The sequence below is a fragment of the Isoptericola sp. NPDC058082 genome (assembly GCF_042885055.1).
Taxonomy (GTDB): Bacteria; Actinomycetota; Actinomycetes; order Actinomycetales; family Cellulomonadaceae; genus Isoptericola.
The window spans coordinates 84,456-127,482 of sequence record NZ_JBHVSQ010000005.1 but is presented as its reverse complement, the minus strand read 5'-3'; the positions used below and the strand labels follow the sequence as shown (position 1 = coordinate 127,482).

The window sequence follows — 43,027 nt, the reverse complement described above, 5'->3', positions numbered from 1 at the left end:
GGGGGGGGGGGGGGGGGGGGGGGGTGGGGGGGGGGGGGGGGGGGGGGGGGGGGGGGGGGGGGGAGGGGGGGGGGGGGGGGGGGGGGGGGGGGGGCGGGGGGGGGGCTCCCCCCCCCCCCCCGCCGCCGTCCCGGAGGTCTCGATGACCCAGCCCGACCCGTTCGCCCCGCCGTCCGGCGCCGCCCCGCACGAGACGACCCCGGCGACGCCACCGGCGACCGCGCCCGCGGCCCCGCCGCAGCCGCGGTTCGGCGCGTACGCGCCGCCCGGGTACACGCCGCCGTCGGCGGGCGCCCCCGCGGTCCCGGCGGGCTGGGCCTCGCCGGAACCCGCGCCGGCCGCACCGACGGGCCTCGCGACGGCCGCGGTGGCCCTCGCCGTGGCCTGGTGCGCGATCCAGGTGGTGCTCCTGGCAGCCTCGTTCCAGGCGGTCGCGCCCTACGAGGCGGCGCTCGCGGCGGGCGGGTCCCTCCTGGAGGTCTCGACGCCGTACGACGAGCTCGGCAACCTCCTCCTGCCGCTCCAGGTCGCGGCGTTCGTCGTCGCGTGCCTCTGGCTCCAGCAGTGCCGTCGCGCCGCGGTGGTGCTGTCCCCGACGGTCCGGCAGGTGCGCGGGCCGGTGTGGGTCTGGCTGGGCTGGGCGGTCCCCGTCGTCTCCCTCTGGTTCCCGTTCCAGGTGGTGCGCGACGTGCGCGCCGCCGTGGTGGGCGGGCGGACGCCGGGCCGCCTCGGCTGGTGGTGGGCGTGCTGGCTCGTCGGCCTGTGGGCGTCGAACCAGGCGGCCTTCTCGTCCCTCGGTCTCGCCTCGCGCGACCCGGAGACCATCCCCGTGTTCGAGGGCCTCGCCACCGTGGCCGTGGTGGCGGGCGGCCTGCTCTGGGTCGGCCTGGTGCGCGAGATCACAGGGGGCCTGCGGGCCCGGCTCGCCCCGGTCGCCTGACCGGCGGTCACGGGCCCGTACGCTGCCTGGCATGACCCCATCGCCGTCGACCTCACCCTCGTCGACCCCGACCTCGTCGACCGCGCAGCGACCCCCGCGCGCCGAGCTCCACCTGCACCTGGAGGGCACCCTCGAGCCGGAGCTGGCCTTCGCGCTCGCCGAGCGGAACGGGATCGCCCTGCCGTTCGAGGACCCGGCCGCGCTGCGCACCGCGTACGCCTTCACCGACCTGCAGTCGTTCCTGGACCTCTACCACGCGACGTCGCAGGTGCTCCGCACGGCGGAGGACTTCGCGGACCTCACGGTCGCGTACCTGCGCCGGGCCGCGGCGGGCGGGGTGCGGCACGCGGAGCTCATGGTGGACCTGCAGACCCACGTCGCGCGGGGCGTGCCCCTGGCGGAGGTCGTGGGCGGCGTGACGCAGGGCCTCGAGGCCGGCGAGGCCGAGCTGGGCGTCAGCGGCCTGCTGATCGCGGCCTTCCTGCGGCACCGGCCGGGGGCGGAGGCGGAGGAGCTGCTCGACGACCTCCTGGCCCTCGACGCGCCGGTCGCCGGCGTCGGGCTCGCGTCCACCGAGGTCGGGTTCTCGGCCGCCCCGTTCGCGCCCGCGTTCGCGAAGGCCGCCGCGCACGGGCTGCGGCGCACGGCGCACGCGGCCGAGGAGGGCCCGGCCTGGCACGTGACCGAGGTCCTGGACGTGCTCGGCGCGGAGCGCGTGGACCACGGCATCCGCGCGCTCGAGGACCCGGACGTCGTGGCGCGCCTGGTGCGCGACCAGGTCCCGCTCACCGTGTGCCCCGTCTCCAACGTGCGGCTGCGTGCCGTGCCGTCCCTCGCCGAGCACCCGCTGCCGGCGATGCTCGAGGCGGGCCTGAACGTCTCGCTGAACTCCGACGACCCGTCGTACTTCGGCGGTTACGTCGACGAGGTCGACGATGCCGTGACCGCGCAGTTCCGCCTGACCCGCGACCAGCGCGCCGACCTCGCGGCGGCGTCGTTCCGCGGGTCGTTCCTGCCGGCCGGGACGGTCGCGCGCCACGTGGCCGACGTCGAGGAGTGGCGCCGGGCGGGCTGAGCAGCGCGTCCGGACCCCGTGCCTCAGCGCGCGAGCAGCGCGGGGCCGACGGCGCCCGCGGCGGCGTCGTAGCGTGCGGCGCGGGCGGGCTCGTCCCCGGGAAGCAGCCCGGCGAGCTCGAGCGACACGAGGCCGTGCACGAGCCCCCACAGCCCGACGGCGACGGGCTCGGCGTCGGTGGGCCCGACGCCGAGCACGCGCGCGGAGGCGGCGAGCAGCACACGGAAGGTGGGCTGCTCGGTGGCGGGCGGGGCGTCGGCGCCGGGACGCACGGCGCGGTCGAACATCGTCCGGTAGAAGTGCGGGTCGGCCAGCGCGCTGCGCCGGTACGCCACCCCGAGGGCGCGCAGGTCGGCGACGGGGTCGTCCGTGCGCGGGACGGCGGCCAGGTGCGTGGCGAACCGGCGGAAGCCCTCGGCGCTGACGGCGGCGAGCAGCTCCTCGCGCGAGCCGAACAGGGCGTAGACCGCCGACGCGCTGGTGCCGGCGGAGGCCGCGACCGACCGGACCGTCACGGCCTGCTCGCCCCCCGTGGAGAGGGCTTCGGAGGTGACCTCCAGCAGGCGGGTGCGCAGGGCGTCGTCGTGCAGGCGGGGGCGAGCCATGCGGCGAGCGTAGACCCCTTGACGCGCGTTTGCGAACGGTGTTCCATAACAGTGTTCGTAAACGTTCCGACGCCGTCCCCGTCACCGGAGGTCCCCGTGCTCGAGCTCACCGACGCCGCCCGCATCACCGCGGGGGTCGTCCTCCTGACCGTGGTCGGCATCGAGTCCGGCGGCTGGTTCCTCGTCAAGGTGGTCACCGGGAAGGCGCCCGCGACGCCGTTCCAGACGTCCTTCTTCCGGGCGGGTCACGCGCACGCCGGGGTCCTCGTCGTCCTCGGGCTGCTCTGCGTCGTCCTGGCCGAGGCGACGGACCTCGTCGGCGTCTGGCGGTGGGTCGCCGCGACCGGCGTGCTGGTCGCCGCGATCCTCCTGCCCGCCGGCTTCTTCCTCTCCGCCGTGGGGGCGGGGCGTACGTCGCCGAACCGGGCCGTCCTGCTGCTCCCCGCCGGCGCGGTCGTCCTCGCCCTCGGCGTCGTGACGCTGGCCGTGGGGCTTCTCACAGCCGGCTGAGGGCCCGCCCGGCGGCGGCAACACGCGCCCGGGACCTGCGGCGTCGTGGCCCGTGGCGCGGGTACCGTGGGGGCATCATGGCGACCCGGACACCCGCCCGCAGAATCACCGGGACCCCGATCACCGGGACTGCGCGGGGGACTTCGCGAACGGGGCGGACCGCATCCGTGGCCGCCCCGACCCGGCGCGCGCCCGCCCGGTCGTCCTCCACCCGGTCGTCGGGCAAGGGGTCGGGCCGGGGCACCGGCACGCGCAAGCAGCCGGCACGACGACCGGTACGGTCGGGCCCGTCGGGCCAGTCGTGGCCCGTCCGGGCGGTGCGCGGCCTCTACCTGGGCGTCGCGCACGGGATCGGCGGCCTGACCCGCAGCATCACCAAGGGAGCAAGAGACCTGGAACCCGAGCACCGCCGAGACGGCGTCGCCTTCTTCCTCATCGCCCTCGCGCTGGTCGTGGCCGCGCGCGAGTGGTGGGGGATCTCCGGCACCTTCGGCACCGTCGTGCACGCCGTCGTCGCCGGCACCGTGGGGCTGGCCGGCGTGGCCGTCCCCGTGCTGCTCCTGTGGCTGGGGTTCCGCGTCATGCGGCACCCCGAGCGGGGGCAGGCGAACTCCCGCGTCGCCATCGGCCTGATCTTCGTCGTCGTGTCCGTGTGCGCGCTCGTCGCGATCGCGGAGGGCACCCCGGCCCCGTCCGACGGCTTCGAGGCGCTCCAGGACGCGGGCGGCATCATCGGCTACCTGGCCGCGACCCCGGTCGTGACCGGGCTGACCGAGTGGGTCGCCGTCCCGCTGTTCCTGCTCCTGGGCTTCTTCGGGCTCCTGGTGGTCACGGCCACCCCGGTGCACCGCATCCCCGAGCGGCTGCGGGGCCTGTACGACCGACTCACCGGCAACCACCGCCCCGACGAGGCCGTGGACGACGACGGGCTCGCGCTCGCCGAGGGCGTCTCCCGGCACGACGGCACCGACCCGGCGCCGCGCAAGAAGCGCACCCGCAGGACGAAGGCGGAGCGTGCCGCGGAGGCGGCCGCCGCCGACGGACTGGACGGGTACGCCGGCGACGAGGCGTTCGAGAAGGCGGCCACGCTCGAGAAGGAGGCCGCCGGCAAGGGGGCGAAGGCCGGCCGAGGCAAGGCCACCCAGCGCGTCGGCGCCGCCGCGACCGCGCCCACCGAGGCCGTCGCCGCCGTGGTGCCCGACGAGCCCGCCCCCGCGCCCGCCGGCGACCTGCCGCCGATGGGCCGCGCCGAGCAGCCGATGCTCGACGGAGACACGGTCTACCTGCTGCCCAGCGAGGAGTCGCTCGGCAAGGGCGCGCCGCACAAGACCCGGTCCGCGGCGAACGACCGGGTGGTCGAGTCGCTGACCAAGGTCTTCGAGGACTTCGGCGTCGACGCGCAGGTGACGGGCTTCACCCGCGGACCGACGGTCACGCGGTACGAGGTCGAGGTCGGTGCGAAGACCAAGGTCGAGCGCATCACGTCGCTGTCGAACAACATCGCGTACGCGGTGGCCAGCGCGGACGTGCGGATCCTGTCGCCCATCCCGGGCAAGTCCGCGATCGGCATCGAGATCCCGAACTCCGACCGCGAGACGGTCGTGCTGGGCGACGTGCTGCGCTCGTCGGCGGCCCGCCGCACCGAGCACCCGATGGTCATGGGCGTGGGCAAGGACGTGGAGGGCGGCTACGTCGTCGCGAACCTCGCGAAGATGCCGCACATCCTCGTCGCGGGCGCGACCGGCGCCGGTAAGTCCAGCTTCATCAACTCGCTGATCACGTCGATCCTCATGCGCGCGACGCCGGAGCAGGTGCGCCTGGTGCTCGTCGACCCCAAGCGCGTCGAGCTGACGATCTACGAGGGCATCCCGCACCTCATCACGCCGATCATCACCAGCCCCAAGAAGGCCGCCGAGGCCCTCGACTGGGTGGTCCGCGAGATGGACGCCCGCTACGACGACCTCGCGACCTTCGGCTACAAGCACGTGGACGACTTCAACACCGCCGTCCGGGCGGGCAAGGTGAAGCCGCTGCCGGGGTCGGAGCGCAAGATCGCCCCGTACCCGTACCTGCTGGTCGTCGTCGACGAGCTCGCCGACCTCATGATGGTCGCGCCGCGAGACGTCGAGGCCTCGATCCAGCGCATCACCCAGCTCGCGCGCGCCGCCGGCATCCACCTGGTGCTCGCCACGCAGCGGCCGTCGGTGGACGTCGTCACGGGCCTCATCAAGGCGAACGTGCCGTCGCGGCTCGCCTTCGCGACCTCGTCGCTGGCCGACTCGCGCGTCGTGCTCGACCAGCCGGGCGCCGAGAAGCTCATCGGCCAGGGTGACGCCCTCTTCCTTCCCATGGGCGCGGCCAAGCCCATGCGCGTGCAGGGCGCGTGGGTCACCGAGTCCGAGGTGCACAGCGTCGTCGAGCACGTGAAGGAGCAGCTCAAGCCCGTCTACCGCGAGGACGTCACCGCGCCGGCGGCGGCCAAGAAGCAGGTGGACGAGGACATCGGCGACGACCTCGACCTGCTGCTCCAGGCCACCGAGCTCGTGGTGACCACGCAGTTCGGCTCCACGTCGATGCTCCAGCGCAAGCTGCGGGTGGGATTCGCCAAGGCGGGCCGCCTCATGGACCTGCTCGAGTCGCGCGAGATCGTCGGCCCGTCCGAGGGGTCGAAGGCGCGCGAGGTGCTGGTGACCCCGGACGACCTGCCGTCCGCGCTCGCCCTCATCCGCGGCGAGACGCCGCAGGCGTACGACCAGGACGCCGACGGCGGGTCCGCGGACGGCGGCGCGGCGGACCCGTACGCCGACGGCACCGACGGGCACGCCCCGCCCGTGGCGAAGGACTACCACGACGACGCCGACACCGACCCGGAGAACGGCTGGCGCTGAGGGTCGGGGTCAGTCCTTGCGGGGGAGCACCTCGGGCGGCGGGCCCGTGGCGACGGGCGGTTCCTGTCGTTCCGGGGCGACGTCGCCCACCGCGTCCCGGACCCGGTCCTCGCGGGCCTCGAGCTCGCCGGCGGACAGGGTGGTCGTGCCGGGGTCGTCCAGGGCGTCGGGGAGCGCGACCACGTCGTGCCCGCCGCCGATGTCCACGGTGGTGCCCGTCCAGGTCACTCCCGTCACGCGCGCGGGGTCGTCCGGGGTGTCCTGGGTCAGGGTCGCCGTGAGCAGGACGCCGTTGCTGGTCCGTGCGTCGCAGCACGCGGCGCTCTGGTTCGACAGCAGGTTGCCGAGGCCGTAGGCGACCCACATCCCCTCGCCGTCGGGGCCCTTGCCCACGCGGTCGATCCGCTGGGGCACGTGCGCGTGGTGCCCGATGACGAGGTCGACCTCGCCGGACCGGGCGAGCCGCCGCACGACGTCCTCCTGCTGGTCGGTCAGCGTCTCGGTGTACTCGATCCCGGCGTGCAGGCTCACGACGACGACGTCGGCGCCCTCGTCGCGGGCCTGGCGGGCCTGCCGCACGAGGCGGTCGGCGTCGATGAGGTCGACCGCCCAGGGCGCGTCCGCGGGCATCGGGAGCCCGTTGAGCCCGTAGGCGGCGGCAAGGTGCGCGACCGTGATCTCCCGGCCCTCGCGGGTCAGCACGTACCGCTGGGGCTCGTCCTGCTGCGTCGCGCTGCGGGCCGTCCCCGCGAACCCCATCCCGGCGGCGGTCAGGCGCCGGATCGTGGCGGTCACGCCGTCGTAGCCCCGGTCGACGGAGTGGTTGGAGGCCGTCGAGCACCCGTCCCAGCCCTGCTCCTCGAGGTCGCGCACCAGCCCCGGGGGCGCACCGAAGAGCGGGTAGCCGCTGGGGTCGGTGCCCTTCGGCGCCACCGGGACCTCGAGGTGGCACAGCGCCAGGTCGGCGCCCTGCACCCAGGCGTCGAGGCCGTCCAGCAGGGGGGTGAAGTCGGCGTCCCGCGGCCCGCCGGCGGACCTGACGACCGGGTCGTGCGTGAGGAGGTCGCCCGCGGCCAGCAGGGTGAGCTCGACCGGCCGGGGAGTCGGGCTCGGGGTCGGCGACGGGCTCCGGACGGGGGACGCACCCGCCGACGGCGCGTCCGCGCCAGGGGTGGGCGCGGTCCCCGCGCCCCCGAGCCCCCCGGCGGCGAGCACCCCGCCGACGCCGAGGGCCGTACCGCACAGCGCGGCGAGGACGACGAGACGTCGTCGTGAGGGTCGTCCGTCGTCGGACGCGTGGCGCGGCACGCGAGGAGAGTACTGCCCGCGCGGCCTGCCGGCCCACGGGCGTCCGACGCCCGTCGCCCCGATAGGGTGGGTCGGTGGTCAACGAAGCGCCCTCGCCCTGGAACGTCGCCAACGCGGTGACCCTCGTGCGCATCGCGCTCGTCCCGGTGTTCGCCTGGACGCTGCTCATGGAGGGTGGCGACTCCGTCACCTGGCGCCTCGTGGCGACGGGCGTGTTCGTGGTCGCCGCCGTGAGCGACCGCGTCGACGGCTACCTGGCCCGGTCGCGCAACCTCGTGACCGACCTCGGCAAGATCCTCGACCCCATCGCGGACAAGGCGCTCGTGGGCGCGGCCCTGATCCTGCTCTGCTGGCCGCTGGGCGAGCTGCCCTGGTGGGTGCCGACCGTCATCCTCGCGCGCGAGCTGGCCGTCACGGTGCTGCGGATGGTGGTGCTGCGGTACGCCGTGATGCCGGCGTCGCGCGGCGGCAAGCTGAAGACGGTGCTGCAGGCGGTCGCGATCACGCTCTTCCTGCTGCCCCTGGCGGCCCTCCCCGGCGTCGTGCACGTCGTGGCGTGGATCGTGCTGTGGGCCGCGATCGCGGTGACCGTCGTGACCGGGGTCGACTACTTCGCGCAGGGGGCGCGCCTCCTCGCGGCCGGCCGGCGTGAGGCCGGGCCCAGGCCCGCCGCGTGACGCAGGGCGGCGAGGGACGGGTGCCGCCGACGGAGTCGGGGACGGGGCTGCTCGCGCGGGCGGTGCTCGACGGCGCGCGCGCCCGGGGCTGGACGCTGGCCGCGGCGGAGTCCCTCACCGGCGGGCTGGTCGTGGCGACCCTCGTCGACGTGCCGGGGGCGTCGACCGTCGTGCGCGGCGGCGTGGTCGCCTACGCGACCGACCTCAAGGCCGCGGTGCTCGGCGTCGACCCGGACCTCCTGGCGCGACGAGGGCCGGTGGACCCCGGGGTCGCCGGCCAGATGGCGTCCGGCGTGCGCCGGGCGCTGAGCGCCGACGTCGGCCTCGCGACCACCGGCGTCGCCGGGCCCGACCCGCAGGACGGGCACGCGCCGGGCGAGGCGTACGCCGCCGTGAGCACCCCGGCGGGCGACCGGGTGCTCCGCCTCGACCTCGCCGGCACCCGCGCCGAGGTGCGGTCCGGCGTGGTGCGGGCCGTGCTGACCCTGGCGCTCGAAGCCTGGGGCGACCCGGCGTCCGCGGCGACGCCCCGCCGCACGACAGGCCTGTGAAGGGTGCGTGACGAGCCTGTCGCGGGTCGTGACCGCGGGAACAAGCCCCCGGGTGCCCGCGTTGCGAAGGGTGTGATGACCGACAGGGCACGAAGCCGTCTCGATGCGCGCCACACCAGGCCGGGCATGCCGCGCGCGCGGTACGGTAGTGCCACCCCTGCAGCCAGGGGAACGACAGGACGGACGAGGAACCCGGTCACGACCGGTCCGGTGCCGGGACGATCGGACACGGAGAGGGGGCGCGAGATGGTCGTACTGCGACGTGAGATCGGCGACGTGCTGCGCGACGCGCGGCAGCGCCAGGGGCGCACCCTGCGTGAGGTGTCGTCCGCAGCGAGGGTCTCGCTCGGATACCTGAGCGAGGTGGAGCGCGGGCAGAAGGAGGCGTCGTCGGAGCTGCTGGCGTCGATCTGCGAGGCGCTCGACGTACCGATGTCCCTCGTGCTGCGTGAGGTCAGCGACCGGATCGCGGTGGCCGAGGGCCTGCACATCCCCGACACGATCCCGGCGGACGTCTACGCCGGGTTGCTCAGCCGTGCGGGCGAGCCGCGCGACGCCGAGTCGATGCGAGGAGACCTCGCACCGGTCGGCTGACGAGGACCCACAACTCGGACCCACAGCTTCAGATCCACAGCTTCAGATCCACAGCTTCAGATCCACAGCTGCTCCAGATCCACAGATCCGGCCCCGCGGGCGTTGCCCGCGGGGCCGGATCTGTGTGTACCCGGGTGAAAAGGGGGACGTTCAGGGCGCGGCCTGGCAGGTCGGGCACCAGTAGATCGCCCGTTCGCCCCCGTCCGGTCGGCTGCCCGGGCCGCTGGTGCTGCCCAGCGCGACGGGGGTCCCGCAGCGTCGGCACGGCTTGTGGTGCCGCCCGTGCACGGCGAGCTCGACGGCCCCCAGCCCGGTGCGTCGCCCCGTCTCGAGGCTGCGCGTCATGAGGCGCCGGGCCGTGAGGAGCAGCGCACGGCGGGCGTCGCCGTCCAGGTCGCCGACGGGGGTCCACGGCCACTGCCGGGTGGCGAACAGCGACTCCGCCGTCCAGATGGTGCCGAGCCCGGCGACGGTGCGCTGGTCGAGCAGGGCGACGCACAGCGGACGCGCGGGGTCCGCGGCGAGCCGGAGCGCGCCCTCGTCGACCCGCTCCGGGAAGTCGTCGGCGAGGACGTCGGGGCCCAGGTGGCCCAGCAGGCGCGGCTCGTCACGGGTGCGCAGCACGTCGAGCATGCCGAGCCGGAGGCCGAGGCAGGTCCACGACGCGGTGGCCAGCACGGCGCGGACGGCGGGGGAGCGACCGGCCGCCTCGCGGGCCCCCGTGCGGTACACCCGCCAGGAGCCGTCCATCCGCAGATGGGTGTGCAGGGTGCGGCCGTCGTCGAACCGGGTGAGCAGGTGCTTGCCGTACGCGACCGACTCGCGGACGGTGGCCCCGACGAGGTCCACGCCCGCCGCCGAGGGCCAGCGCAGGTCCGCGCGCACCAGCGGTGTGCCGCGCAGCGCGGCGCCCAGCCGTTCGGCGGTGAGCCGCAGCACGTCTCCCTCGGGCACGGTCGGAGCCTAGGCCGGGCGCAGGCCGCGCGGCGTCACGCCGAAGCCGGAGTCGAGCAGCGCGGCCGCGGCGGGGGTCCGGTCGCGGGCCGCGGTGAGCGCGGGGACGCCGTCGACCCGCTGCACGGTGACGCGCCCCAGCCGGTCGGCGCGCGTCTCGGCCACGAGCAGGCGGGCCGCGGCGGCGAGCCGGGGGCCGTCGCCCGCGTCTCCGCGGCCGAAGGACAGCACCGTGCGCCCGCCCCGCTCGACGAACAGCACCAGCTCGCCGTCGACCAGCACGACGACGGCGCCGGCCTTGCGCCCCGGGCGGTGCGAGCCCGCGCCGTCGTCCCCCGGACCCGGGACGCGGGCGCCGGACGACGCCGTGCGCGGCCAGCCGACGGCCGCGCCGTACGGGTTGGCCGGGTCGGTCGCGGCGAGGAGGACGGCACCGGGCTCGACCCGGCCGCCACCGGCGCCGCCGGAGCTCTCGACGAGCGCGTCCCTGGCCCGGGCTCGGTCGGCGGCGTCCGTGCGCAGCTGGTCGACCGCACCGGGCAGCGCGAACTGCGAGCCGCCCAGGCCCTCGACGAAGTATCCGCGCCGCACGGCCCCGCGCTCCTCGAGCACCCGGAGCACCCGGTACACGTCGCGGAAGCGGGCGGTCACGCCCTCCGCGGGCGCCGCCGCGCGCGTCAGGACGCCGTGCCGCTCCAGCAGCACCTGGGTGAGGGCGTGCGCCCGCACGGTCGGGTCCTGCTCCACGGCCGGCAGCGCGGACCATCGCCCGCCACCGGTGCGCGGCACGGCCGCAGCCGACGTCGGACGGGCGAGCCCGAAGCGGGAGGGGCGCACCGGGCGGGCCCGGCCGGGGGCGGCGGGAGCGCGGTGCGCGCCGCCGCCCTGCCTGGCCCCGCGCCGCGTGGACCCGCCGAGCGACTCGCGCAGCGGACCCAGGCGGTCGTTCGTCACCCAGCCCGCCCACACCAGGTCCCACAACGCGTCGAGGGTCGCCGCCTGGCCCGCGTCCGCGAGCTCCGCGAGGCGGGGCAGGAAGTACCCGCCCGAGCCGGTGAGCAGGTCGAGCACCGCCCGGTGCAGGTCGCTGTCGAGCGGGCCGCCCTCGTCCGCCGGGTCCGGGTCGCGCAGCGTGAGCGGCGCGCCGTCGGCCAGGTGCAGGCTCACCATGCCGTCGCCGCCGCCCGAGCCCGGGAGCCGGCCGTGCCCGCACCAGAGCACCTCGCCGGCGGTGGTGAGTTCGTCGAGGACCGCGGGGGAGTAGTCGGAGACGCGGGCGGGCAGCACGAGCGTCTCGAGCGCCGACGCCGGCACGGCCGCCCCCGAGAGCTGCTCCACCGCGCGGAGCACCCCGTCCGCGCCGCGCAGCGTGCCGCCGCCCGACCCGGCGCCGCCCACCCGGGTGCCGATCCCGTGCCAGCGCGGGAGGAAGACGCCGAGCGACTCCGGCTCCACCGGCTCGACCTCGGCGCGCAGCGCGGCGAGGGACCGGCGCCGCAGCGTGCGCAGCACCTCCGGGTCGCACCACTCGTCGCCCGTGCCGCCCAGCGAGGACGGCCGCAGCGCCCCGCGCGCCACCGCGCCCGCCGCCTCCAGCCGCGCGAGCACCTGGGTCACGACCGCGATGCCGAGGCCGAAGCGGCGTGCGACGTCCGCGGCGGGGAACGGGCCGTGCGTCCTGGCGTGGCGTCGGACGAGGTCGCCCAGGGGGTCGGGCACCGGCTCGGTGAAGGTCTCGGGGACGCCGACGGGCAGCGCCACGCCGAGCGCGTCGCGCAGCCGGCCGGCGTCCTCGACCACCGCCCACTGCTCGGCGTCGTCGCCTCCGTGGCCCCCGACCCGGACCCGCAGGACGCGGCGGGCGCCCTCCAGGTCGGCCAGCCACTCGCCGACCCGGGCGCGCGCGTCCTCGCGGGTGCGGTCCCGCAGGGCGCCGAGGGGGTGCGGCCCGGTGCGCCGCAGCACGTCCCACAGGCCCTCGGCGTCCCGCGCCTGACGGTCGGGCGCCAGCGCCTGCAGCTCCGCCTCGGTGCGCTCGACGGCGCCGGGGTCGAGGAGGTCCGCGAGCGGGGTGGCGCCCTGCTCGCCGAGCAGCTCCGTCAGCAGGTCCGGGTCCAGGGACAGCGCGGCCGCGCGCCGCTCCGCGAGCGGCGCGTCGCCGTCGTAGAGGAACTGGGCGGTGTAGCCGAACAGCAGCGCCTGCGCGAAGGGGGACGGCGTCGAGGTGGTGACCTCGACCAGCCGCACCCGGCCGCCCTGCAGGTCGCGCATGAGCTCGGTGAGCGCCGCGACGTCGAAGTCGTCGCGCAGGCACTCCCGCGCCGCCTCGAGCATGATCGGGAAGTCCGGGAACTGCGACGCCACCTGCAGCAGCTGCGACGCCCGTTGCCGCTGCTGCCACAGCGGCTGCCGCCGGTCCGGGCGGCGGCGGGGCAGGAGCAGCGCGCGCGCCGCGGCCTCGCGGAACCGCGCGGCGAACATCACCGAGCCGCCGAGCTCCTCGCGCACCGCGTCGAGGACCTCGTCCGGGTCGACGAGCAGGTCCTCGGCGGTGACCGCCGGCGCGTCGCCGTGCCCCGCCGTGCCGTGCCCGGTGCCGTCGGACCCGCCCCAGCCGGGGCCGCCGAGGTCCCAGCCGGAGTCGCCGGCGTCGGGCAGCCGCAGCACGATCCCGTCGTCGGCGTGCATGGCCGCGACGTCCGTGCCGTACCGCGCGCGCAGGCGCGCCGCGACGACCAGCGCCCACGGCGCGTGCACGGGCGCCCCGAACGGGGAGTGGATCACGACGCGCCAGTCGCCCAGCTCGTCGCGGAACCGCTCCACCACCACGGTGCGGTCGTCGGGGAGCCGCCCCGTCGCGCGGCGCTGCTCGCCCAGGTACGCGGCGAGGTTGTCCGCCGCCCAGGTGTCGAGCCCGGCGTCGCGCAGCACGTCCCGGCCGCGCGCGGTGCCGCGCTCCTCGTCGTCGGCCAGCAGCGCGTCGGTCTCGCGGACGAACGCGCCCACCGCGCGGCCCAGCTCCGCGGGACGACCGGGGGAGTCGCCCTTCCAGAAGGGCAGGCGCCCGGGCAGGCCTGGCGCGGGGGTCACCAGCACGCGGTCGGGCGTGATCTCCTCGATGCGCCAGGTCGAGGAGCCGAGGGTGAACGTGTCGCCGACGCGCGACTCGTAGACCATCTCCTCGTCCAGCTCGCCCACGCGCTTCCCGCCGCGGGGCCGGTCGGCCGCGCCGCCCCCCTCCGCCGGCGCGCCCGCCGTCGGCGCCTCCGTGGCGAGGTAGACGCCGTACAGCCCGCGGTCGGGGATGGTGCCGCCGCTGGTCGCGGCGAGCCGCAGCGCGCCGGGCCGCCCGGACAGGCGGCCGGTGGCGCGGTCCCACACGATGCGGGCGCGCAGCTCGGCGAACTCCTCGCTGGGGTAGCGGCCGGCGAGCATGTCGAGCACGGCCCGCCACGTCGCGTCGCCGAGGGCACGGAACGGGTGGGCCCGACGGAACGCGGCGAGGAGGTCGTCGGCCTGCCAGTCGTCCGTGGCGAGGGCCGCCACCACCTGCTGGGCGAGCACGTCCAGCGGGTTGGCCGGGACGTGCAGGTGCTCGATCTCGCCCGCGCGCATCCGCTGCGCCACCACGGTGGCCGGCACCAGGTCGCCGCGGAACGTCGGGAAGACGACGCCGTGCGACACCGCGCCCACCTGGTGCCCGGCACGTCCGATGCGCTGCAGCCCGCTCGCGACCGACGGCGGCGCCCCGACCTGCACCACCAGGTCCACGGCGCCCATGTCGATGCCGAGCTCGAGGGACGACGTCGCGACCACGGCCGGCAGCCGCCCCGCCTTGAGGTCCGACTCGGTGCGGGTGCGCTCGACGCGGCTCATCGAGCCGTGGTGCGCGCGGGCGAGCACCGGGGCGCCGTCGCCGTCCGGGAGGCCGACCGAGGCGCCCGACTGCCCCTGGGTCTGCGCCGGCCACTGCGTGCCGGGCTCGGGGAGGTCGACCCCGGAGCGCTCGGTCCAGATCTCGTTCATCCGGGCGGTGAGCCGCTCGGCGCCCCGGCGGGAGTTCGTGAAGACGAGCGTGGAGCGGTGGTCGGCGACCAGGTCGACGACCCGCTCCTCGACGTGCGGCCACACGGAGGCGCGGCGCAGCGGGGACGCGGCGTCGCCGGTGAGGTCCACCTCCTCGTCGCCCGGCGCTCCGCCGTGGCCCGGGGCCGGCCCCGGGGTCGCCGGCTGCGGGGCGGTCGGGTCCGGCACCCCGCCGGAGTCGAGGTCCGCGAGGTCGGGCACGGGCACGACGACGTCGATCGCCCACTTCTTGGTGGCCTCGGGCTGCACGACCACGACCTCCCGGCCGCCGTCCTCGGGCGTGCGGTGGCCGGCGAGGAACTCGGCCACCGTCTGCGCGGGGCGCACCGTGGCGGACAGCCCGATCCGCTGCGCCGGCCGGTCCAGCAGCTCGTCGAGGCGCTCGAGGCTCAGCGCCAGGTGGGCGCCGCGCTTGGTGCCCGCCACCGCGTGGATCTCGTCCAGGACCACGGTCTCGACGCCCGCCAGGCCCGCGCGCGCCTGCGACGTGAGGACGAGGAAGAGCGACTCGGGGGTGGTGACCAGCACGTCCGGCGGGCGGGTGGCGAACGCGCGGCGTTCCGAGGCGGGCGTGTCGCCCGTGCGCGCGCCGACGGTCACCTCCTCGACCGTGAGCCCCCCGCGGGCGGCGGCCTGCCGGATGCCGGCCAGCGGGGAGCGCAGGTTGCGCTGCACGTCGGCGGCGAGGGCCTTGAGCGGGGAGACGTAGAGCACCCGGCAGCGTCGGGCGCGCTCGGGCGGCGGCGCGGTGGTGAGCCGGTCGATCGCCCAGAGGAACGCCGCCAGGGTCTTGCCGGAGCCGGTCGGGGCGACGACGAGCGCGTGCCGGTCGGAGCTGATCGCCTCCCACGCCCCGGCCTGCGCCGCCGTGGGCGCCGCGAACGCCCCGGCGAACCAGGCGCGGGTGGCGGGGCCGAACCGCGCGAGCACGCCGTCGTGCCCGCCGTCGTGCCCCGCGGCAGGGTCGGCGGCAGGGTCGGCGGGAACGCCGGACGGGGGGACGACCACGTCGTCATCCTGGCAGGGAGCACCGACAGCCCGCAGGGCGAGGCGGCCCCGCGCGGCCCTGCGCGTCCCCGGTCGCGGCGTCCGGCGTGCCGGCGACCCTCCCTGCCGTGCGAGGCTGGGGGCGTGCGCTATCGCGAGTTCGCCGAGCTGGTCGACGAGGTCTTCGGGCCCGCCTACGGGCGCGCCCTCGTGCGCGAGCAGGTGCTGCCGCGCCTCGACGGCCGCACCCCTGCCGAGGCGCTCGAGGCCGGTCTCGAGCCGCGTGACGTGTGGCACGCCCTGTGCGACGCGCTCGACGTCCCCGAGCCGGACCGCTGGGGTCGCGACGACCGCCGCCAGGCGCCGCCCGCCCGCTGACCGCCCGGCGCCCGGGCCGACGTCGGGCGGGCGGTGCATCATGGCGCCATGCGCGACCACCGGCCCCCGCTCGTGACGGTGGTCGACGTCCGCGCCGCCCTCTGGTCCCTGGCCTCGACGGCCGCCGGGCTCGGGGTCGCGATCGCCCTGGTCGACGGCGTGCGCGTGACGTCCCCGTGGGACGTGCTGCTCGCGGCGCTCGTGGTGGGCCTCGGCGACGCGCTGCTGCGGGCACCGCTGCGGCGACTCGCGCGCGCCGGCGGGGCGGTCGTGGCGCTCCTGCTCGGCCTGGCCGCGCAGGTGCTGGTCGTCTGGGCCGCGCTGACGCTGCTCCCGGGCGTGACGAGCGATTCGTGGGCGGACGTGCTCGCCGTGCTCCTCGTCGCCGCGGTGGTGATGGCCTGCGGGCACTGGGTGGTCGGGGCGCGCGACAACGCGTACGTCGTCGGCGACCTGCTGCGCCGGGCCCGCCGGCGCGCCGGTCTCCCGCGCCGGGCCGATCGCGACGACGCAGGGGACGGCGCCGGTGACGGCGGTGCCGACGGCGGCGGTGCGGACGACCGGCCCCCGGGCGTGCTCGTCGTCATGCTCGACGGCGTGGCCCGCCCGACGCTCGACCACGCGCTGGAGGCGGGGCTCGTGCCCACGATGGAGCGCTGGCTGGGGTCGGGCAGCCACCGGCTCGAGTCGTGGTGGGCGCGCGTCCCGTGCACCACCCCGGCCAGCACCCTCGGCCTGCTCCACGGCACCACCGACGCCGTCCCGGCCTTCCGCTGGTGGTCGCGGCGGCTCGGTCGCCGGGTGGTGACGAACCGTCCGGCGGACGCCGCCGAGGTCGAGCGGTCGGCCTCCGACGGTCGCGGGCTGCTCGCCGACGGCGGGGTGGCGGTGTCGACGATGTTCTCCGGCGACGCGCCGACCAGCCTGCTCGTGATGAGCCGCGCGGCGGAGGGTCTGGGTCCCGGCCAGCTGTTCGTCCGCTTCTTCTCCAGCCCGTTCGTCCTCGTGCGGGCGGTGGCCGGCACGGTCGGCGAGGCGCTGAAGGAGGTGTACCAGGGGTGGCAGCAGGTGGTGCGCGGGGTGCGACCCCGCGTGGCGCGGCGGGGCTGGTACCCGGTGCTGCGGGCGGTGACCAACGTGCTGCTGCGCGACCTCAACACCTCGCTCGTGGCCGAGCAGCTCGTGCGCGGCGCGCCCGTGGTGTGCGTGGACCTCGTCGACTACGACGAGATCGCGCACCACGCCGGCCCCCTGCGGCCGGAGGCGCTGCGCGCGCTGGAGGGGCTCGACCGGGTGGTCGGGCTGTGGGAGGAGATCGCGCGCGGCGCCCCGCGCCGCTACCGCACGGTGGTCGTGTCGGACCACGGGCAGTCCCTGGGGGCCACCTTCGAGCAGGTCGTGGGGCGGTCGTTCGCCGACGAGGTGCACCGGCTCATGGCGATCCCCGCCCCGGTGCGGGGCGACCGGGCGGACGGCGAGGCGTGGGGCCCGGCGAACACCGCGCTGCACGCGCTGCGCCGGGACGGCGACGGCGACGGTCAGCTCCTGGTCGGTCCGGACCGCGACACCGTCCGGACGGACCTGCCCGAGGTCGAGGTGATCGGGTCGGGCAACCTCGGGATGGTGTGGTTCTGCCGCGAGCCGCGCCGGCGGTCGGCCGCGGAGGTGGCGGCCCGATGGCCCGCGCTCGTGCCCGGCCTGGTCGAGTCGCCGGCCGTCGGCTTCGTCGTGGTCCACGGCGCGCACGGACCGGTGGCGCGCGGGCGGCTCGGCTCGCACGAGCTCGCGACCGGCCGTGTGACGGGCCGGGACCCCCTGGCCGGCTACGGGTCGCGGGCCCGCGCCGACCTGCTGCGCGTCGCCGGGCTGGAGGACGCCGGCGACCTGGTGGTCGTCTCGGTGGTCGGCCCGATGGGCCGGGTGCACGCGCTCGAGGGGCTCGTGGGCTCGCACGGAGGGCTCGGCGGCGCGCAGAGCGAGGCGCTGCTGCTGCACCCCGCCGACCTCGTCGTGCCCGACGACGAGCGCGAGGAGGTGGACGGCGCGCGCGTGCTGGTGGGCGCCGAGGCGGTGCACCGCCGGCTCGTGGCGTGGCTCGCCGCCCTGGGGCTGCGGGAGGGCCCGTGACCGGGGCACCGGGAGGGCGCGACCCCGCCGGCCCGTCGGGGCTCCGGGTGACGTGGCTCGGGCACTCGACCGTCGTCCTCGACGTCCCGCGCGCGGGAGGCGGCACCGCCCGGCTCGTGACGGACCCGCTGCTGCGGCGGCATGCGGGTCTCCTGCGGCGCCGGGGCGACCGTCCGGACACGGACGACTGGCGGGGCGCCGACGCCGCCCTGCTGTCCCACCTGCACCACGACCACGCCGAGCTGGGCTCGCTGCGGCTGCTCGGCGACGTGCCGGTGCTCACGGCGCCCGCCAACGCCCGCTGGCTGCGCGGCAAGGGCCTGCGCGGCGTCGGCCTCGACCTGCCCCCCGCGGCGGGCCACCCGCCCGGCCGCGACGTCGCGCACCACGCCGCGCAGCACGCCCCGCAGCACGCCCCGCAGCACGGTGACTGGCACGACGTCGCGGGCGTGGAGGTGCGCCTGACCGCCGCGGTGCACGGTGACCGGCCGATGCCGCACCGCCCGAACGCCGCGAGCGGGCACCTGGTGCGCGGGCGCGGCACGACGGTGTGGGCCGTGGGGGACACCGAGCACCACGCGGGCATGGGGCGGGTGCGCGAGCTGGCCGGCGGGCGGGTGGACGTGGCCCTCGTACCCGTGTCCGGCTGGGGCCCGCGGCTCTCGGGCGGCCATCTCGGCCCCCGCGGCGCCGCCGAGGTGTGCGCGGAGGTCCGCCCGCGGGTGGCGGTCCCGGTGCACTGGGGCACGCTGCACGTGCCGGGCGGGCAGCACCTGCCGCGCGGGTGGATGGACCATGCCGGGGAGGCCTTCGCGGCGGCGTGCCGCCGGGCGGCGCCGGACGTGCGCGTGGTGGTCCTGCAACCCGGCGGCACGTGGCGCGACACGCCCGGGGACGACGACGGCCTCGAACACGTGTTCGGGTAGAGTCTGCCCCCAGGAGGGTCCTCGGAAGTCGTCCTCCACAGCCGTGACGGACCGCCCCGACCATGTCGGTGGCGGCACGTACGGTCGACGACAACATGAGCACGCAGCCACGAACGCCGGCGCGCAGCCGCCGCGCCCAGAACGCAAAGGTGACCGACATGCCCGCAACGGCAGACCGCGAGAAGGCACTCGAGGCCGCGCTCGCCCAGATCGACCGCAGCTTCGGCAAGGGCTCGGTCATGCGCCTCGGCGACGAGGGTCGTGCGCCCGTCGAGGTCATCCCCACCGGCTCGATCGCGCTGGACATCGCGCTCGGCATCGGCGGCCTCCCGCGCGGTCGCGTCGTGGAGATCTACGGCCCGGAGTCCTCCGGCAAGACCACCGTCGCCCTGCACGCCGTGGCCAGCGCCCAGCGGGCCGGCGGCATCGCGGCGTTCGTCGACGCCGAGCACGCGCTGGACCCGGAGTACGCCAAGAAGCTCGGCGTCGACACCGACGCCCTGCTGGTCTCGCAGCCGGACACCGGCGAGCAGGCGCTGGAGATCACGGACATGCTGATCCGTTCCGGCGCGCTGGACATCATCGTCATCGACTCCGTCGCCGCGCTCGTGCCCAAGGCCGAGATCGAGGGCGAGATGGGCGACAGCCACGTCGGCCTCCAGGCCCGCCTGATGTCGCAGGCGCTGCGCAAGATCACCGGTGCGCTGAGCGCGTCGGGCACCACGGCGATCTTCATCAACCAGCTCCGCGAGAAGATCGGAGTGTTCTTCGGCTCCCCGGAGACCACCACCGGTGGCAAGGCGCTGAAGTTCTACGCCTCGGTGCGCATGGACATCCGCCGCATCGAGACCCTCAAGGAGGGCACGGACGCGGTCGGTAACCGGACCCGCGTCAAGGTGGTCAAGAACAAGATGGCGCCCCCGTTCAAGCAGGCGGAGTTCGACATCCTGTACGGCGTGGGCATCTCCCGCGAGGGCGGGCTGATCGACATGGGCGTGGAGCACGGCTTCGTGCGCAAGTCCGGCTCGTGGTTCACCTACGAGGGCGACCAGCTGGGCCAGGGCAAGGAGAACGCGCGGGCGTTCCTGCGCGACAACCCCGACCTGGCGAACGAGATCGAGAAGCGGGTCAAGGAGAAGCTCGGCGTCGGCGCCAAGCTGGACGCCCCCGCGGCAGAGGCTCCCGTCGAGGGGGCCGCGGGTTCCGCGACCGGGCTGAGCGTGGACCCGGCACCGGCGGCCGCCAAGGCGGGCGCCAAGGGCAAGAAGGCGCCGTTCTGACGGGCGCCGCCGATTCCGGCACCGTTCGGGTCGCGCTCGCTCGGGTGAGCGCCGCCCCGACCGGGACGGTGCTCGTCGTGGCCGCCGAGGGAGGGCTCGCATGACGTCGGGGGATACTGCCCCGGGCGGTCGCGGCGTGGGGAAGCGTCGCGGCCGCCGTCAGGGCGGCTCGGCGCGACCACACGACAGCTGGGCGGACCACCCGGGGACCGGGTCGGGCCATGGCTCGGACAACGGCACGGAGGACGGCGCGGAGGACGGCGGGAGGTCACGCCGGCGACAGCCGCGCCGCACGGTGGCGGAGCGTCTCGAGGCCGGCGAGCTGACCGTCGAGGACGCGACGGAGAAGGCCCGCGAGACGCTGCTGCGCATCCTCACGGCGGCTCCGAAGAGCCGCGCGGAGCTCGAGCAGTCGCTCGCGCGCAAGGGCTACCCGGAGGCCGTCGTGGGGCCGGTGCTCGACCGGTTCGACGAGGTAGGGCTGGTCGACGACGCCGCGTACGCCGACATGCTGGTGCGGACGCGGCACGCAGAGCGGGGGCTCTCGCGGCGCGCGCTGGCGATGGAGCTGCGCCGCCGCGGCATCGCCGAGGAGACCGCCGCGGACGCCCTCGAGCAGGTGGACCCCGACGACGAGCGCGCGGCGGCCCTGGCCCTGGCCCGCAAGCACGTGGCGCGCACCCGTGGGCTGGACCGCGACGTGCGCGTGCGCCGCGCGGTCGGGGCGCTCGGGCGCAAGGGCTATGCGCCGGGCGTCTCCTTCGGCGTCGTGCGCGACGCCCTCGCGCAGGAGGGCGAGGACGAGTTTGACGACTATCCCGGTGTGGAGGACTGACCGGCACCCATCTCACGGGTCCTGCCGGCACGCGTGACGTCGTCCGACGGTCGTGTCCGCCACGGAGTCGGACCCACCTGGACCTCACGCGCAGGCACTTCGACGACGTCGCCCCCGGACGCGAGAAGCGTCCGGGGGCGACGTCGTCCCGGGGACGCGCGGTCGTGCCGGCGCGTCAGGTGGCGCTCGGGTCCCCGGTGGCCGCGATGGCGTTCCCGGGCGCGCCCGGCGCCGCGCCGCCGGCGACGGCGGTCGGGTTGCCGATGCCGGGACCGGCCGCGGTGACGCCCGACGTCCGGCCGCTGAGGTAGCGGGACAGCCAGCGGGCCACGGCGGTCAGCGCCCAGTTGATGACGATGAAGATCAGCGCCGCGACCGTCAGCGTCTGCAGGTTGTTGCTGTTGCCGTTGCCGAAGATCTGCGCCGCCCGCAGCAGCTCGTTGTAGGTGATGATCTGGCCGAGCGCGGTGTCCTTGAGGACCACCACGAGCTGGGACACCAGGGCCGGCAGCATCGCGATGAGGGCCTGGGGGAGCTGGATCGACCGCAGCACCTGCCCGCCCGTGAGGCCGACCGCGAGGCCGGCCTCCGACTGGCCCTTCGGCAGGTTGCCGACGCCCGCCCGGACGAGCTCCGCGATGACGGAGCCGTTGTAGAGGACGAGGGCGATCACGACGGCGAGGAAGGCCGGGTCGTCGCTGATCCGGTTGAACCCGAACAGCAGCCAGAAGAAGACCATCATGAGCAGCACCGGCACGGCGCGGAAGAACTCCACGACCACGCCGCTGACCCAGCGGACGGCGCGCACGCGCGCGAGGCGCCCGGACCCGAAGATGAGGCCGAAGACCACCGCGCCGACGATGGCGAACCCCGCGGCGCGCAGCGTGTTCTGCAGGCCCGGGATGAAGTAGTTCTGCCAGGCGCTGGAGGTGAAGATCGGCTCCCACAACGCTGCGGCGAACTGGCCCTTGGCGGCGAGCTGGGCCACGACGAGCGCGGCGATGCCGAGCACCACGAGCGCACCCACGACGTTGCCGAGCACGATGAACCGGCGCGCCCGGGGGCCGGGCGCGTCGAAGAGGACGGAATGCTGAGAGCTCATCGACGCACCGCCAGTCGGTTCGAGAGATAGGTGGTGAGCAGGCCGATGGGGATCACGAGCACCGCGAATCCGATCGCGAAGATCATGAAGATCGCGTAGATGTAGTTCGCGTTGCTCTCGATCATCTCCCGCATGAGGGTCGAGGTCTCCGTGGAGACGCTCACCGCCACCGCGACCGTCGAGTTCTTCAGCAGGGCGATCAAGGTGTTCCCGAGGGGCGCGATCGCGCCCCGGAACGCCTGCGGCAGGATGATCAGCCGGGCAGCCGGCAGGAACGACAGCCCGATCGCGCGGGCGGCCTCCGCCTGGCCCAGCGGGACGGTGTTGACGCCCGAACGGATCGCCTCGCACACGAACGCGGCGTGGTAGACCGTCAGGCCGATGACGCCGAACCGGAAGAAGTTCTGCGCGAAGTCGTCGGACAACGTGATCTGCAGCTGCGTCCAGACCGCGAGGAACAGGAACGTCATGATCACGGTCAGCGGCGTGTTGCGCAGGATGTTCACGTAGGCCGCGCCGGCCCACTGCAGGCTCGCGATGGGCGAGATCCGCATGAGCGCGAGCACGGTGCCGAGGATCAGCGAGAAGATCGCGGCCCAGAACGTCAGCTGGATGTTGACCCAGAACGCGCCGGGCACGTCGTAGAGCGCGAAGAGCTCGCCGATCTGGGACAGGAAGTCACCCACGGTGTGTCAGCCTCCCGGAGGGTGGTGTGCGGGCGGAGCCGCGGTGGACGGGCTGGTGATCGACGAACGAGGGGAGCGGCGCGGCGGCGCCGCTCCCCTCGTGCCGATCGGACGGTCGGACGGCCTCGTCAGGCGCAGGCGTCCGGCGTCGGCGGGTTGAGGTCGGCGTTGGGCGTGTACCCGGTGCCCTCGGTGTTCGCCTGGACGGCCTTCTCCCACGACCCGTCGTCGATCATCGACGTGATGGCCGCGTTGATGTCCTCGCAGGTGTCGTTGTCCTGGGGCAGGCCGACGCCGTAGTTCTCCTCGGAGAACGGGTTGCCGACGACCTTCACCTTGCCCTTGTTGGCGGGCTGGGCGGCCAGGCCGGCGAGGATGATGTCGTCCGTCGTCACGGCGTCGACCTGGCCGGCCGTGAGCGCGGTGACGCACTCGGCGTAGCCCGGGCGCTCGACGAGCTGCACGTCGGTCGCGTACTCGTCCTTGATGCGCTGCGCCGACGTCGAGCCGGTCACGGAGCAGAGGTTCTTGCCCTTCAGCGACTCCGGGCCGGTGATGTCGGTGTTGTCCTCGGCGACGAGGAGGTCCTGGCCGGCGATGAAGTACGGACCCGCGAACGCGACCTGCTCCTTGCGCTCGTCGGTGATGGAGTAGGTCGCGAAGATCATGTCGACCTGGCCGGTCTGCAGCATCGTCTCGCGGTTGGCCGACGGCGCCTCGACCCACTCGATCTGGTCCTCGGAGTAGCCGAGCTTCTCCGCGACGTACCGGGCGACGTCGGTGTCGAAGCCGGTGTACTCGCTGCCGTCCTGGTAGCCCAGGCCCGGCTGGTCGAACTTGATGCCGATCTTGATGGAGTCGCCGCCCCCGGCGCCGCCGGTCTCCTCGCCGTCGCCACCGCCGCCCCCGACCTCGCCGCCGCCGCAGGCGGCGAGCGTGAGTGCGGTCAGTGCGGCGAGCGCGGCGGCCCCTGCGTGTCGTGTGCGCATCGTTCTTACCCTTCGTTGTGGTCGCCCGTACGGGCCGGGGACGCCGATGTCAGGTCCCGGACCGCGCGGCCGGCGGGGGTTCCCGCCCTGTGCGTGGGTGTGGTCAGGTCAGTGGGAGAGGATCTTGGACAGGAAGTCCTTCGCCCGGTCGCTCTTGGGCGCGGTGAAGAACTCCTCGGGCGTGGCCTCCTCGACGATCTGGCCGTCGGCCATGAAGACGACGCGGTTCGCGGCCTTGCGGGCGAAACCCATCTCGTGCGTGACGACGATCATCGTCATGCCCTCCTTCGCGAGGGCGACCATGACGTCCAGGACCTCGTTGATCATCTCCGGGTCGAGCGCCGAGGTGGGCTCGTCGAAGAGCATCACCTTGGGCTTCATCGCCAGCGCCCGGGCGATGGCGACGCGCTGCTGCTGCCCGCCGGAGAGCTGGGCGGGCATCTTCTGGGCCTGGTTCTTGACCCCGACCCGGTCGAGCAGCTCGAGAGCACGCTCCTTCGCGGCGCCCGTGCGCTCCTTGCGGACCTTGACCGGCCCGAGCGTGACGTTCTCCAGGATCGTCTTGTGCGCGAAGAGGTTGAACGCCTGGAACACCATGCCGACGTCGGCCCGCAGCTTCGCGAGGGCCTTGCCCTCCTCCGGCAAGGGCTGCCCGTCGATGTGGATCTCCCCGGAGTCGATCGTCTCGAGCCGGTTGATCGCCCGGCACAGGGTCGACTTCCCGGAGCCCGACGGGCCGATGACCACGAGCACCTCGCCCTTGCGCACGGTGAGGTCGATGTCCTGCAGCACGTGCAGCTCGCCGAAGTGCTTGTTGACGTTCTTCAGCTCGACGAGCGGCGCGCCGAGGGAGGACGACGTCTCGGCAGGGTCGGTCGTCGTGGTCGCATCGCCGTGATCCATCTCTCGAACCTATCCACTCGGTGTTTCCGCGACCAGCACCGGGTTGTCCGGTTCCGCAACGGTTCAGTAACAGTGCACACGCGGTGTGCGCGGTCCGAGTCCCTGCGGCGGAGGCCGCGTGTCTCGAGCGTCGCGGGTCGGACGTCGTGGGGCGACGTCGTCGAGCGGTGCTCTCGAGCGATGGGGTGGGTCACCTCGTCGGGGCCCGGCCGTCGGGCACCGTACCCTAGATGCGATGTCCAGTACCACGCAGAGCCCCGCCGTGTCGGCCCGTCCCACGGACGTGTCGCCCGTCCAGCGCACCTATCTCGTGCGCACCCTGGGCTGCCAGATGAACGTGCACGACTCGGAGCACATGGCCGGCATGCTCGAGCAGGCCGGCTACTCGCGTGCCACCGCCGCCGACGAGGCGGCGAGCCGCGCCGACGTCGTGGTGATCAACACCTGCGCGGTGCGCGAGAACGCCGCGACCCGGCTCTACGGGAACCTCGGGCAGCTCGCCGGGATCAAGGCGGACCGGCCGGGGATGCAGATCGCCGTGGGCGGCTGCCTCGCGCAGAAGGACCGCGGCGAGATCGTGTCCAAGGCCCCGTGGGTGGACGTCGTCTTCGGCACGCACAACCTGGACGCGCTGCCGGTCCTCCTCGAGCGGGCCCGGCACAACGCCGAGGCGCAGGTGGAGATCGCGGAGTCGCTGCAGGTCTTCCCCTCGACGCTGCCCACGCGACGCGAGTCCGTCTACGCGGGCTGGGTCTCGATCTCGGTCGGCTGCAACAACACGTGCACGTTCTGCATCGTGCCGCACCTGCGCGGCAAGGAGCGCGACCGCCGGCCGGGGGAGGTCCTGGCCGAGGTCGAGGCGCTCGTGGCCGCCGGCGCCGTCGAGGTCACCCTGCTGGGCCAGAACGTCAACAGCTACGGCGTCGAGTTCGGCGACCGCGGTGCGTTCGCGAAGCTGCTGCGCGCCTGCGGGACCATCGAGGGGCTGGAGCGGGTGCGCTTCACGTCCCCGCACCCGGCGGCGTTCACCGACGACGTGATCGCGGCGATGGCCGAGACGCCGAACGTCATGCCCAGCCTGCACATGCCGCTGCAGTCCGGCTCGGACCGCGTGCTGCGAGCCATGCGCCGGTCGTACCGGTCGGCCAGGTTCCTCGGCATCCTCGACCGCGTGCGCGACGCCATGCCGGACGCCGCGATCACGACCGACATCATCGTGGGCTTCCCGGGGGAGACCGAGGAGGACTTCCGCGAGACGCTGCGCGTCGTGGAGGCCTCGCGGTTCAGCTCGGCGTTCATGTTCCAGTACTCGCCGCGCCCCGGCACGCCGGCCGCGACCATGGACGAGCAGCTGCCCAAGGAGGTCGTGCAGGAGCGGTTCGAGCGCCTGCTGGCCCTCCAGGAGCGCATCGCCGGCGAGGAGGCCGCGCGCCAGGTCGGGCGCACGCTCGACGTGCTCGTCTCCGAGGGGGTGGGGAAGAAGGACGGCGCCACGCACCGGCTCTCCGGCCGGGCCCCCGACAACCGGCTCGTGCACCTCGCGCTGCCCGCCGCCCTGCTCGACGACGTGGCCGCCGGGGCCGAGGGCCTCGCCGGGGCGCCGACGTCCCTGGACGACCCCCGGCTGGCGGACGCCGTGTCGCTCGACCCGCGCCTGCCGCGACCGGGCGACGTCGTGACCGTGGGGGTCACGCGGTCGGCGCCGCACTTCCTCGTCGCCGACGCGGTGCTCGACGGCGGCGCGTACGCCGTGCGTCCCACCCGGTCGGGCGACGCGTGGGCGCAGCGGGAGACGGCGCGCCTCGGCGGGGGCGAGGACGAGCACTCCCACGGCGCGGCGCCGTCCTCGGGCCCGGTCGTGCTCGGGATGCCCTCGCTCCGGGGCTGACCGGCGGCCCGTGGGGGCTCCGGTGGGTGGGCGTCCGGCCGGTCAGGCCTGGTCGTCGAGCCCCGGCCCGCCGGGCGTCATCGCGCCCACGGTGCTGAAGAACTGCGACGACGTGACGAGGCCGCACGACACCGTGGCGGCGAGCTGTTCGTCCGTCGCGCCGTGCTCGAAGTCCACCGACACCTCGGCGTAGAGCGCGAGCCCCTCGCCCTCCGCCCGTGCGTACACCTTGGGCCACACCCGCTCGCGGTTCCAGTCGTTCACGGCCTGCAGCACCGCCAGGCGGGCGCCCTCGGGCACCGTCCCGGCCCAGCGGCCGCGCACCTGCAGGATCTCGTCGTGGTCGCCGAGCAGCAGGAACCAGAACCGGTTGCCGTCCCAGGTGCCCGTCACGTCGCCGTCGTCGTCCGTGCGGAACCGGTAGCCGCGGCGGGACAGGTCGTCCGCGACACGGGCGTGGGACAGCGGCCTCGGTGCCGTGCCGCGCGGGCGCGAGGGCGCGCGTTCCCCGCGGGCGGCCACGCGAGCGCCGGCGTCCTGCACGGCACGACCGACCGCGTCAGCCGCACGCCGGACGCCGCCGAGCAGGCGGCGGGCGGTGCCGCCGGACCGGGCGGTGCCGGTCACGATCCGTCCCTCAGGGGGTCGCGGAACGTCGTGTCGAGGTGCTCGAAGAACATCGACCCCGTACTGAGGCCGCACTGCAGCAGCTGGTCGAGCTGCGCCTCGCCGACCGCGCTGCCCACGTCCACCGTGACCTCGGCGCACACCACGACGGAGCCGTCGTCGCGTACGCGCACGTACGTCTTGGGCCAGATCCGCTCGGCGTTCCACTCGTTGCAGAGCTCGAGGATCTCGCCGAGGCGGTCGATGCTGAGGTCCCGGTGCCACTGGCCGCGGACCTGGAGCACCTCCGACCGCTCGCCGAGCACGAGGAAGTAGAAGAGCCAGCCGTGCCAGAGCCCGCCGACGTCACCGTCGGAGTCGACGAAGTAGGAGAACCCGGACCGTTCCAGCCAGTCCGTCACGCGGTCGCGCGACAACGGGGCCAGCGCGTCGTCCGCGCCGACGTGGTCGGCGAGCAGACCCTCGATCCGGTCGTGGAGCTCGTCGTCCCGGAGGTCGCCCACGAGCTCGTCCTCCCGGCCGACGGAGGTCGGCCGGATCCTGCTTGCCCGGCGTGAACCGAAGAACCTCACCCGTCCACGCTACACGCCGGGACCCGAGGCGGGGCTCGTGCACCGAGGGCCGGACGGCGTAGGGGCGCCGGCCCGCGACGGCTGCCGGGGCGGCGGGAGGGGCCGAGGGTAGGTTGGGCGCGTGCCAGCCCGTGCCGTCGTCCTGCCCGGAACGTCCCTGCTCGTGCCCGGTGCCGGCGGCGGCGCCGACCTCCTCGGCGACGTCCGTGTCGTGGTGGCGGGCGCCCTCGACCGACTGGTGGCCGCGTCCGTCGCCCTGACACCGCCGGGCGGGGACGGTGACGCACCTCTCGTGGTGCTGGCCCCCGTCCCTCGGGGAGCGAGCGGCGGGTTCGGCCGGCGGCGGCCCTCCCTCGCGGGGGCGGGCATCGCCGACCGCTGGGTGCCCGACGTCGCCGCGTGGGCCGGAGCGGACCCGGCCCCCGTCCCGCCCGCGCACGTCCCGGCATCGGTGGCGCTGCTCGCGCTGCGCGCGGCGGCGCGACGGGCGGGGCACGACGGGCCGCCGGACGTCGTGGTGCTCGAGGTGTCCGACGCCGCCGAGGCGCCGGCCGAGGCCGTCACCGCGCTGCGCCGCGCCCCCGCGGTCGTCGTCGCGGGGGGTGCGGCGCCCGGGACCCCGGGCGCCGCGGCGGTGCCCGACCCGGCACCCGACCCGGCACCCGACCCGGCACCTGGCCCGGTGTCGGGCGGCCCCGTGCTCCTCGCCCCGGCGGTCGCGGCCCTGCTGGACGTCGCCGCCGCGCCGGGGCGGTGGTCGTGGCGCGTGACGACCGTCCCCGGCGGGCACGAGCACCTGCCGGCGTCCTACGGGGTCGCCGAGGGCAGCGCGGGCTGACCTGCGCGTCAGGGCACGAGCGACGCGGCGACCGCGTCGGCCTCCTCGGCGCGACCCAGACCCCGGAGCGTCCCGACGAGCTCGTCCGCGACGGAGGCCAGGTCGGCTCGCGCGCCCGTCGCCGCGAGGCCCTCCAGGGCCGCGCGCAGCGGGTCCACCGCGGCGGTGGCGTCGCCCGCGGCCCGCAGCGCGCTGCCCGCGAGCCAGAACGCGTGGGCGGCGTCGAAGGGCAGGCCTGCGCGGCCGAACTCCTCGGCCACCGACTCCGCCTGGCGCGCCGCCTCGGCGTGCCGCCCGGCGGTCGCGAGGAGGCGGGCGTGCACGTCGCGCAGCTGTCGCTCCTCGGCCGCGACGAAGGCCGCGCGGCGGGCGGCGAGCTCCTCCGACATCGCGGGCGTCGGGGCATCGGGGACCCCGCCCGTGGCGCGCGCGACGTCGTCGTGCACCCGTTCGACGGCGGCGAGGGCGGCGTCGACGTCGCCGGCGCGCGCCTGGGCCGTGGCGGCGGCCCGGACCACGGGGCCGACGTGGGCCGGGTCGGTCCCCGCGGCCCGGAGCAGGCCGACGGCCCGCGCGAACGCGGGCACCGCGCCCTCGTCGTCGCCGAGCGTGGCGGCGACCTGCGCGGCCTCCGCCAGGGCGAAGCCCGCGTCCTCGAGCCGTCCGGCCTCCTCCGCCAGGCGGGCGGCGGTGAGGTAGGCCGCGGACGCCTCGACAGGATCCGGCTCGCTTTCGGCACGCGCGAGGGCGGCGCCGACGGGGTCGGCGTCGAGGCGAGGGCCCGTCACGCCGGCGAGGTCGACCCCGGCGGGAGAGGCGGCGTCGGCCCCTGCGAGGGACGTCGCGAGCGCGTCGGGCATCGTGTCAGGGATCGTGTCAGGGATCGTGTCGGGCGTCGCGCCCGGGACGGCGGCCGCGCGCTCGGCGGCCGCGAGCACCCCGAGCTCGACGGGCAGGCGCCGGGCCTGGCGCGCCCACGCGGCGTCGAGCAGGCGGGCGTGCCGGTCCGTGCCGTGCCGGGCGTCGAAGGCGCGTGCGATCGGCGCGATCTCGGCGCGGGCCCACGTGTCGAGCTCGGCGACCGTGCGCGCCGGGACCGCGGCGAGGTCGACGGGCGTGTCGGCGTGCGTCTCGCGCAGCACCCCGGTGGCGACCGCGACATGGGTGAGCACGGCGAGCCGCTCGCCCGGCGAGTCGGACACCGTGAGGTGCTCGGGGTAGGTGTGCAGCAGGCGCAGGGCGCGCTCGGGGTGCCCGGTCCGCGCGAGGAACTCCACGTGGCGGGAGGCGGCGACCTCCTTCGAGACGGCGGCGTCGAGATGGCTCGTCGCGCTGCGGTGCACGGCGGCGGCGCCCGAGGCGTCGCCCAGGTCCAGCAGGAGCAGCTCCAGCAGGGACTCCATCCCCGCGGGCTCGTCGCCGCAGGTGGCGCCGGACGCGACGGCGGCGCTCACGACGTCGGCAGCCTCGCGCACGCGACCGGTCTCGGCGAGGTACTCCGCCTGGCCGGCGGGCAGGCAGGCGGCGCAGTCCGAGAAGGAGTCGCGGGGCGTCGTGATCCAGGTGCGGTACGCCTCCTCGGTGCCGGGGGCACCCTGGGCACGGAGCCAGGCGAACCGTTCGCCGGCGACCGCGCTGGTCCCGTTCCCGGCGAGGGCGTACCGGCGCTCCATGTCGTCGAGCGTCGCGTCGAGCTGCGCGGTCGGGACGGACGGGAAGCGCGCGAGGAGGCCCACCATCCACTTGAACGACCAGAACAGGGAGTGGGTGTCGCTGCCGTCGAACAGCTCGGGGTGGGAGTCCCACCAGCGCAGCAGCTGCGTGAACGGAAGGAACGCCTTCTCCGCCTCGGGCGTCGAGGTGTAGGAGTCCACCAGCGCGAACAGGGCGTAGGCGCGCGCCTCGTCCGGGCCCTCCGCGGTGATGCGGGCGGCCTCCTGCTCCGCGGCGGCGCTGCGCGCGACGCCGTACGGCATGCTCATGATCGTCGAGACGGCGCGGTTCGCCTCGTCCAGGGTGCGGGTCATCGGGCGTCGTCCTCGGTGTCGGTCGTGCGGGGCTCGGTCGTGCGGGGCTCGGTCGTGCGGGCCCCGGTCGTGCGGGCGTCGGGCAGGGCGCGCTCCAGGAGGGTGCGCAGGGCGTCGTCGAGCAGGCCGGCCTCGGCGCCCGCCAGGGGCCGGCCCGACGCGAGCAGCGCGGTGACGTAGAGCGAGCGGGCGCCCGCGGCGCGGACCGGGGCGTCACCGGCCGCGAGCAGCGCGCGGACGGTCGGGTTGGCGTCGTTGAGCACCAGTCGGCGGGCGCGGGCCGGGCCGGTGAGACCGGCGAGCACGGCGCCCCACACGTCCGTGTCGTCGTCGACAGGGGCGGCGGCCTCGCGGGCCTGGCGGGCGTGCTCGCCGTCCCGGTCCGTCAGCAGCATGGCCGGGACCTCGGTCGGGGAGAAGACGCGCAGCTGGACGTCGCAGTCCTGGTCGGCGAGGTCGTCGCCCAGGGCGGCGAGCGCGTCGGTCACCTCGAGCTCGCGCAACGGCTCCACCTCGCCCAGCACGGCCTCGAGGTCGCCCGGCACCACGGGGGAGAGGTGCCACTGCGGCCGCCGCCGGGCGACGCGGGCGAGGAGGTCGGCGTCGTAGACGTACCCCGCGTTGAGCACCGGCAGGCCCTGGGCCGCGGCGACCGCGGCCACCCGGCGGTACTCCTCGACGCTGGTGGTCCACAGCACCCGCGCGGGGGCCTCCCCGTCGGCGGGCTCGGCCAGGTCGGCGAGGGTGTGCGTGCCGACGGTGGTCTCGAACGGCAGCACGCGGGCGGCCAGGTCGAGCATGGCGTCGTCCTGCACGGCCAGGGCGCGCACGGCGAGGTGGTGCGTGGACAGGAAGGACCGTGCCAGCGGCGACGGCTCCGCGAGGGTGTCGAGCGTCCAGGCGCGGACCTGCTCGCCCAGCGCCTCGCGGGTGGCGAAGAGGACGTCGTCCTCGAACAGCCCCTCGCGCGAGGCCGTCGGCCGCAGGGCGGACGCGTCGACGACGCAGCGCACGAAGAACGCCCACTCGGGCAGGAGGCTCTCGACGCCCGTGCCGAGCAGCATGCGCTTGAGCGACACCCGGTGGTGCGCGGCCGTCGTGGGTGCCACGGCGGCGGGGAGCACGAACGCGACCCCGGTGAGACCGGCGACGGGCAGGTCGAGGTCGATGTGGGCCAGCGGCGTGAAGCCGAGGGTGCGCTCGCAGTACGCGGCCAGCGCCCGCGCGCGCTCGGCGTCGTCCGCGTGGTGGGCGCGCCAGGGCAGCTCGTCGCCGCTGAGGCGCCGCCGCACCGTGCCGCCGTCCTCCAGGCGCACCTCGACCGACACGTCCACGGGGAGCAGCCCGCCGAAGTCGGCGGCGAGGGCCGCCACGGTGTCGGGCTCGAGCCAGTGCTCGGCGTCGCGCAGCGGGCGCAGCCGCACGACGCTCCCGGGCGCGGGGGGCACGGGGGGCGCGGTCGGGTCGGTCGGGTCGAGCTCCGTGAGCTCGTAGCGGCCGTCGGCGTACCCGCGCCACCGCACCGGCGCGGCCTGCGGGTCGCGCGCCGAGCGCGACACGAGGTCGATCTCGTCGGCGACCATGAACGCCGACAGCAGGCCGATCCCGAACTGGCCGAGGAACTCCTCGCGCCCCCCGACGAACCCGGTGCCGAGGTCGTCCGCCGACGGGCCGTCCTCGCGCTTCGAGCTGCGGCCGATGGTGGCGAGCAGGTCGCGGGCCTCGTCGGCGGTGAGGCCGACGCCCGTGTCGTGCACCTCGAGCCCGCCGTCGTCGAGCGGGCGCAGCAGCACGCGCGCGGGCGCGTCGGCGTCCAGGGCGCGGCGTGCGGTGATCGCGTCCACGCCGTTCTGCAGCAGCTCGCGCAGGTAGACGCGGGGGCTCGAGTACAGGTGCCGGCTGAGCAGCTCGACCAGGCCGCGCAGGTCGACCTGGAAGGCGTCGGTGCCGCTGGTCACCGGGCGTCGCCCGCCGTGGGCCGTGCTGCTTCCTGTGCCGCCCCCTGCGTGCCCTCGGCCGCGGGGAAGCGCTCGTCCAGCATCTCGAAGAAGGACAGGCCCGTCGCGAGGCCGCAGTCGACGATCCGCTCGAGCTGCTCGTCGTTCGCGCCGCTGCGCAGGTCGGTCGCCACCTCGGCGTAGACCACGACGGCCGACCCGTCGTCCTCCGGCCGGGCGAAGACCTTCGGCCAGATGCGCCCGACGTTCCACTCGTTGAGGAGCGCCGTGAGCGGCTCCAGCTCGGCGACCGGGAGCGTGCGGCTCCACCGGCCGCGGATCTGCAGGATCCCGTTCGGCTCCCCGACCAGCAGGAAGTAGAACGTGTTCTCGTCCCAGACGCCGCCGAGGTCGCCGTCGTCGTCGATCCCGAAGTACCACTCGCGGCGGGTCATCAGCGACTCGAGCCGCTCCCGGGTGAGCGGGGCGGGTGCAGCGGGCGCCGCGACGGTGGGCTTGGTGAAGAAGGCCATGGGTCCTCGTCCTGTGCGGGATCCCGGGCGCACGCGTGGTCGCGCCGGGCATCGTTGGGTGGCGAAGGACACCCTAACCAGGCGGTCCGACAGCGCGCCGACGGCGGGCTAGGGTCGTGGGCGTGACCGCACCGCCCCCCATCACGAGCCCGTCCGGGAGCCTGTCCGGCACGGGCGTGGTCGTCGCCGTCGTCGGCCCCACGGCGACGGGCAAGTCGGACCTGGCGCTCGACCTGGCGCAGGCGCTGTCCCCGGGCGGCGCCGGTGACGTCCTGCGCGGGTCGGCCGCCGCCGAGATCGTGGGCGCCGACGCGTTCCAGCTCTACCGCGGCATGGACGTCGGGACGGCGAAGGTGCCGGTCGACGAACGGCGCGGCATCGTGCACCACCAGCTCGACGTCCTGGACCCGCTCGAGGACGCGTCGGTGGCGCGCTACCAGGAGGCCGCGCGCGCCGACCTGGACGCGATCTCCGGTCGCGGGGCGCGGGCGGTCGTCGTGGGCGGCTCCGGCCTCTACGTGCGCGCGCTGCTCGACCACATGGACTTCCCCGGCACCGACCCGCACGTGCGGGCCCGCCTCGAGGGCCGCGCCGAGCGCGAGGGCCGCCGGGCGCTGCACGACGAGCTCGCCCGTCTCGACCCCGACGCGGCGACGTCGATCGGCCCGCACAACACCCGCCGGATCGTGCGCGCGCTCGAGGTCATCGAGCTCACCGGGCGCCCGTACACCGCCAACCTGCCGCGCCAGGAGCACGTCCGCCCGGCCGTGCAGATCGGGCTGGACTGCGACCGCGAGGTGCTCGACGCCCGTGTCGCGGGTCGGGTGGAGCGCATGTGGGACGAGGGGCTCGTCGAGGAGGTGCGGTCGCTCGCCTCGCCCGAGCAGGGCGGGACGGGGGCGGGCCTGGGCACCACGGCGGCCCGCGCCGTCGGCTACGCCGAGCTGCTCGCGTGCTGGCGCGGGGAGCTCACCCTCGACGGCGCGCGCGAGGCGATCGTCGCGAACACCCGCCGTCTGGCGCGCAAGCAGATGGGCTGGTTCGGCCGGGACCCGCGCGTGCGCTGGCTCGACGCGGGGTCGCCCGACCTGCTCGACGAGGCGCTCGCGGTGGTGCGCGCCGCCGACGCCGGGCGGCTGCCCGCGGCGGGGACGGTGCCCGTGCGCCGTAGTCTGGGCTCATGACGCTGCGCTTCACCAAGGGTCACGGCACCCAGAACGACTTCGTGCTGCTGGCCGACACCCGGGGGGACCTCGAGCTCACCCCGGACCAGGTGCGGCGGCTGGCCGACCGCCGCGCCGGGATCGGCGGCGACGGTGTCATCCGCCTCGCGCCCACCGCGGCCGTCGCGCGCGCCGGCGAGGCGGTCGCCGACCGGGTGCTCGCCGAGGAGCCCGCGGCGATCTGGTTCATGGACTACCGCAACGCGGACGGCTCGGTCGCCCAGATGTGCGGCAACGGCGTGCGCGTCTTCACGGCCTTCGCCGAGCAGCTCGGCCTCGCGGACCTCGACGACGGTCAGGAGCTCGCGCTCGGCACCCGGGCCGGCGTGCGCCGGGTCCGCAAGGAGCCCGGCGGCTGGTACGCCGTGGACATGGGCCCCTGGGCGCTGCCCGGCGGGGACGCCGCGGCGTCGCGCGGCGCGGACGCCGCCGTGCTGGTGCGGGGCTGGGACACCCCGCGCCCGGCCCTGAGCGTCGACCTGGGCAACCCGCACACCGTCGTCGCCCTCGCGCGGGCCTCCGAGCTCGCCGAGGCCGACCTGACGCGGGCGCCCGAGGTCGACCCGGTGCCCCCGGAGGGCACGAACGTCGAGCTGGTCGTGCCGCTCGCCGAGACGGTGGACCCCGACGGACGGGCCGTCGGGCACGTGCGGATGCGCGTGCACGAGCGCGGCGTGGGCGAGACGCAGTCCTGCGGTACGGGGGCCTGCGCCGCGGCGCTCGCGGTGCGCACCTGGGCCGCGGCGGGTGCCGACGGCCCCGTGCCCGACGTCTGGGAGGTCGAGGTGCCCGGCGGGCTCGTGCGCGTCCGGCTGCTCGACGGTGGCCACGTCGAGCTCGCCGGCCCCGCGGAGCTGGTGTTCAGCGGCGAGACGGAGCTCGCGGAGCTCTGAGCGAGGGCCGCCGCCCCGGTCGGCGTCAGTCGACGCGGAGCACGCGGAAGCCCTTGGACGACGCCGCACGCTCGACGCCGCGGCCCAGCTCGGCCTCGATCCAGCGGGCCAGCGAGTCGGACCCCAGGTTCTTCTGCACCACGAGCCACGCCTCGCCGTCCGGGGCGAGCCGGGGGAGCCAGGCGCGCAGCAGGTCGTGCAGCACGGCCTTGCCGACCCGGATCGGCGGGTTCGACCAGATCGCGGCGAACCGCACGTCGTCCGGCACGTCCTCGGCGCGCACGGCCCGCACGTTCTCCAGGCCGAGGCGCGCCGCCGTCGAGCGGAGCAGGTCGAGCGCCCGCTCGTTGACGTCCACGGCCCACACGGTGGCGCCCGGGGAGGCGAGGGCCAGGGAGAGGGCGATCGGCCCCCAGCCGCAGCCGAGGTCGAGCAGGTCGCCGGCGGCGGGCGGGGCCGGTGCCTCGCGCAGCAGCACCCGCGTCCCCTTGTCGACGCCGCCGGGGGAGAAGACCCCGGACGCGACGTCCACCTCGAGCTCCTGCCCGGCGAGCTCGACGACGGCGCGACGGCGCTCGGCGGCCGAGGCCGGCTGCGCGGTGAAGTAGTGGTCGGGCTCGTCGCTCACCCGGCGATCCTAGGTCGCCGCCGCCCGACCCGGAGAAACCCCGACCCGCGGCGGCACCGCCGCGCCGTGCCGTCCGGCACCCCGGCGGCACCGCCGCCCGGTGAAAAACCCTCCGCCGGGACTGTCTCGCGTGGGACCCTTGTTGTATCCCTACGGCGGCCGGACCGCCGACCCCGACCCGAGAGGCACACCTTGACCGACACCCCGACCAACCCCGACACCCCGCAGACCGACGAGACCGCCGGGGCACCCGACGCCGAGACCTCGGCGGACGCGCGTCGCGAGGCCGAGCGCGACGCCCAGGCGATCGCGCAGGACGTCGTCGCCCGGGTGCTCGCACGGGCCGGGACGGCGCGGTCCGAGGGCGCCACGGTGCACACCGCCCACGACGGCGCCCAGCTCGACCTCGAGGAGCGCATCTCGCTGCGCCGCGTCGCCGGTCTCTCCACGGAGCTCGAGGACGTCACCGAGGTCGAGTACCGGCAGCTGCGCCTGGAGCGCGTGGTGCTCGTCGGCCTGTACTCCGGCGGCGAGGCCGCCGCCCGCGACGCGGAGGTCTCCCTGCGCGAGCTCGCCGCGCTCGCCGAGACCGCCGGCTCGCAGGTCCTCGACGGGCTGCTGCAGCGTCGTCAGAAGCCGGACCCGGGCACGTACCTCGGGTCCGGCAAGGCGGCCGAGCTCGCCGACGTCGTCGCGTCCGTCGGCGCCGACACCGTCGTCGCCGACACCGAGCTGGCCCCCTCCCAGCGCCGCGCGCTGGAGGACATCGTCAAGGTCAAGGTCGTCGACCGCACCGCGCTGATCCTCGACATCTTCGCCCAGCACGCGAAGTCGCGGGAGGGCAAGGCCCAGGTCGAGCTCGCGCAGCTCGAGTACCTCCTGCCGCGCCTGCGCGGCTGGGGCGACTCGATGTCCCGCCAGGCCGGCGGCCAGGTGGGCGGCCAGGGCGCCGGCATGGGCTCCCGTGGCCCCGGTGAGACGAAGATCGAGCTGGACCGCCGGCGCATCCGCAACCGGATGGCCAAGCTGCGCCGCGAGATCGCCGCCATGGCGCCCGGGCGCGAGACCAAGCGCCTCGACCGCAAGCGGCACGGCGTGCCGAACGTGGCGATCGCCGGCTACACCAACGCCGGCAAGTCGTCGCTGCTCAACGCGCTCACCGACGCGGGCGTCCTCGTGGAGAACGCCCTGTTCGCGACGCTGGACCCGACCGTGCGCCGGGCCCGCACCGAGGACGGCCGGCCGTACACGTTCACGGACACCGTCGGGTTCGTGCGGCACCTGCCGCACCAGCTCGTCGAGGCGTTCCGGTCCACGCTCGAGGAGGTGGGCGACGCCGCGCTGCTGCTGCACGTGGTCGACGCCTCCCACCCGGACCCCGAGGGCCAGATCGCCGCGGTGCGCGAGGTGCTCGCCGAGATCCCCGGGATCGCGGACGTGCCCGAGGTCGTCGTGCTCAACAAGGCCGACGTCGCCGACCCGGCGGTGGTCGGCCGGGTGCAGCGTCGGGAGCGGCGCAGCGTCGTGGTGTCCGCGCACTCCGGCGAGGGCATGGCCGAGCTGCGCGAGCTGATCGCGGCCGAGCTGCCCCAGCCGCACGTCGAGATCGACCTGGTCGTCCCGTACTCGCGCGGCGACCTCGTGCACCGCGTGCACGAGGCGGGCGGCACGGTCGCCGAGGAGCACCTGGCCGAGGGCACGCGTCTGCGCGGTCGCGTGGACGAGGCGCTCGCGGCCGAGCTCAAGGACGCCGCCGTCGCGGGCTGACGGCCCGCGGCGGGCCGTGCGCCCGCCGCCGGCGAGGCCCGCGGGCCCGGCGGGGTGCGCCGGCCCGGAACGGTCGGCGGGTCACCCTAGGATCGACGGGTGACCTCCGCCGACGCCCCCGACGCCCCGCAGCTCCTCGACCTCGCGGTGGGGGCCCTCGGCGGCGGACGGCGCGAGGGCCAGCGCCGCATGGCCGAGGCGGTGGCGGAGGCCGTCGACGACGGCCGGCACCTCCTGGTGCAGGCCGGCACGGGCACGGGCAAGTCGCTCGCCTACCTCGTCCCGGCCGTGCGGCACGCGGTCGTCGACGGCAGGCGGGTCATCGTCTCCACCGCCACCCTCGCCCTGCAACGACAGGTGGTCACGCGCGACCTGCCGCTGGTCGCCGAGACCGTGGGGCCCAAGCTGCCCCGCCCTCCCAAGGTCGCCCTGCTCAAGGGCTGGCACAACTACCTGTGCAAGCACAAGGTGACCGGCGGCTACCCGGTCGAGGGCGCGACGCTCTTCGACCTCCCGGCCGACCCCGGACCCGGCGAGGGAGCAGGCGCCGAGCAGCACCCGGCGCCCTCGAGGCCGCCCGGAGGATCTCGCCAGGGCGGGCGTCGGGACGACGCCGCCACGCTCGCCGACCACGTGCGCCGGCTGCACGCGTGGGCCGACGACACCGACACGGGCGACCGGGACGATCTCGTGCCCGGTGTTCCCGACAGGGCCTGGCGCCAGGTGTCCGTCACGGCCCTGGAGTGCCTGGGGCAGCGGTGCCCGCTCCTCGCGGAGTGCTTCCCCGAGCGGGCCCGCGCGGCGGCCCGGGAGGCCGACGTCGTCGTCACCAACCACGCGATGCTGGGGATCGCCGTCTCGGGGAACCCGGGCGTGCTGCCCGAGCACGACGCCGTCGTGGTCGACGAGGCGCACGAGCTCGCCGAGCGCGTGACGGCCGCGGCGACCGTCGACCTGTCGCTGACGGTCGTGGAGCACGCCGCGCGCCTCGCGCGGCGGCACGGCGGCACCGAGACCGAGGCGCTCGACGCCGCCTCGCAGCGACTGGGCAGCCTGCTCGCCACGGCCCCCGCGGAGCGGTTCCCGCTCGGCCTCCCCGACGACCTGCGCGCCGCGGTCGGCGCGGTGCGCGACGCCGCGCGCGAGCTCCTCACCCGGCTCAAGCCCCAGGGCCCGGGCAAGGGGCAGGAGGCGCCCGACGCCGGCACGAAGATGGCGCAGTCCGCCGTCCTGCAGCTCTTCGAGGTCGCGGAACGGATGGCGGCCGAGGACACGACGGCGGACGTGCTGTGGTGCTCGCGCCCGCCGGAGAACGCGCCCTGGGCGGGCGACGGCGTCACGCGCCTGCACGCGGCGCCGCTGGCGGTGGCGGGGCTGATCCGCACGCACCTGCTGGGCGAGGCCACGGGAGTCTTCACCTCGGCGACGCTCACCCTCGGCGGCACGTTCGACCCGGTGGCGCGGTCGCTGGGCCTCGCCGGCTCGGGCGGGACGGACGAGACGGCCGACTGGACGGGTCTCGACGTCGGCAGCCCGTTCGACTACCCGCGCCAGGGGATCCTCTACGTCGCGCGGCACCTGCCCGCGCCTGGCCGGGAGCCGACGACCGACGCCCAGCTCGACGAGATCGCCGGGCTGATCGAGGCCGCCGGAGGACGGACCCTCGGGCTGTTCTCGTCCCGCCGGGCGGCGCAGGCCGCGGCCGAGGCGATGCGCGAGCGGCTGGACGTCCCCGTGCTGTGCCAGGGCGACGACCAGCTCCCGACCCTCGTGAAGGCGTTCGCCGACGACCCGGCGACCTGCCTGTTCGGCACCCTCTCGTTGTGGCAAGGCGTCGACGTCCCGGGGCCGAGCTGTCAGCTGGTGCTGGTGGACCGGATCCCGTTCCCGCGCCCGGACGACCCGGTGAAGGCGGCGCGGGCGCGGTCCGTGGAGCAGGCGGGCGGCAACGGGTTCATGCAGGTCTCGGCCACGCACGCCGCGCTGCTGCTGGCGCAGGGCGCCGGCCGGCTCGTGCGCACGGGCGACGACCGAGGGGTCGTGGCCGTTCTCGACCCCCGGCTCGCGACCGCACGCTACGGGTCGTTCCTCACCCGATCCATGCCGGACTTCTGGCCGACCACGGACGGCGAGCTCGTCCGCGCTGCGCTCCGGCGCCTCGACACCTAGCGTGGGGCCGTGGACGAGACACGCAGGACGACCAAGCTCGCGATCGTCGGAGCGGGCGCGGTGGGTTCCACCCTCGCGTACGCGGCGCTGGCCCGGGGCGCGGCCCGGTCCGTCGCCCTCCTGGACGTCAACCGCGCGAAGGTGGAGGCCGAGGTCCTCGACCTGCGGCACGGGGGGATGTTCATCCCTCAGGCCGAGATCGACGGCTCGGACGACGTGGAGGTGTGCCGCGGCGCCGACATCGTCGCGGTGACGGCGGGGGCCAAGCAGAAGCCCGGCCAGAGCCGCCTCGACCTGGCCGAGGCGACGGTAGGCCTCACGCGCTCCATCCTGCCGGGCCTGCTCGAGGTGGCCCCGGACGCGGTGTTCCTCATGGTCACCAACCCGGTCGACGTCGTCACCTACGCGGCGCAGGAGATCAGCGGCCTGCCCCGGGGCCGGGTGTTCGGCAGCGGGACCGTCCTCGACTCGTCCCGGCTGCGCGACGCGCTGGCCCGCCACTGCGGGGTCGCGGTCGGGAACGTGCACGCGAACATCGCGGGCGAGCACGGCGACTCGGAGATCGTGCTGTGGAGCTCGGCCACGATCGCCGGCGTGCCCCTCCTGGACTGGCGGCCCTTCCGGGGTCGCCCGCCGCTCGACGCGCCGGCCCGGCAGCGCATCGCGACCGACGTCGTCGAGTCGGCCTACCGCGTCATCGCCGGCAAGGGGGCGACCAACTACGCGGTCGGCCTGGCAGCGACCCGGATCATCGAGGCGGTGCTCAACGACGAGCACCGCGTGATGAACGTGTCCTCCCGCCTCGACGACTTCTACGGCATCAGCGACGTCTGCCTGTCGGTGCCGTCCCTCGTCGACCGGCGCGGCGTGGGGGAGACCATCGACACCCCGCTGTCGGACGAGGAGGTCGCCGGGCTGCGTGCGTCGGCCGAGAGCATGCGGGCCGTGCAGCGCCGGCTGGGCTTCTGACCGGACCGGACGCGGGGCGCCGGGCGGGGCCGGGGCGGAGCGCCGTTCAGAGGCTGCGCAGCACCGCCACGACCCGACCGAGCACCTGCGCCTCGTCTCCCGGGATGGGCGAGTAGGCGGCGTTCTGCGGCAGCAGCCAGGTGTGCCCGCCGGCCTGCTTGAAGGTCTTGACCGTCGCCTCGCCGTCGATCATCGCGGCGACGACCTCGCCGTTCTCGGCGACGGGCTGGCTCCGCACGACCACCCAGTCGCCGTCGCAGATCGCGGCGTCGACCATCGAGTCGCCCGCGACCTTGAGCAGGAACAGGTCCCCGTCGCCGACGACCTGCCGGGGGAGCGGGAAGACGTCCTCGACGACCTGCTCCGCGAGGATGGGACCGCCGGCGGCGATCCGGCCGACCAGCGGGACGTACGACGGTGCCTGGGCCGGCTGCGCGTCGGAGGCGGCGAGCGACCCCGCCACGAACCCGGGCGCCGCGTCGGCGTCGGGGACGGCACCGCCGGTCGCGGGCGACTCGAGGTCGACGACCTCGATCGCGCGCGGCCGGTTGGGGTCACGGCGCAGGTAGCCCTTGCGCTCGAGCGTGGTGAGCTGGTGCTTGACCGAGGAGGGGCTCGCCAGCCCGACGGCCTCGCCGATCTCGCGCATGGTCGGGGGGTAGCCGCGCGCCTCGACGGAGCTGCGGATGGTCTCGAGCACGCGACGCTGGCGGGGCGTGAGGCGGTCGGACGAGGGCGAGAGCTCGCTCACCGACGCCAGCACGGTCGTGGTGGTGCCGGCCGGGACCGTCGACGCGGCCGCCTCCCCGGGGGTCTCGTCCTGGGCTGCCCATGACGTCGCCGTCGTCGTGGACGCCGGGGCCTGGTCCCGTCCGCTGGTCATCGCGTTCTCCGTCCTGCAGGGCGCGGCCCGTGGGCGGGCCGATGAAATCCGACAAACCTTCCATCGCGCTGTCGGCCACTCTAAGCCAGTTCCGGCCCGACATCAAACATCTGTTCGATCAGGTCTCGACCGTGTCGCCCCGACGTGGTACACCTAGTACAGCAGTTCGACGTACAGGTGTTCGACGAACGGGTGTTCGACGACGGATGCTCGACGGAGCGGCCGCCCATCGCGGCACCACGTGGACCGGAGGCAGGACGATGCAGAACGTGCGCAGCACCAGCGACGCTCACGGGTTCCTCGGGCTCGGAGGGCTCCGGCTGACCCGCAGGGGACGGGTGGTGGTCGCGGCACTGGTGCTCCTCGTCCTCGTGGGCGCGGGCCTGGTCGGCCAGCGGGCCGTGGCGGAGGCGCCGGGCGCAGGCGTCGAGGTGCGGCTCCAGACGGTGGCGCCCGGCGACACCCTGTGGCAGTACGCGCAGCAGGTGCGGGACACGGGGGACGACCTGCGCGACGTCGTCGCCGAGCTCCGCGACCTCAACGGGCTGACCTCGGCGGAGCTCCAGACCGGGCAGGTGGTCCTGCTCCCGCTGGACTGACGGCATCGCCGCTCCCAGGGATCCTGCTTGCGCGGACGGTCGCCCGCCGCTTACCTTGACGGGCAGCCGGGCGCCGGTCCGGAGCCGAGCGCAGGAGACCAGCGATGCACTGCCCGTTCTGCCGCCATGCGGACTCACGAGTCGTCGACTCGCGCACCTCCGACGACGGCGCGTCCATCCGTCGCCGGCGCCAGTGCCCCGCGTGCCAGCGTCGGTTCACCACGATCGAGACGGCCAGCCTGTCGGTGGCCAAGCGCTCCGGGGTGACCGAGCCGTTCAGCCGGGACAAGGTGGTGGCGGGCGTGCGCAAGGCGTGCCAGGGCCGGCCGGTGAGCTCCGACGACCTCGCCGTCCTCGCGCAGAAGGTCGAGGAGACCCTGCGGGCCTCCGGTCGGCCGGAGATCGAGGCGAACGAGGTCGGTCTCGCGATCCTCGGGCCGCTGCGCGAGCTGGACGAGGTCGCCTACCTGCGCTTCGCCAGCGTGTATCAGTCCTTCGAGTCCCTGGAGGACTTCGAGACCGCGATCACGTCGCTGCGGGCGGAGCACGAGGCGCGCGGGTCGGCGGCCGACGGCGAGCACGCGGCGGCGGGGCGCGCCGCGACGGACTGAGCCGGAGGCGCGTCCGGTCCGCGTGAAATGCCCTGGCGTCCGGTAGGCCGCCGGGGCATGCTGGACGGCACCAGGTGCCACGCGGCCCGCCGCGCGAGCACACCCACCCCGACCGACGACGAGGTGACCGTGATGACGGACGACTCGAGGGCGAAGCCCACCGAGGACACGAAGGCGCGCTTCCGGGAGGCGCTGGAGAAGAAGAACGCCGCCAGCCACCCCACCGCCGGCAAGGACGGCAACACCGGCCAGGTGCACGGTTCGGAGACCTCCGGGCCGGTGCAGAAGATGTTCCGCCGCAAGTCGGGCTGAGCAGACGGACGAGCCGAGCAGACGGACGAAGCGCGAAGGGCGGCCCCGGATCCCCCGGGGCCCCCCTTCCTCCTTTTCTTTTCTGTCTTCGTTTCTCTTCCGCCCTCCCCCTGGCCCCGCGGGAACCCCCTCCTCCCCCCCCCCCCCCCC

Annotated in this window: 37 protein-coding genes; 22 read left to right on the top strand and 15 right to left on the bottom strand. The window is 75.7% G+C overall.

All coding sequences use genetic code 11. The features are described from left to right. The first annotated feature begins 142 nt into the window (after positions 1-142). A complete protein-coding gene (locus ACFVS0_RS09280; RefSeq protein ID WP_430587782.1) occupies positions 143-940 on the top strand; it encodes a DUF4328 domain-containing protein in 798 nt (265 codons plus the stop codon). A 31-nt stretch (positions 941-971) separates the two neighbouring features. Next, a complete protein-coding gene (gene add, locus ACFVS0_RS09275; RefSeq protein ID WP_430565148.1) occupies positions 972-2,015 on the top strand; it encodes an adenosine deaminase in 1,044 nt (347 codons plus the stop codon). A 23-nt stretch (positions 2,016-2,038) separates the two neighbouring features. Here the strand turns inward: add and ACFVS0_RS09270 are convergent, their stop codons facing one another. After that, the gene (locus tag ACFVS0_RS09270; protein WP_430565147.1) at positions 2,039-2,620 is read right to left on the bottom strand and encodes a TetR/AcrR family transcriptional regulator; all 582 of its coding nucleotides are present in this window, start codon (positions 2,618-2,620) and stop codon (positions 2,039-2,041) included. 96 nt (positions 2,621-2,716) lie between these two features. Here ACFVS0_RS09270 and ACFVS0_RS09265 point away from each other — a divergent pair, with 96 nt between their 5' ends. Both ACFVS0_RS09265 and ACFVS0_RS09260 read left to right on the top strand, forming a co-directional pair. Continuing rightward, positions 2,717-3,130 (top strand): hypothetical protein, encoded by a 414-nt coding sequence (locus ACFVS0_RS09265; protein WP_430587781.1) that lies wholly within the window; start codon positions 2,717-2,719, stop codon positions 3,128-3,130. Positions 3,131-3,207: 77 nt separating this feature from the next. Next, the gene (locus ACFVS0_RS09260) at positions 3,208-6,018 is read left to right on the top strand and encodes a DNA translocase FtsK 4TM domain-containing protein (RefSeq protein WP_430587780.1); all 2,811 of its coding nucleotides are present in this window, start codon (positions 3,208-3,210) and stop codon (positions 6,016-6,018) included. 9 nt (positions 6,019-6,027) lie between these two features. Here ACFVS0_RS09260 and ACFVS0_RS09255 read toward each other — a convergent pair whose 3' ends face one another. Continuing rightward, a complete protein-coding gene (locus ACFVS0_RS09255) occupies positions 6,028-7,326 on the bottom strand; it encodes a CapA family protein (RefSeq protein WP_430587779.1) in 1,299 nt (432 codons plus the stop codon). Between the two features lie 74 nt (positions 7,327-7,400). Between ACFVS0_RS09255 and pgsA the strand changes: the two genes are divergently transcribed. The 3 genes from pgsA (at position 7,401) to ACFVS0_RS09240 (ending at position 9,148) form a co-directional block, all read left to right on the top strand. Beyond that, complete coding sequence (pgsA, locus tag ACFVS0_RS09250) at positions 7,401-8,003, top strand: CDP-diacylglycerol--glycerol-3-phosphate 3-phosphatidyltransferase (RefSeq protein WP_430552601.1); 603 nt, start codon at positions 7,401-7,403, stop codon at positions 8,001-8,003. Next, a complete protein-coding gene (locus ACFVS0_RS09245; RefSeq protein ID WP_430585360.1) occupies positions 8,000-8,554 on the top strand; it encodes a CinA family protein in 555 nt (184 codons plus the stop codon). Before pgsA ends, ACFVS0_RS09245 begins: the two co-directional genes overlap by 4 nt. Positions 8,555-8,800: 246 nt before the next feature. Further along, positions 8,801-9,148, top strand: a complete 348-nt coding sequence (locus ACFVS0_RS09240) for a helix-turn-helix domain-containing protein (protein WP_430552602.1) — start codon at positions 8,801-8,803, stop codon at positions 9,146-9,148. Positions 9,149-9,298: 150 nt separating this feature from the next. On the opposite strand, the gene ACFVS0_RS09235 is transcribed toward ACFVS0_RS09240, so the two are convergent. Both ACFVS0_RS09235 and ACFVS0_RS09230 read right to left on the bottom strand, forming a co-directional pair. Next, positions 9,299-10,102: a DNA-formamidopyrimidine glycosylase family protein gene (locus ACFVS0_RS09235; protein ID WP_430587778.1), complete on the bottom strand. Its 804-nt coding sequence runs from the start codon at positions 10,100-10,102 to the stop codon at positions 9,299-9,301. A gap of 9 nt (positions 10,103-10,111) precedes the next feature. Beyond that, positions 10,112-15,118, bottom strand: a complete 5,007-nt coding sequence (locus tag ACFVS0_RS09230; protein WP_430587850.1) for a DEAD/DEAH box helicase — start codon at positions 15,116-15,118, stop codon at positions 10,112-10,114. Positions 15,119-15,319: 201 nt separating this feature from the next. Between ACFVS0_RS09230 and ACFVS0_RS09225 the strand changes: the two genes are divergently transcribed. The 5 genes from ACFVS0_RS09225 to ACFVS0_RS09205 all read left to right on the top strand — a co-directional run bounded on the left by ACFVS0_RS09225 (position 15,320) and on the right by ACFVS0_RS09205 (position 20,721). Then, positions 15,320-15,553: a DUF3046 domain-containing protein gene (locus ACFVS0_RS09225; RefSeq protein ID WP_430552604.1), complete on the top strand. Its 234-nt coding sequence runs from the start codon at positions 15,320-15,322 to the stop codon at positions 15,551-15,553. A gap of 48 nt (positions 15,554-15,601) precedes the next feature. Continuing rightward, on the top strand, positions 15,602-17,680 hold the full coding sequence (locus tag ACFVS0_RS09220) for an alkaline phosphatase family protein (protein ID WP_430587777.1): 2,079 nt from the start codon (positions 15,602-15,604) through the stop codon (positions 17,678-17,680). Beyond that, a complete protein-coding gene (locus ACFVS0_RS09215; protein WP_430587776.1) occupies positions 17,677-18,606 on the top strand; it encodes an MBL fold metallo-hydrolase in 930 nt (309 codons plus the stop codon). The genes ACFVS0_RS09220 and ACFVS0_RS09215 overlap by 4 nt, the downstream gene beginning before the upstream one ends. A gap of 158 nt (positions 18,607-18,764) precedes the next feature. After that, positions 18,765-19,886, top strand: a complete 1,122-nt coding sequence (gene recA / locus ACFVS0_RS09210) for a recombinase RecA (RefSeq protein WP_430552607.1) — start codon at positions 18,765-18,767, stop codon at positions 19,884-19,886. 100 nt (positions 19,887-19,986) lie between these two features. After that, positions 19,987-20,721: a regulatory protein RecX gene (locus ACFVS0_RS09205; protein ID WP_430587775.1), complete on the top strand. Its 735-nt coding sequence runs from the start codon at positions 19,987-19,989 to the stop codon at positions 20,719-20,721. Between the two features lie 175 nt (positions 20,722-20,896). Here the strand turns inward: ACFVS0_RS09205 and ACFVS0_RS09200 are convergent, their stop codons facing one another. From ACFVS0_RS09200 to ACFVS0_RS09185, 4 genes are all read right to left on the bottom strand, one after another. Continuing rightward, positions 20,897-21,823, bottom strand: a complete 927-nt coding sequence (locus ACFVS0_RS09200) for an amino acid ABC transporter permease (RefSeq protein WP_430552594.1) — start codon at positions 21,821-21,823, stop codon at positions 20,897-20,899. Beyond that, complete coding sequence (locus ACFVS0_RS09195) at positions 21,820-22,509, bottom strand: amino acid ABC transporter permease (RefSeq protein WP_430552593.1); 690 nt, start codon at positions 22,507-22,509, stop codon at positions 21,820-21,822. Before ACFVS0_RS09195 ends, ACFVS0_RS09200 begins: the two co-directional genes overlap by 4 nt. A 128-nt stretch (positions 22,510-22,637) precedes the next feature. Next, complete coding sequence (locus tag ACFVS0_RS09190; RefSeq protein WP_430552592.1) at positions 22,638-23,498, bottom strand: glutamate ABC transporter substrate-binding protein; 861 nt, start codon at positions 23,496-23,498, stop codon at positions 22,638-22,640. Between the two features lie 108 nt (positions 23,499-23,606). After that, positions 23,607-24,401 carry an amino acid ABC transporter ATP-binding protein gene (locus ACFVS0_RS09185; RefSeq protein ID WP_430552591.1) on the bottom strand — a complete coding sequence of 265 codons (795 nt, stop codon included), beginning with the start codon at positions 24,399-24,401 and terminating at the stop codon, positions 23,607-23,609. 235 nt (positions 24,402-24,636) lie between these two features. Here ACFVS0_RS09185 and miaB point away from each other — a divergent pair, with 235 nt between their 5' ends. Next, the gene (miaB, locus tag ACFVS0_RS09180) at positions 24,637-26,289 is read left to right on the top strand and encodes a tRNA (N6-isopentenyl adenosine(37)-C2)-methylthiotransferase MiaB (RefSeq protein ID WP_430587774.1); all 1,653 of its coding nucleotides are present in this window, start codon (positions 24,637-24,639) and stop codon (positions 26,287-26,289) included. Between the two features lie 42 nt (positions 26,290-26,331). On the opposite strand, the gene ACFVS0_RS09175 is transcribed toward miaB, so the two are convergent. Both ACFVS0_RS09175 and ACFVS0_RS09170 read right to left on the bottom strand, forming a co-directional pair. Beyond that, positions 26,332-26,916 carry a YbjN domain-containing protein gene (locus ACFVS0_RS09175; RefSeq protein ID WP_430552589.1) on the bottom strand — a complete coding sequence of 195 codons (585 nt, stop codon included), beginning with the start codon at positions 26,914-26,916 and terminating at the stop codon, positions 26,332-26,334. Then, positions 26,913-27,488: a YbjN domain-containing protein gene (locus ACFVS0_RS09170; RefSeq protein WP_430587773.1), complete on the bottom strand. Its 576-nt coding sequence runs from the start codon at positions 27,486-27,488 to the stop codon at positions 26,913-26,915. The genes ACFVS0_RS09175 and ACFVS0_RS09170 overlap by 4 nt, the downstream gene beginning before the upstream one ends. Positions 27,489-27,609: 121 nt before the next feature. On the opposite strand from ACFVS0_RS09170, the gene ACFVS0_RS09165 reads away from it, so the two are divergent. Next, positions 27,610-28,326 carry a hypothetical protein gene (locus tag ACFVS0_RS09165; RefSeq protein WP_430587772.1) on the top strand — a complete coding sequence of 239 codons (717 nt, stop codon included), beginning with the start codon at positions 27,610-27,612 and terminating at the stop codon, positions 28,324-28,326. A gap of 8 nt (positions 28,327-28,334) precedes the next feature. Here ACFVS0_RS09165 and ACFVS0_RS09160 read toward each other — a convergent pair whose 3' ends face one another. The 3 genes from ACFVS0_RS09160 to ACFVS0_RS09150 are packed head-to-tail and all read right to left on the bottom strand — an operon-like array spanning position 28,335 to position 32,823. Beyond that, complete coding sequence (locus ACFVS0_RS09160) at positions 28,335-30,353, bottom strand: hypothetical protein (protein ID WP_430587771.1); 2,019 nt, start codon at positions 30,351-30,353, stop codon at positions 28,335-28,337. Continuing rightward, positions 30,350-32,311 carry an HSP90 family protein gene (locus ACFVS0_RS09155; protein ID WP_430587770.1) on the bottom strand — a complete coding sequence of 654 codons (1,962 nt, stop codon included), beginning with the start codon at positions 32,309-32,311 and terminating at the stop codon, positions 30,350-30,352. The genes ACFVS0_RS09160 and ACFVS0_RS09155 overlap by 4 nt, the downstream gene beginning before the upstream one ends. Then, entirely contained in the window at positions 32,308-32,823 is a 516-nt protein-coding gene (locus ACFVS0_RS09150) for a YbjN domain-containing protein (protein WP_430552584.1), read from the bottom strand. The genes ACFVS0_RS09155 and ACFVS0_RS09150 overlap by 4 nt, the downstream gene beginning before the upstream one ends. Positions 32,824-32,945: 122 nt before the next feature. On the opposite strand from ACFVS0_RS09150, the gene miaA reads away from it, so the two are divergent. Then, a complete protein-coding gene (gene miaA, locus ACFVS0_RS09145; protein WP_430587769.1) occupies positions 32,946-34,007 on the top strand; it encodes a tRNA (adenosine(37)-N6)-dimethylallyltransferase MiaA in 1,062 nt (353 codons plus the stop codon). Continuing rightward, positions 34,004-34,939, top strand: coding sequence for a diaminopimelate epimerase (gene dapF, locus ACFVS0_RS09140; protein WP_430552582.1), 936 nt, complete (start codon positions 34,004-34,006; stop codon positions 34,937-34,939). The genes miaA and dapF overlap by 4 nt, the downstream gene beginning before the upstream one ends. Before the next feature lie 25 nt (positions 34,940-34,964). Here dapF and ACFVS0_RS09135 read toward each other — a convergent pair whose 3' ends face one another. Next, entirely contained in the window at positions 34,965-35,567 is a 603-nt protein-coding gene (locus ACFVS0_RS09135) for a class I SAM-dependent methyltransferase (protein WP_430587768.1), read from the bottom strand. A 192-nt stretch (positions 35,568-35,759) separates the two neighbouring features. On the opposite strand from ACFVS0_RS09135, the gene hflX reads away from it, so the two are divergent. The 3 genes from hflX to ACFVS0_RS09120 all read left to right on the top strand — a co-directional run bounded on the left by hflX (position 35,760) and on the right by ACFVS0_RS09120 (position 40,472). Next, positions 35,760-37,334: a GTPase HflX gene (hflX, locus tag ACFVS0_RS09130; RefSeq protein ID WP_430552580.1), complete on the top strand. Its 1,575-nt coding sequence runs from the start codon at positions 35,760-35,762 to the stop codon at positions 37,332-37,334. A 99-nt stretch (positions 37,335-37,433) separates the two neighbouring features. Continuing rightward, positions 37,434-39,503, top strand: a complete 2,070-nt coding sequence (locus tag ACFVS0_RS09125) for an ATP-dependent DNA helicase (protein ID WP_430552579.1) — start codon at positions 37,434-37,436, stop codon at positions 39,501-39,503. 9 nt (positions 39,504-39,512) lie between these two features. Further along, complete coding sequence (locus ACFVS0_RS09120) at positions 39,513-40,472, top strand: L-lactate dehydrogenase (protein ID WP_430586760.1); 960 nt, start codon at positions 39,513-39,515, stop codon at positions 40,470-40,472. Between the two features lie 46 nt (positions 40,473-40,518). Here ACFVS0_RS09120 and lexA read toward each other — a convergent pair whose 3' ends face one another. Next, positions 40,519-41,355, bottom strand: a complete 837-nt coding sequence (gene lexA, locus ACFVS0_RS09115) for a transcriptional repressor LexA (protein ID WP_430563429.1) — start codon at positions 41,353-41,355, stop codon at positions 40,519-40,521. 269 nt (positions 41,356-41,624) lie between these two features. On the opposite strand from lexA, the gene ACFVS0_RS09110 reads away from it, so the two are divergent. The 3 genes from ACFVS0_RS09110 to ACFVS0_RS09100 all read left to right on the top strand — a co-directional run bounded on the left by ACFVS0_RS09110 (position 41,625) and on the right by ACFVS0_RS09100 (position 42,877). Beyond that, the gene (locus ACFVS0_RS09110) at positions 41,625-41,954 is read left to right on the top strand and encodes a LysM peptidoglycan-binding domain-containing protein (RefSeq protein WP_430552576.1); all 330 of its coding nucleotides are present in this window, start codon (positions 41,625-41,627) and stop codon (positions 41,952-41,954) included. Between the two features lie 104 nt (positions 41,955-42,058). Next, positions 42,059-42,565, top strand: coding sequence for a transcriptional regulator NrdR (gene nrdR / locus ACFVS0_RS09105; protein WP_430563428.1), 507 nt, complete (start codon positions 42,059-42,061; stop codon positions 42,563-42,565). A 57-nt stretch (positions 42,566-42,622) separates the two neighbouring features. Beyond that, positions 42,623-42,877 carry a DUF5302 domain-containing protein gene (locus tag ACFVS0_RS09100; RefSeq protein ID WP_430552574.1) on the top strand — a complete coding sequence of 85 codons (255 nt, stop codon included), beginning with the start codon at positions 42,623-42,625 and terminating at the stop codon, positions 42,875-42,877. The last annotated feature ends 150 nt before the right edge of the window (positions 42,878-43,027 follow it).

Coding starts and splice junctions, on each gene's coding strand:
- ACFVS0_RS09185 (WP_430552591.1), bottom strand. CDS start 24,401: ATGGATCACGGCGATGCGACCACGACGACCGACCCTGCCGAGACGTCG.
- ACFVS0_RS09100 (WP_430552574.1), top strand. CDS start 42,623: ATGCTGGACGGCACCAGGTGCCACGCGGCCCGCCGCGCGAGCACACCC.
- add (WP_430565148.1), top strand. CDS start 972: ATGACCCCATCGCCGTCGACCTCACCCTCGTCGACCCCGACCTCGTCG.
- ACFVS0_RS09205 (WP_430587775.1), top strand. CDS start 19,987: ATGACGTCGGGGGATACTGCCCCGGGCGGTCGCGGCGTGGGGAAGCGT.
- ACFVS0_RS09160 (WP_430587771.1), bottom strand. CDS start 30,353: ATGACCCGCACCCTGGACGAGGCGAACCGCGCCGTCTCGACGATCATG.
- lexA (WP_430563429.1), bottom strand. CDS start 41,355: ATGACCAGCGGACGGGACCAGGCCCCGGCGTCCACGACGACGGCGACG.
- ACFVS0_RS09270 (WP_430565147.1), bottom strand. CDS start 2,620: ATGGCTCGCCCCCGCCTGCACGACGACGCCCTGCGCACCCGCCTGCTG.
- ACFVS0_RS09260 (WP_430587780.1), top strand. CDS start 3,208: ATGGCGACCCGGACACCCGCCCGCAGAATCACCGGGACCCCGATCACC.
- recA (WP_430552607.1), top strand. CDS start 18,765: ATGCCCGCAACGGCAGACCGCGAGAAGGCACTCGAGGCCGCGCTCGCC.
- nrdR (WP_430563428.1), top strand. CDS start 42,059: ATGCACTGCCCGTTCTGCCGCCATGCGGACTCACGAGTCGTCGACTCG.
- dapF (WP_430552582.1), top strand. CDS start 34,004: ATGACGCTGCGCTTCACCAAGGGTCACGGCACCCAGAACGACTTCGTG.
- ACFVS0_RS09200 (WP_430552594.1), bottom strand. CDS start 21,823: ATGAGCTCTCAGCATTCCGTCCTCTTCGACGCGCCCGGCCCCCGGGCG.
- miaB (WP_430587774.1), top strand. CDS start 24,637: ATGTCCAGTACCACGCAGAGCCCCGCCGTGTCGGCCCGTCCCACGGAC.
- ACFVS0_RS09220 (WP_430587777.1), top strand. CDS start 15,602: ATGCGCGACCACCGGCCCCCGCTCGTGACGGTGGTCGACGTCCGCGCC.
- ACFVS0_RS09280 (WP_430587782.1), top strand. CDS start 143: ATGACCCAGCCCGACCCGTTCGCCCCGCCGTCCGGCGCCGCCCCGCAC.
- ACFVS0_RS09150 (WP_430552584.1), bottom strand. CDS start 32,823: ATGGCCTTCTTCACCAAGCCCACCGTCGCGGCGCCCGCTGCACCCGCC.
- ACFVS0_RS09190 (WP_430552592.1), bottom strand. CDS start 23,498: ATGCGCACACGACACGCAGGGGCCGCCGCGCTCGCCGCACTGACCGCA.
- ACFVS0_RS09240 (WP_430552602.1), top strand. CDS start 8,801: ATGGTCGTACTGCGACGTGAGATCGGCGACGTGCTGCGCGACGCGCGG.